The organism is Amycolatopsis sp. CA-211722 (genome assembly GCF_056828465.1).
This window is the reverse complement of the sequence record NZ_CP184752.1, coordinates 3,820,465-3,878,135: the sequence shown is the minus strand read 5'-3', so window position 1 is coordinate 3,878,135 and position 57,671 is coordinate 3,820,465. Positions and strand designations below refer to the sequence as shown.

The window sequence follows — 57,671 nt, the reverse complement described above, 5'->3', positions numbered from 1 at the left end:
CCCGCCTGCGCACTTCGTCCCGCGCGGCTGTCGCGGCAACGACCTTCTTGTGGGCCTCACCCAAGTGGACCACTTTGGGCCGAGCCTCGGCGCAGAAGTCACGTTCGGCCTCGTAGCCGGGACGCTTGGCGATCTCCACGGCCGTTTCCGACAGCAGATCACGCACCGGCGCCGTCCGCTTGCGGTCGCTGACGAACCGGAGCAGGTACCGGACGAACGCTCCAGGTGAATCGATCCCGTCGAACAACGCGTCGATACCGCCTTCGGTCGCGTTGACCTCGGTGAAATACCGGAACAGCTCGGGATCGAAGCGCCGCTCCCGGAGCGCCTGGTGCCACTCGGAAATCGTCGAGCCGGCCACCACGACGTTCACCCCATCGGCGGCTAGTCCGTTGAGATGCTTACGAAACGCCTCGCGGTCGTAGCGTCCACCGGTGCGGAAGGTGAACGGCAGTTCGTCGAGCGACGACCCCTCGATCGCCGGTTCCGGGTTCACGCACCACCACGTACGTTTCAGGCCGTCTTTCCCCGGACCGTTGTAGTCACGTGGCCTCACCCGCCCGTCCCATTCGTAGATCGCCCCGGTCAGCAGAAGCCGCCCCTCGGGATCCGCCCACTCGGCGACGACATGCGCGGTGTCGCGGCTCTGGACCAGGTCCTCCAGAGTGCGTTTCTTCGTCCTGGTGGCGAGGAAGTCACGGCGGTCGGGCAGGATCACCGCCAGCAGCAACGACAGCATGGTGGTTTTCCCCGCACCGTTGCGCAGCCACACAATGGTGTCGGCGGGACCGCCGTCAGCATCGGTCAGATCGACCAGCAGATCCGAGAACCGGTTGTCCGGCACACCGATCGAATCGAGGTAGAACCGGCGAAGTCGGTACACCTAGTCACGCTCCTCTTCCGCTCGGCGTGCGCCGGCGAGCACCGCGAACACGGCGTTTTCGGTCACTTCGGCGAGCCCGATCCGGAAGCGGTCGTTCAGCTGATAGGCCTCGCCCCGTTCATCGTCGAGTGCGGCTTCTCTCCGGGCCCGGCCGTTCGCCACGAGGTGCTGCAGCAATGCGTGGACGTAGTAGCGCCGGTTATCTCGGCTCCGGCCGCTGTCGTTCACCGGGACCTCGGGCAGGTCGCACCACAACTTGGCCGCCTCGCCCAGTTGGCGGCTCTGGACTTGACCGGACTCGTCGACCTCGTCCGCCGCGGCCCTCGCGTGCCGGCTGAGGAATCGCAGCAATTCGGCGGAACGCACGCTCGGGCTCCCCGAGTCGAGCAATGCCTCGCCGTTCGGATAGGCGTAGGCGGCCAACCCGACCAGGACCAGCCCGAAACAATATCTGTCCTGCAGTTGCTTCGGTCCGGTTCGCCGCAGCAATCCGCTGTTGTCCAGAGTCACGGCGAAGGGACCGTCGGAAGCACCGGTGAGCAAAAGGCCGAGCTGCGTCGGCAGATGAACTCGAATCCCCAGTCCACCGGCGATCCGCGTCACGACCTCGGCGAACTCCGCGTCCGTGCGATACCGGTCCAGCAAGGCACGGTACGGACTGTCCGGAGTCGGGCGTTGTTTCGGCACGAGAGCGAACCGCAGCAGCGAAGCGGCCTCGCCGACATCGGTCAGGTTCATTCCGCTCCCATCAAGTCGGCGGTACTCGCGGCATCGATGCGATCGAACGCGAGGGGAGAAGCCAGGAGCAGATCCGGTCCGGAAAATCTCGGATCCTCCAGCGGAGTGCCGTCTTCGACCGCCACCAAGGCCGCGATGGCGGCGGCCAGGTCCGGTCGCGCCGGTTGCTCATCGGAAACGGCTTCCGTGCTGTTCACGAAGACGTACAAGGCCGCTCCCCACAAAATGTCGAGCAGCCGGACCGGTTCTTCGACCCGATCGCCTGCCTCTCGCCCGGCGGCGAGGATTCCGGACAACCGTGCCGGGCTGTGCGCGGCGGCGAGAAGGATCTCGGTGGCGCACACGGCGATGTCGTCCGGAATCGAGTCCTGGGCCGTATCGCGCAGCTCGCCCGGATCGTCGACGTCCGGTGAGCGCATCTCCCGCACGGTCGGCTCCCGGAGCAGCTGGCGAAGCAAATCGTCGAGACCCCACTGCGGCAGCACGCGCGGCGGTGACGTCCCCGCGATCAGCACCTCCACAAGCGCCTCGAACTCGGGATCGTCGGCGAACAAGGCGGGGGTCAGGACCTGCGCGCCGAGATCGATCGCGGCGGCGAGGCCATGCGGCTGGAACCGCTGGACTTCCTGCGCGGCGAGAAAGACCGGGATGGCCTGCTGGAGAAACAACTCCAAGCGGACCCACACGTCCTGTCCCCGCCCCACGGTCTCCTCGATGAGGCGGCAGACCCCGGCCGCGGCCGGATCCTCACCCGCCCGCCGGGCGAGGTCCCGGAGTTGCCGGTCCTTGTCCAGCTGCTGACCGACCTGGCCGAGCACCTCCGCCAACCAGGTGGGCATCGCACCGGCCCAGTCGACACTCCGGATGTCGCGGCGGGTGTCGTCGAGCTTCTCGCGCAGGCTCGCCGACAACGCCTGCGCGGTTCGGGTCGCCTGCCTGGCTGTCGCGAGCGCCTTGTCGAACTCCTTGGCCGACATCTGGATCTCGACCATGATCTTCAGGGCGAGCGCCTGATCGGCCAAATCGGTGTTGAGCGCCTGCAGAAAAATGAGAATGGCTTGGTCGGTCGCCTTGACCGCGATTCCCTCGATCTCCTCGGTAACCGTCAAGAGCTGGAACCGGAAAGGGACGGCCTCACTCCACTCCTCACCGTTGACGACCGGTTCACGCCACAGAACCTCGTGCGGGCGTCCGTCGTTGAGCAGTGTCATCAGCACCAGCTTGGCCACCTTCGTCCACGGCCGTGCCTCGTCGTCCGGGCTCATCCGGCGTGCGGCGAGCGTCACGTGATCGACGATCGCGGCCGGGCTGACCGAGCCCTCCATACTCGCCTGGTTCAGGACGACGAAATCGATCAAGCGGAGTGCGAGCTGCGGCAGGTCGTAGCGACGATGGTCAAATCCCGCGCGAGGGGCACCGCGGTTCACCAGCTCGAAAACCGGTTGAAGCAGCTGCAAGGCCTTCCATCGGCCGTGCAGATCACCCCCGGCCCGATCGCCGGCCGATCCCGTCATCCATTCGCCTCCCGCCACCTCCATCCTGGAGTCGTCCGGCTCGCACCGGGCATTACATCCTGGCCGCCCATCGCGGCTGTTTTCTTCACGGCGAGGTTTCGTTCTTGGCCTGGTCCGGGTTCGAACGTTCGAACAAAGGACCTGCCGCCCGTCCGGTCACGAAGATCGTCACGACGGACACAGCGCCGACACCGAGGCGACACCTGCCTGAATCGGCGAATGCGCCTTGCTGGACTCGGTCGCGACCACCGCGAAGACCACCAGCGAACCGAACCCCAGCAACGCCATGAAAACACGGAAGGTCGAACCACGCCGCCAGCTCGACCTGCGACTCACCCTGGACGCCCGGTGCTGGCTTCGTCTCCCGGTGAGGCAACGCCGTGTCCACTGCTGTCTCACGTTCCTCGGGTTCCAGTCTGAGCGCGAAGAGGACCCGGCGCACCGCAGGCTCGCGCGGTTCCGCGCTCTCGCCGGACTCCAAGTCATGAATGATCTGCACATCGACTACGGCCAGCTCGGCCGGCTTCTCCCGGGTCATCCGCGCGTCTTCTCGCCTGCGCTCCAGCAGCGTGGCCAGCCCGGTGCTCACAAATCGAGGCCTTTCGACGCGGATCACCCTTTCTGAAAACTCTGTCGTCACCACGGTGACCCGCTGGTCGGCTGCTCGCGTTGTGCTCCGTTCGGCCGACCGGATACACCTATCCGGTGATGACCGATCAACAGAAACCGCGTAACAATCTGAAACAGGCTGGCGACTCTCGAATCCATCAGCACGCGATGCCGAACAAGGACGACGAGAGAAGGAACCCCGCATGGCCGCAATCGCAACGAGTACCCGCCCCGAGGAGACGAGGGCCACGCGATCGAGCGCTTCCCAACGGGCAAGTGGGTTCGGTGCCGCGTTACGCGCGCTGCGTGCCGCGCCAGAGTCCGCGAAGGTCAGGCCGGAACAACTCGCGATTCTCGAGACGGAGTACCGATCCGCGTGTTACGAGGCCGATGCGCTGTTCGAACACGCGCCATGGTGCAGCAGCCCCGGGGACAAACCCGCCGCACATAACTGCGTGAGCGGGGATGCCCCGTACATCGACGGCATGCACGGGTTGCTGGCCGGAGACCCGGTACCGACTGTCAGCGCGTGCGCTTGGGCCCGTGAGGAAGACGGACTGCAGTCGGTGTCGATCCACCTGCTGTCCGACGGCGACGCGGACGGAGGCGAGGGCTGGTTCAGCGCGGACGCCGCCAGGGCGCTGGCCGCTCAACTCAACGCGGCCGCTGACCTGATCGACGGAGGTGCCGCATGACCGACACCGACGAGAAGATGGGGTGGATCGGCGCGCCCGAGACAGTACCTTGTCCGCCTTGGTGCGGTGGCAGGCACGACGAAGCCCATCCGGCCGACCGCGTGCACTGGTCGGTCGAGTCTCTGGCGTTCGAACCGGTGCTCGCCGACGCGGAGTTCGAACGCATCGGCGAGGAAACATTCGAGGTTCCGCTCCGGCTCCTGGTGACGATGACCCAGGGCTTCCGTGAACTCGGTCCACGAGTGACGTTGGCTCCGGAGAGCACCGTGCACGGCAAGGGATTCGCCTTCACCTTGACAGCACCCCGGCCCGCAGTCACTGCGGCCAAGGCGAGCGCTAGTTCACGCTTACGGCTTTCAGTGTCGTGGCGCAGTCGCCAGCTTGTATCGGGAGCACAGTGTTGGCTTTGCCTCTCCGCTCCTTAGCTTATGGACATAACCGTAGGCGGCAGTACTCCTTGCATCTGACGAGCAGCAGCACGGCCAACAGTAGAGGTGCTAGGCGCTTCACTGGACCTCCTCATCGAGTGCGGCCCCCGGTTCAACCAACGCCTGCGCGAATTACTCCAGCACTCGCCGGCGAGGACCTCGTCGGCGGCACGGCGCTGCCTCATAACGTCGGTCTCGAGCTCATCGAGAGCGTATGCCGACGATAGTGGATCTCTCGCTCGGTTCGCAGACCCGAACGGGCAGGCAGACCGGTCAGCCCGGCGGCCAGCGCACCCGCGAGATTCGTGTCAATCCTGCTTCCTTGTCCGGTCAGGAATGCCCGATCCTCGGCGAAGAGGAAGAGCCGCCCGCAGGCGCCTCCGAACTCGCGCATTGTGGTGACGGTGGCGTCATCAGCGTCTGCGAGGTGAGCGCCGATCCTCGCTGGAAACTCGAAAAGCCCTCGAACAACGACTCCACATCGCGTTCCGCACGCAGGGCTACCAACGAGGTCAGCCATGCGGCGAACGCCCTGCCACCGGCAAGACGTCAGTAGCGACTGCGAGCAGGTAATCGGCCGCGATCACTGACGAGTGTAAAGCCAACCGGCCCCGCGACCTGGGGAGCCAACGGACAGCACCCTGAGCGGGCTCTTCCTGTAACGGTCCGGACGTCACCGGCGACTGCCTGCTCATGGGAGCGGAATGGATCACTGGGGCGTTCGCACTCGGCGGCACAGTACTTGGCGTTGCCCTGGAACCGGTTAAGAACCGTGTCATGAACTCCCAGAGCAAGAAGCAGGCACGGCGCGAACGCATCGAACGCTTCGTGACCAAGGGGGCCGCTTTGAGCGATGCCATCGCGGAGTACAACCGTGCAGCTGGGCGAGTCGCACGAGGAGAAGACAACGCAAAAGAGGACCGGGCGAGGCAAAGCAAGCGGATTAACGAGGCACGCGCCGAGATGCGCGACGCAACGGAGATGTTCAACCTCTATGGGCCGGACGAGCTTGTCGCCAGCGCCCGGGAGGTCATGGAGGCCACTCGGGACTACATGGCGCACCTCAACGCACCTGCCGACGAGGGCGCAGGAGTACGCGCCCTCCCCGCGGTGCTATCAGAGGCAGGAGGAGTGCTGCGGGAACGGAGAGAGGCCTTTGCCGAAGCCGCCCGCGCGCATCTATGACTCCGAGCAGTAAAGGCAGCGGCGCCAGGGCTGCCCCAAGTCGAGCGGCCGAAGTTCTCCTAGAGGGTGACGACCTCAAGGCGAGCTCAAACGCCGCATATGATGCGCTGATCGAAGGCGAATTCGTCCGTCCACTCAACTGGAGGCCGCAAACTGTGCCGGACCAAGTCGACGCTCTCTACGCCGCGGCTAAACGTGTCCTCGAAGCTGGTCTCGCCAACGATGACTCCGCTTTTACCCCAGGCCGCTCGGTATGGACGGAGACCACGGCGGATGACCTGTATCAGCGGTTCGTTGGGTCCCCGGAGCTCGGCCGGGCTAGTTTCGCCGAGAAACTAGGACGCCAGCTCGCCGACGCTCGACCTGAGACGATCCAGCTGGCTGCAGAGCTGATGTACCTGCATCTGCTGGCACCCAACGACTTCGGTGGCACGGCCAAGCGTGATCTGTTGTCGATGGTTCTGGCGATCGCACCCCGACCGGTCGAGGTGCCGCCGGAATTGGATTCCGCCTTGGACGGCGGGATTGGCCGAGCGGGCACGGCGTACCGCACGTACCGCGACCGACAGCTCGCTTGGCTCATCCGGTTCGTTGTGGCGTGGAAGGCGCTGGCCCTAGATGCGCAGCAGAAGGCATTAACCGATCCCTGGGCGTTTCGAGACGTTGCCGATTCGATCCCGATCAACAGCGCCTACAGCCAACGGAATGTCCTGTTGAATCTGGCTTTTCCCAACACCTTCGAGCGCATCGCGTCGCGCCGTCACAAGCAGCAGATCATCGCAGGGCTTGCGGCGGACCTGCCGAACCCGACTGGCGATGAGGACCGCGACTTGGCCGCCTTGCGGGCCACGTTGGAACAACGACACGGCGGCCCCATTGACTTTTACGGCAGCGAAGTCGAACGTCGGTGGCGCCCCCGCGCGAGCTCCGGTGACGCTGAGCCAGAACTACGCGGTTGGCTCGTACGGGGAGCGAACGTACACGGACGAAACCTGATCCCCGAGTGGCTGGCGGAGGGCTACTGCTCACTGGCCTATCCCGAGCTAGGCGAGTTACCGACCGGCTGCACCCGCTCACAGATCGACACCCAGCTTGCCGAGATGCAGCCGGACCTCACGAGCAAGCAACGCTCCATCCACGTCGGCGTCCTCGATCGATTCCTCAACCAGATGCAGACCGGCGACATCGCCGTTACAGTCGATGGCGCCAAGGTCTACGTCGGCACGGTCACCGGCCCGGCCACGTGGATCGAGACATCTGAGCATCTCGACAGCCGCCGAAGGGCAATCCGGTGGGCCAACACAGGCAACCCGTTCACCCGCGACCAGCTTTCCGATCCGCCCAAGGACCGTCTCTCCGGGCAGATGACCGTCAGCTCACTCGGCGCTGAGGTCGCGGAATTCGCCGCGCTCGCGGGGATCGATCCTGACCTAGATCCCACTGAAGACACCCCGGAACCACCGGCCAGCGAACCCGTCGTACTGCCCGAGCCCACCACCGAACTCGCCGGGGAGCTGTTCGTCGACCTCGAGTGGCTGTCCGAGACCGTTGATCTACTGCGGGAACAGAAACAGATCATCCTGTACGGACCGCCGGGGACCGGCAAGACCTACCTCGCCCAAGAAGTTGCCCAGTTCCTGACCGAGCAGACGGGAGGTGAACATCGCCTCGTACAGTTCCACCCCTCCTACTCTTATGAGGACTTCTTCGAAGGCTTCCGCCCGCAACGCGGCGCCAAACCCGGCACCGTGGCGTTCGAGCTGGACGACGGACCGCTAAAACTGCTCGTCAATGAAGCAAACAAGGATGTCACCCGCGCCTACGTGCTGATCATCGATGAGATCAACCGCGCCAACCTCGCCAAGGTGTTCGGCGAGCTCTACTTCCTCTTGGAGTACCGCAGCCGTTCGGTACAGCTGCAGTACTCGCCAACGGTGGACTTTCGGCTGCCGCCCAACCTCTACCTCATCGGCACCATGAACACCGCGGACCGGTCGATCGCACTCATCGACTCGGCCATGCGTCGACGGTTCGCCTGGCAAGGACTGTTTCCCGGTGAGGCACCGGTCGCCAACATGCTTCGCCGTTGGCTCCACACGCATGGCCTGCCGGCTGATCGCGCCGATCTACTGGATGCCCTCAACGACCGGGTCGCTGACCGTGACGTGGCCATTGGTCCGTCATATCTGATGAACCCGCGTGTGGGCACCGAGGCCGGACTTGCCCGCATTTGGAAACACCACATCATGCCGCTGCTGGAGGAGCGGCACATCGGTGACCACATCGACCTTCAAGCCCTGTACGGCCTGGCTGCCCTCCGCAGCGGGAGCACCCCGCCTGGCCGGACGCTGGATCCTTCCGTACCGGCCGAGGAGACCGGCGAGCCGTCGGCGTGAGACGGCTAACCCTGCCCGAACACAAGGTCCGAGCATTCACGCCGATCGCCCGACCGATTGCCAACGCTCTGGCCACCACGGGCGCCGTCAAAGTCAGCGCGGACCTTGATGGCCGGACCGTACTCACAGCATCCTCGCAGGTGGGGGTGCTCCGATGCGGCGACTTGGAGCTCCGGATCACTCCGAAGATCGGAATCCACCGGCTGTTGTGGCTTCTCGGTCACGCTCGCGACCCCGACGGCTGGCACGACGACGAGATCGTCGACCTCACCACCGCCGCCGACGATCTCGTGACCGCGGTGGCCGTGGCGTTCCATGCCGCGACTCGCAGAGCCCTCGCACACGGCATCCTCCAGGGCTACCGCACAGTCGAAGAAGCGCTTCCGCTGCTGCGTGGCCGCCTGCGCGAGGGAGATCAGCTCCGCCGCCATCTCGGCCTCGCCGTGCCGCTCGAGGTCCGTTACGACGATTACACCGTTGATATCCCTGAGAACCGGATTCTTCTGACAGCGGCCCGTCGGCTGCTTCGTATCCCTGCGCTGCCGTCGGCAACTCATGCCGGCCTGCGGAAAGTGCTGACCACCCTGGCTGATGTCACCCCTCTCGTTGCCGGTGACAAACCACCGGACACCACACAGACCAGGCTGACCCGCCTCTACCAACCCGCGCTTCTCCTGGCTCGGATCGTGCTCGCCGGACGCAGCATCGACCAGGCGCCCGGATCCATATCGGCCAGCGGATTTCTCTTTGACCTCAACAAGGCATTCGAAGACTGGCTCACCGCCACGCTTCGACGCGCCCTCGAACCACATAGAGGCCAGCTCCGCGACCAATACCGCAGTCACCTCGACACGGAGCACCGAATCAGTATCCGCCCCGATCTTGTATGGGAGCGGCAAGCCCGCCCAACGGCTGTCGTCGACGCCAAGTACAAACGAGTACACGACGCCACTCGCCCCCATGCGGACCTCTATCAAATGCTGGCTTACTGCACCGCGCTCGGCCTGCCCGAAGGACACCTGGTGTACGCATCGGGTGACGCATCTGGCATGCACATCGTGCGCGACGTGGGTACTCGAATCCACATATGGGTACTTGATCTATCTCAGCCAACGACAGCGATCCTGGAGCAAGTCGGTGCGATCTCGGACGCTGTTGCAGGTACAAGGGCAGGCCCGTGGTCGTAGCGCAGTCAACTCTGCCGGCTTCCTAGGGTTCGCTTGGCGCATTCGCGAGGGTGATGCAGCCCCGGATACGACCTTTAGTGTGCGCCCGAACGACATGGTCACGAACCCTCAGCAGCAGGAAAGGCCGCCGACAGCGGCACGATGATGGTGTGCTCCTCCAGACTGCGCAGCACGACGTCACCTCGGCGTACCTCGTTGATCAGGAACAGCTCATGTGCCGCGCATTTGGTGCACAGCTCGACTACCGCGAGGGGCCACAGGTCTACCGGCTCCCCCAATGCGGTGGTGCCGGTATAGACCCGGCCAGGGCGCACGGGGTAGGTGCTGGACCTCTCGAACGGCTCCCAGCTTGGATGGCTCCCCCGCAGCCGCTTCCCCGAGAGCCGATAAGAGTTCTGGTCAAGGTACGCGCAGAGGTCGACCGACTCCCACTGCATGCCTGACAGCCAGTTCGCCAGAGTGAGAGCGGTCATCACTCGCGGTTCGAGCCGGTCGACCTCGGCTTCGAGCTCGTGCCCCACCCGCACCCCGTGCGCGTGGTGTGTGGAGTTGCGGAAGACCCTGATCTCATCCAACGCCCTTCGCAACTCCTCGTTGGCCCGGAGCTCAGCCAGCTCCCGCATGCGAGGTGCGTCAACGCCCCCCATGAACTTATCGACAAGATTCAGCCACGTACCGAAGCTGGCGCCGCCATAGAACTCCTGGCGGAGCTTACGCGACATCCGGCCGTCCCGGAGAAGCTCGCTCAAGGCCAGCACACCCACCACCCGGGCGATCCCCTCGCCGAGCTTGAGCAGCGCGTCCCGGCGCTCGGCAGGTTGGGTTGCGATGCGGTACCACCGCGCCAACGCGGCCACGTGGAAGGGATAGGTCCACTCCGCCTGTCCGACCGGGTCCACGAGCGGGCGCACTAGCTCACCGACAAGCCTGGCCTGGGCGGCGGTTGCCCTCATCTCCTCCCGCAGTGCCGCCATATCCCGCTGCCCACCAATGAACACGTTGGGCAGCAGATCCGCGGTGGCCTGCCGCAGCGCCCGCCGGCCGCGTTGCACCTCCTCCAACAGGTTGTCGACCTGGTCGTCGTCGATCAGGTCCGCTGGCACCAGGAGGGCGTCCAGGTCCCGACCGGCGACGTGGATCCGGTTGAGGTCGTTACGCGAGTTCAACCATTCGCCCAGCGCGCGACCGCCGCCCTTCCTGATGCGGAGCACGAACAACGAGGTCACTGCCTCCCCGAAATCGGCAGGTAGGAGTCGCCAGTTCCCGTGGCGGCCCACCAGGTCACCACCACGACACGGCGTCAGCCGCGGGGCGCTGTCTGGCACGTCCGGCAGCTCCACGGCCACCTCCACCACGTGCAGGTCCTCTGCCCGCAAGTACCGGACCTGGTTGTCAACGACGTCGCGCTCCGCCGACGTGGTGACGAGGCTCGCGTACTCACTCAGTGCCACGAACCCCACGTCGAGGGACGGCTGGGAGAACGAGGACGTCGAGATCGCGTATCCCACCCTGGTCCAGCTGTGGTCGAGCCAGGCGTCCGGCGATTCCGGAAGTACCTTGTCCCGAAAGTACCGGTCGGGATCCGCGTTCAGTGGGAACTGCACTGTGCGCCGCAGTTCCGGGTCGGGTTCCGGCTGGCCGTCCTGCCGCACCACTGCGCCGTGCAGATCCCTGACCCACATGTGGTTGCGTAGCACCTTCCGCAGAAACGCGGGGGAAGTCGCGGGAGCGCCGCCTTCCGTCAATGCCCTCCCGATGGAGGTCAGAGCCGCGTCTTCGTCACCCCAGACTGAACCGACGATGGGACGCAATGCGTTGACCACCTTATCGGCGCCGAGTTTCTTGACAATCGTGCGGTTCGCCGCGAGCCGCACCAGCGACGCGTCTGTGAGCTCGAACCTCAAACGCAGTGGTTCCTCCACGAGGATCTCTCGGTAACCGAGCTCCTCGTTACGCAGAACCCGCACTTTCCCGTGCAAGTGATGGTCCGAGGGCAGTGCATCCGACGACGCCTCGCGGTGCGCCAGGACGATGTCCTCGATTTGTTCCACCGAGAGGTAGCGGTTCTTGGAACCAATCGGCCTGCGCACTGGCAAGACGGTGTCGCGTGCGTCCACCAGTACGACCTTGCCCTGACGGTCGGCCGGTTTCCGATTCGTCAGCGTCCAAACATAGGTCTGTATCGACGTGCCGTAGTGCACACCTGTCGGCAGCGCCACGATTGCTTCAAGCCAGTCATTCTCGATGATCCACCGCCGGATTTCGGACTCACCTGACCCGGCGGCCCCCGACCACATCGAGGCCGCGGTGGAGAGAAAGGCGATTCGGCTACCGGTCGGCTTCATCTTCGCCAACGCGTGTTGCAGGTACAGCAATGAGCTGTCGGAGGTGCGAGGCAGACCGGCGCCGAATCGCCCGCTGGGACCCGAGTGCTGGTGCTCAGCTCGGACCGCGTCGGCCCAGTTCCGCCAACCGACCCCGAACGGCGGGCTGGCGATGATGCAGTCGAACCGGGCATCGGCATAGCGGTCTTCGGTGAAAATATTTCCCAATTGGACATCGTCAAGGTCCCGTCCGCTCAGGATCGTCCACATCCGGCAGAGGGCCCAGTCCGCAGGGCTCCTCTCCTGCCCCTTGATGGAAAGGTCGACCTCCGGGTTCAGCCGTGTGGCTTCTTCCTCGACCGCTTTCAACAGTCCGCCAGTGCCACACGCGGGATCCAGCACGTCAAGCGGGCGGCCAGGCGCCTGCACCGCTGCCGTGTCAGCGGCCAGGAGCAGCCTGGCCATGAGCCGGGCAACGTCGGGTGAGGTGAGGTGTTCTCCAGAAGCGGACGGGGAGAGCTCCACTACACGTCGAAGCAAGTCGTTGAACAGCTCTCCCATATCGCGATCGGAAACGACCTCGCGCCCGAGGTCGAGTCCAGCGAAGACGTGGACAAGACGTCCCAGCAGGCCGTCATTCTGAAGCCGGTCCAAGTACGTCGGGAACCCATATCGCAGGAACGCTTCGTCGACCTCCGGCGGGAATGCCATGAGATAGTGGCGCACAGCGTCAGCGGTGATCTCCCCCGCTGGCGCGTGCGGCTTGAAGGGGGAACCGTCATCCCCGAGAAGGCAGTCCAGCCTGCGAAGTACGGTGAACGAGATGAGGATACGGCCGCTGTCCGAGGGGCGGTAAGCACCCCGAAGCAGGTTCGCGACGGACCAAATCAAGCCGGCGAGCTGCGGTTCTTCCTTCGTCAAGACTCCCCCAGTCGGTCACCCGCGCCTGCGCGGCAGCAACTCGCGGGATCGACTCGCTGCGCGCGGCAATTTGCTTCGACAGGACACCTTATCCCCGGGAACCACCTCGGCACATGATCTGCCCCTTCCTGGGCGCCGTCAGCGACCCGTTCTTGGGTCCGACCGCGGCTTACGCGGTCGTCATGACACGGCCAACAGGCCTGGATCATAGATCGCGCCAATTGACAACAAAACGGGTTAACATAACGTAAAATACCACCATTTATAGCGGCGTCAGGCAAGCACACATTTGTCAACAAGCCCCATCCCCAACCGTAAAATTCGACCCATCAACCATTACACCTCGAAGCGGAAGGAGGCGATACTCCTCAACCCATCCTCCCGCGATTTGAACCCCGTCCACGACACTGCCCGAAATCGAGATTGAGATTGGGTTTTGACGATTTTCACCTTGGGAATGCTCGCTGAATATTTGATCTACCAACTCTCGACTCGCACCCAATTCAACATTGTCTGGAATGTGAACTTTGACTGCCTGCCCCGTTGAAGTGTCACATGCTACATAAGTTGGCCACTCCCCCGGCATATATACCGCCAGCAAGTCGGAACCTTCCAAGCTAGACACGCGCGGAGCCAGCAGATCAGAACGGAGGCGGCTAAAGGTCTTGAACCACAAGCCGAATGTTTTCGTCCACGGCGGCTCGTTCGGGTCGCCCTGCAGTCGCTTAACAGCATTAGTGTGACGCCCACGCTTCTCGAGACCGTCGTTGCCCATGAGGAGCATCGCTGACCTCGTGTACTTATTGAGATTGCCTTCACTGGCGAGGCGATCGCAGATAAATGTGACGAGCTCGCGCGTCACAGCGATAGCGTCGTCCGCTTCGTCGCGCGATGGCAAATACCCGCCATGCACTACACGATTTCGAACATTGGATACCTTTCTTGCCCACCGCCCAACTGGCCCCATCCCGCTATGATCCCAGGAACCACCTATACGTTCAGAAAAATCTTTCTCCACTCGACGCTTCAATGAGTCCCGCCAATTTGCCGCAACATCCTCAGGAGTTTTACGCTCTTCCCACAAGAGCATAAGCAACGTGCGATCGAGAACGACCTCCGCCGAGGCCGCGGCCATCGTTACAGAAACGCGCGTATTTCCGTAACGACGTAGCGCAACGAGCGCTTCCCGATCAAGGTCAAGATACGCGGCCAATGGGTTATCGTCGATCTGCCGACTAGCACTAGCTATAGCCTCTACCCGACCGCCAGGAAGGTCTCGCTGGCGCGTTATCGCATTGAAGGATCGGCGCGCCTCGTAAAGACGGAGTTCGACCGCTTCTTTTTCCTCAATCTGGGCAGAATTGCGAACAACATATGGAATAAGTGGCGGCAACACTTCCTCGGCAAGTAGCGTAACCGGCCCATTTTCAATGACGTGATACGCCATCTGCAAAGATCGAACCTTGCCAATCGCCACGTTGAATAGCGTACCTATCTGCTCGCCAGACAACCCGTTGCCATCGCGCACATCAGTTGACGGAACATCATTTCTCGACCACCGAGCCTGCTCTAGCGTCAGATTGACCCATGCCGGCAACGCGACCTCAACCACGGTGCAATCTGCATCGAGGTCATCGGGCATACTCGCTGAATCACGATAGTCAGGTCCATTGATGCCAACCAGGGCTGCCTTGAAGACAGCGTCCAAGCCGAGAGATGCAGCAAGGCCCACCTTAACGTGGTGAACGATTAACGAACTACCTGTAACCCAGATCTTTGTCATGTCCCGTCGACCAGGAACCCCCTCCATCTCCGTCCCTTTTTCGAGCCAGCCAATGGGCAGGATGCTTGCATGTAGTTGCTCCGGAAATACCGTGTACTCGGGAATCGATATCGGCTCCGGAAGTTTGAAGAAGAATGTAACGATCGGTTCATCCGGGTCAGCCAGCAACACTCGATCGCCTTCGCTGCCTTCAGGTTCACTCACCATGGCATCTATAATGCCTCGATAACGCAGCAGCGGTCGCGGGGTCAGGAGGGACGTCGCTTCAGGGCGAGATCGCGCACAGTTGGATCTCCGCTCGCTTGCACGGCGGTAACAAGTCGCCCCTACTCGGTAACACGTACTGTGTAGTGGCCGACTTGCCGACCATGAGTCGTCGGTGGGTCGTAGTCACGCTGGCAGGATTGGTCCTCGTAGCAGTTGCTGGGGTGATTTTTCACCTGACCAGAAGCAGCGCGGATTCGGGACAGGTACCGCCATCGGGGACTGCCACAGCATCGCTGACCGCGCAGGAGGCGGAGTCACTCGCCATACGGTTGACCAGCGGGGATGTCAGTGAGGTGCGGTCGGTTATCACGGTCTCGGCAGGCCAGGATCTGGATGCGGCGGCGATCGCCGGCCTCGCGTCGCTGAAGCCACTCACATTCGACCTGGCATCGTTTCAGGACACAGGCGAGAGCACCTCGACGGTCGTCGCGCGCAGCAGCGACGGAGCGCGGTGGACTGTACAGCTCGTACTGGTTGACGATGCCTGGAAGGTCAGCACGACGGAGCCGGTCCGATGATCGCCCGGGTTCTCGCGGTCCTGCTGGTCTTCGCTGCGCTATTCGTCGGCCCCATGCCCGGGCTGGCGGTCGCCGCGAAGTCCTGTGCGGGATCCGACCGCACGCATTCGACACCCGTCACGCAGAGCCAGTCCGCGGCACGGCGGCCGGTGGTGCTGGTGCACGGGTGGACCGGTACACCGATGATCGAGACCGCGAGCAAGCTCGGCAGCCAGCTCGGTGAACAGGTCAGCCTTTTCACCTTCGACTACGGCCACTGGGCTCTGAGCTGGGCGGCCGATGAGCACATCGCCCCCTGCCTGGCCACGTACCTCAACCAGGTCTCCGGCGCCCACCGGAAGGCAGGTGGCGACGGCAGGATCATCGTGGTGACGCATTCAATGGGCGGCCTGGCCCTTCGCTACGCCATGGACGCAGGACACGTCAAAGACGCGGTACCCGCCGCGGCGGTACCCTATGTCGTCACACTCGGCACCCCGCACCTCGGCTCGCCGTGGGGCGGCTCCGGCTTCGCCAAGCTCAAGACCGTGCTGGATCACATTCTCGGCCGCGCGCAACCGACGACCGGCCAAGCAGGAGGGGACTGCCTTGTCCTGCGTGACCGCGGTGATCGCCTGCCAGATCACTGCGGCGAACTGCCTCCCTGGCTTCCCGCGGGGATCCAGCTGACCCAGATCGCCGGTGACGCCACAGTCGATCGTTCGTTGTTCGGGTTCAAGCTGTATTCGATCCCCCTGTTCAGTGATGGAATCGTGCCCGTGCCCTCGGCACACGGCTACCCGACGTCCGGACCCACCGGAGCGCCGCCTGTCAATGGAGCCAAAACCGCGTCTCGCACGGATCGCTGCACCATCGACTTCGGGTTGGTCAACGCGGCCGCTCGAGACCTGCGGCTCGTCCCCGCGGGGATGGCGATCGACTACCTGACGCTCCAAGACCTGCAGAACGATAAGTTCAGTCCGCCGGTCCAGGCGTACCTCGGCGGAGTGGCGGTAGCCGCACCATGCGCACACACCCGCCTGGCCACCGATCAGAACGCGATCAACCAGACCACCGAGGTGATCAAGGAAGCACTGGCCGCCCTGAAAAAGTCGGTGCCTCAAACGAAGCTGGTCAAGATGGCGGGAATCGACAAAAGCGGCAAGCCAGCGGCTGGCTTTGCCATCGAGGACAGCGGGACCAACCTCGACGGATGCGACGCATCGAAAGCCAGCGAGAGCCCGGACATCGTTCGCTGCGGACCGACAGCGGCAGGCGCCGACATCTGCTGGATCGGCAGCGGCAGGGAAACCCTCTACTGCGGCACCTTTCCCTGGGAGAAGAAACTGCTGCGGTACACATTGCCGGCCCCCTCAGGACCCGTGGCAGCCACCACAACACCCGACCCGTGGGGCCTCGTCCTGTCCGACGGCCTCCGATGCCGCATCCGCAACGGCGGTGCCTGGCCAGGACGTGCTGACGAATGGGTAGGCGCATACAGCTGCGAAGGAGAACAACGCTGGATCCTGGTTCGAGCGGGAATGACAACCGCGGTGGACCGCTCGAAACCAATCTGGATAGTCCGAGTCGGCCAACTCGACGCCGAGAATTCTGCCTTCCCACCGCCCGAAACTGTCTCGGTGGCTACGGCCTACCTCGCCGTCGGGCCATGACCTCTGGCAGCGGTCGCGCACGTGCAACCGCACTCACGGTTGCGAGAAATCACCCCGGCGTGGCAGACCTCGGCAGCTTACGGCTAGCAAGAGTCGACGACAGGCGACGTTCACGGTCTACTTTGACACCGACTATGCGCCAGCACCCCGCCGGATAAATCGAGGTAATCGAAGCCGCAAGTCGCGAAATCATGACAACATTCCAGGAATCCGGTAACAGAGATAAGGCGCCCTGCGACTTCGTAGCATAGTTCAGCGAATCGCGGCTATCGGAGGCTCCATTGAACGAGAAGCGAGCACACCGCTCCATCGTGTCGAGATTACTGAGACATCCATGGTGGCTGGGCCTTACAGGGATAATCACCATCGCCGCCCTGATTGTAGCCATGCTACAACTGGCGAAGCCAGACCCAAAACCCGCACCAGCACCAGCACCAGCACCAGCACCCCTAAATGAAATCACCGGGGACTGCAATGCCGCAGGTAACAACAACGAAATATCATGCAGCTACAAGGTATTCCCGCCCGCGCCAATGTCAATCGGGGATGTCGACATCGGATGGGCCGGCCACGCCACCTTCTTTTTCGACGGCACCCCAAATGAACTACCGAAACCGCCAGAGTATCCCACGCACGAGGTGCGCAACCACTGCGACGAATGGGAGAACTGGCTCGCAGGCGAACAGCGGATCTACACCATGCAGCCACAGGTCTGGATGACCATACTGTCCGGCAAGAACGATCAAGTCGTTGTCACTCGCGTAGAGCCAACCGTGTTCACAAAGCGGCCAATCGGTAGTTTATTCACCGTTCTTCAGTGCCAATACGGAGCCGACGGGATACCTGGGTCAATCCTGACGGTCGACGTGGGAACCGGCAAGACGACCTTGCTTGACCAAACCGATAAGGATCCGGTGCCGCAGCCCATGCCGCCCGCCGCCATGGTACTGAACGGATCAGGCTACGACGGCGCGATCGTGCGGGTAGAATCCACTACTGGCTTTCTTTACTCTGGCCGCATCAGGGTAACAGCAAAGATCAACGGAAAAGAACAGAAAATCGATTTCGGAACTCCCGATAAGCCCTTTCGATGGATTGGCGGCCAACCAGAACAGTACCCAAAGATGCCGAACGACGCGAGGTACGACTGGAACCCGAGGACTCTACAGTGGATTCAGAACCTCAATCCAGAAGATGTACATCCGTCTTAGAGTTTCACGCCGACAGCCAAGTCGAGCCAAACTTGACAACTGAATATGCGCTGCTATTCGCGATGCCGATGAGGCAACCGCTGGAAATGTGGCGCAAGTGACCCATGCCTCCAGCAGGGATGGGCACGACGCAGCTCGCACACCAGCGCCTCCACGTTGGCAGCGAGCCGGGTCGGAGCGGTCTCCGGCGGCCGCAACCGGTCCACCAGGCCATGCCCGCCATTACCCTCGAATCGCTTCAGCCAAGAGTACAGCGACTGCGCCGAGGTTTCGATCATGCCGGGCAGCTACTGACGCTGGTGGAGGGCCCCGGCGGTGGGAGCTGGAGGAGGCGGTCCAGGGCCCAGGGCACCGGCAGGGGGCGACGCCGCGAACATCCGCTCATCGGCGTGAGCGGACGCGATCGACAACGGCCTGCACAGGCAGACTGAACGTTGCAGGCAGTGGTCCGCCAACTCCGCAAGCGACGCCCACAAGAGGCCAGGTATCGAATCCACGACGAAGGCAATCACCCACGGCTGCCACTGACAGCCGAATCTCACACCAATTTTTCTGGAGCAGTCCTGGAGCACACCGTCGGCTACAACATCGCCCAACGACACCGGACCGCATGGAACAGAGCACAACTGCGTCAGCCGACCAGCGGTTTCTCTATAACCGCAGGTCAGCGCCTTGATCGAACTGGCAGTGAGGGGGTCAGGGGTTCGAGTCCCCTTAGCTCCACAGTACGAAAACCCTCCCGAATCAGCGGAACTTCCGCAGGTCAGGGAGGGTTTTCTCGTTTAACGGCGGCTCTTCGGTGATCACCTGAAGATCCGAGGCGGATCGCTTCAGGAGCCTCTGCTGGAGGATTTCTGGAGGATCGATCTTGCCGCTCTGCCTGCTCGATGATCAGCAACAGGCGCCAGGCCGAGGACACGTGGGGCTCGCGGTGAAGCGAGGCAGGGAAACGTCTCAGCTACTCCGATTTTCACCGCTGCTTTCCCACCACCGCGGCGCGGTGGGGGTCAGCCAGCGGTCCCATAGATCCGGCCGGCCGTGGCGCGTTCGGTCGGCCCACAGCTGCGCGTGCTTTGCGCCAGCGTCTCTCAAGGCAGCGGAGCAAGCGTCGCTCGACCTCGGGGGCGACGTGGCTATAGGTCTCCACGATGCGGTTGTCGAGCCGATGCCCGAGCCGCCGGGCTTGGGCGATCTCGGGGATACCGTCAGCGATCATCCACGTCTTGTGACTGTGCCGTAGTCCGTGGAACGTCAGCCCCGGCCGGACCGGTTCGATCGACACAGCAGCGTCGAGACGTTGCAGGTTTCCGTCAACCGCGGGGCGAAAGACCCGCCGATCGAAGTCACTGCGGCGCAACCAGCAACGACGCGGACTCGCGAACACGAACTCGCCATCATGACCGTCCAGATGATCCCGCAACAGATCGATCAGGAACGGTGGGAGCGTGATGGTGCGCGCCGACGCGGGCGTCTTCGGCGCCCGAGCCATAGCCGATGGTTGCCTTCATGCAAGCAGCCGGTGTCCGGATCAATGACGATACAGCCGTCGTCGAGGTGCGTGTTGACGCGGCGCAGCCCGGTCAGTTCGCCCCAACGTGCCCCGGTCCAACCCGCGGTCACCACCAACAGCCCATAACAGCGGCAACCCAGTAACTCCACATTGTCCGAGATCCGGACAACCTGCTCGGGCGTGGCCCAGATCCGTTCGGCGGGAACGGGCGACCGCTCGCGGCGCCGACCACGCCGCGCCCTCCTGCGCACCGGATTGACGGCGATGAGCCGCTCGTCGACAGCGTCGTCAAGCATCATCGAGAACACCGTGACAATGCCGGCCACCGTCGACCGAGCGTAACGGCGCCGCAACTCCTTCACCCACAACGTCACCGCCAAGGCGGTGATATCACCGACCGCGGTACTCCCCCACCGCGGCTCGATCTGGTTACGGATCCGGCTGCGATAGTTCTCCTCGGTGCGGACCTCAACGTCGAGAGTTTCGGTCCACAAGGCCACCCAGGCGGACACGCTGGTCTTCGCCGCCTGCGGGTCCAACCAGATACCACGCCGTTGATCGGCCTCAATCTGATTGGCATAGTCATCGGCCAACTTCTTGGTGCCGAAACCAGAACGCGACCCGATCCTGCCGTCAGCCGTGGGATACCGGACACGCCACGAGCGCGGGCCTATCTTCTCTGTCCAAGCCATACTGACCTCCCGGGCGCCAGCGTCGAAAGTGGACAGACCCGGTATGCGCCACCGTTTGACAGTCCGCAACTCGGAAACTTCCAGTGCAAACGCGACGAAGGCAAGCAACGCAACACCGCTCTTATCTGCTTCGTTCGACGCTGAGACGTCCGCTAGAGCAGGTTCAGGGGTTCGAGCCCCTGATGGCGTGCGGCAGGCCGGTACTCTATTCACCCGGCCGGATAGTTCCGCTCGGGACCACACAGCGCTCCCCGTCCACGTCGACAAGCTGCAGATTCCCTCGGATTACAAGTCCCCTCCGCCGCAAGGTCAACCAGTGCCGCAAGGTGTCGAATTTCGACCATCCATGCAGGTCAACGTGAACCTCTGACTGCGGCGGGTGTCGCGCCGTGCCATGCCGTGCCGGGCTCTACTTCGGCAACGGAGCCCAATCGGAGACGTCGTGGCATCCCGGGTCCTGTCGAACTGGCTGAACAAGGCGAGCCACATGTCCTGCATGAAGTCCCCGGCCTCGTACGGGGCGTAGCCGCACTACTGACGACATGCCACACCAGTGGCGCCAAGTCCTAAACTAGCCGGCCCAATGCTTGGCCTCGTGACTACAGTGAACTCCGATGGCAATCGGCGCCCTGCTTCCAGGACAGCGATTCGAAAGCCGCCCGAGGCGGAACTGAATGCAAAACAGCGTTACCGTCCGAGAAACCGCAGGTCGCCAAGTGTTCTCCCCACGCACGTGGGGGTGTCCCCCTGTCGGTGTCCTACGGCGGCGGCGCCGGGGCGTTCTCCCCACGCACGTGGGGGTGCCCCCGCGGACTTCCCGACACCGGGTTGCGCCTGTACGTTCTCCCCACGCACGTGGGGGTGTCCCGTGGACCATCGAGGTCAACACCGGCATCACCGAGTCCTCCCTACACGCGTGGGGGTGTCCCCGCCTTGTGGCACTCGTCGATCACCACCATGATGTGCTCCCCACGCGGGTGGGGGTGGCCCGCGGCTCATGTAGCGCTGCGGTCCGACGATCGCCGTCCTCCCCACGCGTGTGGGGGTGCCCCCACCGGCGTGCCGCAGAAGTACAGCGACCAGTCGTTCTCCCCACGCGCGTGGGGGTGTCCCGCACTCAGCGAAGACGTCCAGGCCGTCGCAGGGGTCCTCCCCACGCGCATGGGGGTGTCCCCTGGCCGAGTTGACGATGGAAGCTGCTGCAAGCCCCCCCAGCGCTTGGGGGTGTTCCCCGGTATCCGCCACGAGTTCGCTTCCACAGACCGTTCTCCCTACGCGCGTGGGGGTGCCATCATCGAGTTCGGTCTCGACGTCGGAACCGGCCGAGTCTCCCCACACGTAGGCCCTGGCGTTCACAGGAAGTCGAACGGCAACCCGAAGGGAATCTTCCCTGGCGGATGGGTCTGTCCCGACAGAGATACAGCCGGGCGAGCCACTGCGGCGCGTTCTCCTCTACGTAGGTGAGACTTCCCGAACTACCGCCCCGATCATCGGGGGGACCGAGTTTCTCGTCATATGAGTGTCGGCTGAGTCTGACCGACAGCGCCCATCTACCGAGGCGTTCTCTTCGCCTTGCGGGGTCTCACGCAGCTCTACAACGACGTGATCCCGGATGTGGTCTCCCCGCGTATGTTGGCTGGCGGCCGGGGAGAATCGCCAGCCGGTTCTCCTCTTGCGCGTGGGGTTGGCCTCTTCGTGACCGTCCCTGGCGGGTCTAGCGGTTGTCCTTACTGAGGGCCGTCGGTGGGTGTCGTGTATTGGGCCGGTGACCCTGCCCCGCGCAGCTCACGAAGTCCTCGCTGGCGTGGCTGGTGGTCAAAGCCTGCTTGATCTGCGCATTCGCCGTTTTGTCGGAGGGTGTTGATACGACTACGGCATGCATGGGAGGTGCGGAAGTCAGCAGGTGTCTCTGCGGGCGATCCTGCCGGGACACAGACTGCGGGTGCGGCTTGGTCACTGGCGGTGTGTCGTCTGATGGCGATGTTGCGGGTCTGGGGCAAGTGGGAGACGGGCGTTGGCCCGTTTCCGTTGGTTGGTCATCTGCTGGATACGGCTGCGGTGGCGTGGGTGGCGTGGGAGGGTTTCGCGCCGGGGCTGCGGTCGAGGCTGGTGCAGGTGCTGGCCCCGGGGGATGGGGGGCTGGCGCGGGCGCGGTTCGCGGTGCTGGCGGCGTCTCACGATCTGGGGAAGTGCTCCAGGGAGTTCACTGGTCAGCTGTGGTCGCGACATTCAGGTTCTTTTTCGGAGTATGTGCGGGAGTTGGGGGCGCTGGGGTTGCCGATGGCAGCGCCGCGGCAGCGGCCGGAGGTGGCCGGGCGTGGTGGCTGGTGGTTGCGGCACGAGGCGGTGACCGGGTGGGTGCTGCACGAGCTGACGGGGTTGCCGGGGTGGGCTCGGCGGGTGGTGATGGGGCATCACGGCCGGTATCAGCCGTCGGGCCCGGATTTCCTACCGACCAGGCCGCTGGTGGAGATGCGGGAGCGGGCGGTGGATCCGGCGTGGTTGCGGCTGCAGCAAGAGCTGTTGTCCGACGTGGTCGCGGCGGTATCGACACTGGCGGGGGCGGACGTCTCGCTGGAGGGGTGGCCGGACGGGCTCGAGAAATCCCTGGTGCCGTTCGTGGTGGCGATGACCGGGTTGGTGTGTCTGTGTGACTGGGTGGCGTCCGATGAGAAGTTCGTCGCCGCGTCGCCCAGGGTGTTGCTGGAAACCGGGGATATGGCGGGCTATCTGCGTCACCGGGTGACCGAGGCAGCGCCTGCCTTGCGGGGGGTGCTGTTCGGCAGCGATACCCCCACGGGTGGCTTTCCGGATCTGTTCGAGGGGCATGCGCCGCGGGGTGCGGCGCAGGAGTGGGTGGCCGAGCGGAGGCACGGTCCGGGGCTGGTGATCGTGATGGCGCCGATGGGTGAGGGCAAGACGGAGTTCGCGTTGTACCGCCACACCGCGGACGCGTCGGTCGCGGCCGGCACTCCTGCGGGTGACGGGTTGTTCTTCGGGTTGCCGACGATGGCGACCGCGGACGCGTTGTTCTCGCGGGTGCAAGCGTTGTGGAAGGGCACTGCGGGGTTCGGGCGGCTGTCGCATGGGCAGGCCGTGCTGCACGACTTCTACGCGGCCAGTGCGCTGCGTCCGCTGGGGAACGACGAGGGTTCGGGGGATGGGCTGCGGCCGTCGGATTGGTGTGAGGGCCGGCATCGCGGGCTGTGGGCTCCGGTCACGGTCGGCACGTGTGATCAGGTGCTCGCCGCGGCGTTGGATCACCGGTTCCTGCCGGTGCGGTTGGCCGCGCTGGCAGGGAAGCACGTGGTGCTGGACGAGGTCCACACCTATGACCCGTTCCAGCACGCGTTGCTGTGCCGGTTGCTGGGCTGGCTGGGGGCGTTCGGGTGCCGGGTGACGCTGCTGTCGGCGACGTTGCCGCGGGCGCGGGTGCGGGAGCTTGCGGCGGCGTGGTCGCGGGGCTGGTTGCGGCGCCCGAGCAGCGACGCGGTCGAGCAGGTGCTCGAGAGACTGCCGGCGGAGTTGCCGTATCCGGCGGTGGTGACGGTGGACGACACGCTGGAGTGCGAGCCGTTGACGGCGTGGCGGTCCTTCACGTTGCGCTTGGCCTACCACCGGGTGCCGCCATCGGGCGCGGAACGCACGGCGGCGACGGTGCGGGTGCTGCGGCAGCTGCGGGCCGAGCAGCCACGCGCGCGGATCGGGCTGATCGTCAACACCGTCGATCGCGCGATCGAGGTGTTCGAGCAGTACGCGGCCACGGAACCGGCCTGCCTCGTGCACGCGCGAATGCCGGGCGGTCAGCGCGCCGCGGCGACCACCGAGGTCGAGGCACTGGTCGGCAAGAAGGCACCGGCGGGGGCAGTGTTCATCGCGGCGACCCAGGTGGCCGAAGCGGCACTGGATCTGGATCTTGATGTGCTGGTGACCGACCTGGCGCCGATGGCGGCACTGCTGCAAAGGTCGGGTCGGCAGTGGCGGCACTCGGTGAACACCGGCACCGGATGGTCACACCCCGGCAAGCTCGCCTATCGCGAGGGAGACCCCGTGCTGCACCTCCTCGTCCCGTCCAGACCCGATGGTGCGCTGGCCGCGTCGAACACCCCCTTGCCCTACACCGCCGCCGAGCTGCACCGGACGTGGAGCCACCCGGCATGCCTGGCCGGTGGCCTGCGCGAGTCTTTCCTGCTGCCGCAGGACATCCAACCCGCGATCGACGCCGCTCACGTGTCGCTGGAGGACCTCGCCGCCGACACGGCCGGTGAGCCGGCCGAGACCGCCGACATTCTGCGGCACCTGACCGCGCAGCTGACGCAGGCCGGTGCCGCCGTGCCCGTGGGGCACGAGATCGGGCGGATCGCCCGGCGCTGGCGCCCGGGTCCCGGACGCGGCCAGGACCCGTTCGGACGTTACGAGCCCGACTGGTCGCAGCTGACCGCGCCCCGGCTGTGGGACGAGGACGCCGGCGCGGTGACGCGGCTGCAGGAACGCGACCAGGTCCAGCTGCTGCTCTACGACACCACCGGCGCCACCCCGTGGGCGTTCGACGGCGACCCCGCCGCCCTGACCCGCGACACCGATCGGCTCACCCTGCTCGCCGCGCTGTCGGCGACCGTGCCCGTCAGCGGCTGGTTCGCGACCCAGCTGCGTCGTGCCGCCGCCCCGCACCAGCCTCCCGGCTGGCCTGCCAGCGCACCGCCGCTGTTGCGGGGCTCGACCCTCATGCCCGTGACCGCTCTCGCGCCGCTCGCGGCACTCGATCCCGTGCGCGGCCTGATCCGGAGGACACCCCGATGACCAACGCCACCACAACACGGAAACCCGTAGTAACACCAGCGAAACGCCCAGCCAAGCCAACGAAACCGGACCCGGCGGTCGCCGCCCGCGCCGCGATCACCTCCGCGCACGCCCAGCCCCGGTTCGACCTGGCCACCGAGGCGTGGATCCCGGTGGTGCAGGCCGGGTCGGCAGTCCTGGTGTCGCTGCGGGACCTGTTCACCAGGGCACACCTGATCACCGACCTGGCCGTGCGAGACCCGTTGCGGCGCGCGGCGATGCGCCGGTTTCTCGAAGCCCTGACCATCGACCTCGTCCGCCGCGAGACCTCCTGGACCGTCGAAGACTGGGAAGAACAGCACGGGAAGAACCAGGGCTTCACCGCCGGGCAGGTCGAGCGGCTCCTGGACGTGCACGGCGAGCACCTGTGGCTGTGGCACCCCACCACGCCGTTCCTACAGGATCCCCGCCTGATCACCGCGCTGGACAAGCCCCACGAGGACATCACCGTGCGCGAGCTTCTCCCGCATCTGCCGTCCAAGGACGGCGCTGCCTGGTCGGTCAAGCCCGGCGATCCGATGGCCACTGGCGCGCTCAGCCCAGCCGAGACCGCGCTCGGCCTGGTCGCGCGATGGTTCTACACCCTCAACTGCATCTGCGCTCGCCTGAACGTCCCTGGAGTCCCCACCCTGGTGAAAAGCCACGTGGGCAGTAGCTTCGCCGACTCCGTCGCCGGCCTGACTCACGTGTTCCGCGTGGACAACACCAGTCTCTACCGCAGCCTGCTACGCGGCATCCCCGCCGAGGCAGGCGACGCGCGCCCGGCGGGAAGCGGGGTCGAGGGCTGTGCGTGGCTGGACCCACAGCAGCCGCAGCCGAGCAGCGACCCTCTGTATCTGGCCACGCTCAACCCGGCAGCGGTCCTGCTGACCGCACGCGACGAGCGCGGCGAGACCACCCGGCTGGTCCGCGCGGCGGCGGTCGTGGCACCAGAGGTCGCCAAGGGACTGCGCACAGCCGCACGCGACGCCGATCAGCACCGGGCTACCTACGTCGACGGCAAGAAAGCCACGCGGGTACTGCGGATCACCTCGTCCACCTGGCGCGGTGAGCTGATGGCCATCTGCCACCGCGACGGCACCGACGGCCAGCCTCTGCGGGGGGTGATCTCGAGCGACGGGTGCTGGCTCGCCGCGAGCCCGGACACCGCCGACGGGGAACGGCTCGACCTGCTGTTCGCTTCCAAGGTCGGCGCCGCCATGGCACCGCGCTGGCAGGACGTGCTCACCGTGACGCTGCCGGCCCGCCACGGTGACCCGGCGTTTCCCGACCCGCGGGTGCGCGAGCACGTCCGCGCTGTATCGCAGATCGCGTTCGCTCCGCACCGCGGTGTACCCGACCAGCTGCGCGAAGCGTTCCGCGATCTGCTGGCACGGCCGAAGGACTCCGGCTGGGATCGGCCCACGACGACGGCGCCGGCGGTCGTGAGCCTGACCCGCCCCACGCGCCAGGCATGGATGGCACGCATCGACCACTCCCTCGACGACATCGTCTCCACACCCGACCCAGCCGCGCTGGCGGCATGGGAGCAGCTGGTGTGGCGGACCGCGCGCGATGCGTTCGACCGCGTCGCGGCCCGCTACTCATGCTCGCCCCGCTACGCCGCCCGCTACGCACTGGCCATGCGCCGCCTCACACTCAGGAGCACGCGATGACACCAGCTACCGGACCCGACCCCGCCGATCCGCATGAGGCACGCCTGCGGCGCGACGCCGACTTCGTCGAGCGGCTGCTGGGTTTGCGCGGCGATGTCCAGGCCCGGGCGGCGCTCGTCCGCGGCGCGACACCCGCACTGGCACACCGAGCGATCCCCCACCTCGGTAACCACCGCGTCCCCGAGGTTCCCGTCGAGACCTCGCTGATGTTCGCCTCACTCCTCATGTCTTCCCACACCGTCCCTCACGCACCACGCCAGCGCCTGGGCAGCGCGGCCTGGCACAGCTTGACCTCGCGCGACAGGCGTAACCCGGGCGCCTCCCGTCAGGGGCGCGATCTTGTCGCCGTGCAGCGGCAGCAGCTCACCTCCGCACACCGTGTCATCGCCAGTCTCTGCCGCCGTGTCAGCGAACGCCCGGGGCTCGGACTGGACTGGATCGACATGTGGAGCACCTACCGGATGTGGGACCACCCCGACCCGTTCCTCCGCGCACGCGTCCACCGCCGTCTCCTGCTCGACTTCCACACCACGACCAGCGACGACACCACCGCTCAACCGTCCACATCGGATTCAGATCAGGACGACGCCAGCGATCCGCGCTGAATCACACCGAACACCCGAACACGCCACACCGATTCCTCAGGAGAACCCATGCACGACAGTCGTTTCTTGAACCTGCACCTGCTCTACACCGCCAGTTACGCCAACCAGAACCGCGACGAGTCGGGAATGCCCAAGAGCCTCACCTACGGTGGCACCAACCGGAACCGGTGGTCGAGCCAGGCCATGACCCGGCCCAAGCGCCTCGGTTACGAGAACGAAGCCGGCGGCGACCAGATCAGCTACCGCGCGAAAGGCGGCATGATCACCCAAACCCTCACCTACGCCCACGAACACGCCGAGCACACCGGTGCTCCGCTCACCGAGGACGAAACCACCCAGGTGCGGACCCAGGTGGACCTGGCCGTCAGCAGCCTCGTCATCAACCGCGAGAAAGCTGTAGCGGACAAGAAAAAACGTGCCAGCAGGACCAAGAAAACAGCAGCTGAGACCGAGCCGATCGACCTAGACGAGGAAAGCGAGGAATCCGAGCACGACAAGAAAGCCACGCTCGTGTGGCTGGCCGAGCCCGAACTCCAGAACCTCGCGAGCAGGGCCGTCGCCGCAGTACGTCAGGACGCAGGCACCACGGACCCGAGCATCGATTTCCTCGTCCCCCAACGCACCGCCGCACTGGCCATCGCCGCCTACGGCCGCATGTTCGCCGCCCGCCCGGACCTGCAGAACGAAGCCGCGGTCCAGCGCGGCCACGCCTTCACCACCCACACCGCCGGCGACGAGATCGACTACTTCACCGCCGTCGACGACCTCCCCGCCGCCGCCAGCGGCAAAGGCGCGGGCCACCTCGATTTCGCCCAGTACGCCAGCGGCGTCTACTACTGGCACGCCAACCTCGACCGCGACCAGCTCTGGCGCACCTGGATCGCGCCCGACAACGAGACCGCGCGCACGCGACTCGAACTGTTCTTCTGGCACCTGCTCACCGCCCTGCCCACCGGCAAGCAGAACACCACCGCCCCGCACACGATGCCCGACGCCGCCCTGGCGGTGCCCGCGACCAGCCCGATCTCCCTGCACCAAGCCTTCGAGAAACCCGTCGCCGCGGGCCGCGAGGGCTACCGCAAACCCAGCCTCGACGCCCTGCTCGACACCCACGACCGCGTTCGCCGCTTCACCCCACGCCAGTTCCCCGGCCCCGCGCACCTGGCCACCATCCTCGACCACACCCCGGACGAGAAGATCACCACCGACACCAGTCTCGACGACCTCATCAGCGCCTGCGTCGACTGGACCCTCGCCGGCCGCCCGAACCCCGCCGAGGCACGATGACCACCCTCGTCGCCCGCCTCGCCGGGCCCCTGCAAGCCTGGGGCGCCGACGCGACCCACCGGATCCACCGAACCCACGCCACCCCCACCTGGTCCGGGCTCCTCGGCCTCACCCGCGCCGCCCTCGGCCACGGCCGCGACCACGACCTCGCCGAGATCGACTGGCTCCGCGCCCTCGACATGGCCATCCGCGTAGACCAGCCCGGCATCATCGCATCCGACTTCCACACCATCAGCCAGCTCCCCGCCGGCTACACCCGCTTCGACGGCATCGGCGCCGGACAGCTCGGTCTCATCCCCAGGGGCAACGCCCCCATCACCCGCGGCAACCAGGCGAACCGCTGGATGGGCGGCACCACCTATCTCACGGAACGGCACTACCTCCACGACGCCACCTTCCTCTGGCTCACCCAAGGCCCCGAGGAACATCTCCACCGGCTCGCCACCGCCCTCACCGAACCCCGTTGGGCCTTAAGCCTCGGCCGTAAAGCCTGCCCGCCCACCCAGCCCTTCGTCCTCGGCCTCCACGCTGGAGACATCACCCAGACCGCCGCCATCGTCCCCGACTTCAGCCACGCCACCCCAGCACCACACCGCCCCGTCCACCCCCGGACCGTCGAACTCATCTGGATTCACGGCACCCCACCCCAACCTGCCGCCAGCCGCACCACGGTCGCCGACATCCCCCTCGGCCCGAACACCCAGCACGGCCATGGAACCAGCGTCCACCACCACACCCGCACCACCGCACCCCACCACGAAGACCCACTCGACTGGGCCGCAACCCACCTCACCCGCCTCGACCCGGAGCCCGCCCGATGACCACCACCCTCGAACCCACCCCCACGACCCTCACCGCCGTACCGCTGAACCACCCCCAACTACGCAACATCAGGAACTGGAACGACCGGAACCGCGTCCACGGCGCCGTCATGGCCTTCTTCCCCGACCTAGGCCCCGACCACACCAGCAACCCACGCGCCGCGGGCAGCATCCTCTACCGAATCGAACACTCCACCCAGAACGCCACCCGCCTACTCCTGCAGCACACCATCCCCATCAACGACAGCCACCGCATCGACGGCGTCCAGCAACGCGACCTCACCGCCGCTCTCTCCACCCTCCACCCAGGGCAGCCGCTCCGCTTCCGCACCGTCCTCAACGCCGTCACCCAAGCCGGACGCCATCACAGCAAACGCACCCCCATCACCGACCTCGATCAACTCCGCCACTGGGCGCAGCGAAAACTCACCGAAGCCGGCCTCATCGACATCCATCTCACCACCCCACCCACACCACGCAAGGTCACCGCCAAAGCACCACTCTGGACAGTCCAATTCGACGGCTACGCCACCATCGCCAACCCAGACACCACACGCACCGCCATCACCACCGGCATCGGACGCGCCAAGCCCTACGGCTGCGGACTCCTCACCATCGCCCCAGCACAGCCCTGAACCACCCACACAAACCAAAGCAAAAACACTGTTTCAGCACAAAAAACACCAGCTCAACAAGTGTGCTCCCCCACGCGCGTGGGGGTGTCCCCGCGATGGGTGAGCACGTCGCGGAGTGCCTGACGTACTCCCCACGCGCGTGGGGGTCTCCCCGCCTTGTGGCACTCGTCGATCATCACCATGATGTGCTCCCTACGCGCGTGGGGGTGCCCCCATGGACGGCCTCACCTCCGCCGTCATGTCCCGGTTCTCCCCACGCGCGTGGGGGTGCCCCCGTCTCGATGCGGTGGGACTGGCAGCCGGGTCGGTTCTCCCCACGCGCGTGGGGGTGTCCCCGGCCGGTGGGACGTCGGTCCGGGCGGCACGCAGTCCTCCCCACGCGCGTGGGGGTGTCCCCGGCTTGATCACGTCTTTCGACGTGGGCGGGCCGTGCTCCCCACGCGCGTGGGGTGTCCCGGTAACTCCGTGCTGGTGCGGGCCGCACTCCTGCGTTTTCCCACGTGTGTGGGGGTACCCCAGGGGCTCCCTCCTGACCCCTTCCCGTCACCTGGTTCTCCCTACGCGCGTGGGGGCGTCCTGCGGTGCTGGGGATCGACCGCCAGGCGGCCCCATGCTCCACGTGTGCAAGGGTGATACCGTCTCGCGGTCACCGGGGACGTCGAAGGTCTCATGCTCCCCATGCCCGGGCTTACGTTGCCTGGAAATCCCATCCCGGCGGGGGGATCTCTTCCGAGTGATGGACTCGGTCACCAGCAAAGAACACTCTCCGCCGAGATCGGGTCATAGCTGAAGCGTCGTGTCGGGTCTCGGAGGTCCCGCAGGATGCACGGATTTCTGAGGCTTTCCAGCTGAACCGGACGCCCCTGCGGACAGCACACCCGCAGCGGACTTGCCGCAGGTGAACCGCAGGCGCCGACTTATGCCACGACGTGATAGACCCCCGGAATAATCGAAGGCTCGCCATCTGAGCGAACGCCATCCCGGCAAGTACCACCGGTCATCGCGACAGTTATACTGCTAGCAGAGGACTTTGTCGATTCCTCGGCCGCCCAGCAATTCTCGCTTGGGCAGGCTTATTAATTCAGCTCAAATGTAAGATATCCGGAGAGATAACTGCAAGTTTCGTGAAACCGTGCCTTACGTCAGGCGGCGGGCGGGAGTTTCCGGTTCTGCCGGCGCGGAATGATCGAGACAGCTGCTTCGGCGGTTTCGCGGGCGAGTTCCGGCAGCACGTGGGTATAGGTGTCGGCGGTGATGGCAATGCTGGAGTGGCCGAGGAGTTCCTGAACCTGTTTGAGGTCGGCTCCGGCGGCGATCATGAGGGTAGCGGCGCCGTGGCGGATGTCATGCAGGCGTACGGGCGGGAGGCCTGCGGCGTCGGCGATGGCATGGAGGGCGTCGCTGAGGTGTGAGGGTTGCAAGGGTTTGCCGTCGGGTTCGGTACAGACTAGGCCGTTCTCGATCCACGCGTCGCCCGCTGCTTCCTGCAGGTTTGCCTGGCGTTGCTTGTGTGTGGCGAGGACGTCGGTGGTGGCGGTGTCGATGGCGACGACCCGGCCGCTGGCTTCGCTCTTGGGTTCGCCGAATTCGGCCCGCCACCCGATTTGGACAAGCGCCGCAGTGATGGTGATGCTCTGACGGGTGAAGTCGACGTCCCACCAGGGCAGGCCGCAGGCCTCACCGCGTCGCAGTCCTCGGTAGGCGATGAGGTGTAGCAGCACGTAGTAGGGGTGGTCAACAGCGTGGTCAAGGAACCGTCCGGTCTGCTCGGGTGTCCACACCATGACTCGGGAGGGCTTCTGTCCGGTGCGCTGCCACCGTTCGACGCGCTCAGGGGTCCAGAGCAACGCTTTCGGCCACCGCCTGGACGACAGGTGCTACCGACGCTGCTGGCGCGGATCAACGCCACCAGCGCGAACCTGGCGGAATGCCTGGAACGCTTCGAGGAAATGCACATCTTGATGTTCTCCTCGTCCGACATCGGCGCCACGGCCGCACGGTTGACAGCCGCCGGGGTGAACACGATGCGGCGCCCGGCCAGCGCTCACGTCGAGACCATCCGCTACCCGGAGATCGATGAGGTGCGCCCAGACGCGGAGGCGGAAGGCAGGGTCGGTGTCGTCGCGGACTTGGACCCGCGGATCCAAGCGACCCGGCTGGCCGGCCACCCGAACAGCGCCGTCGGTATCGCCGACGTCACGCTCTGCGCAGCCGACGGCGAACTGGACGCCGTCCAGGCACGATATGAGCGTTACATCGGTCGGACACCCGAGCAAAAGGACCTACCCGGGTTTTCGACCTCGGCGGCCCAACGCTCACCCTCGTGCCCGACTCCAGTCTCACCACACTGTTCCCCGGTGAGCGAGCGCCCGCGCTGCCCGCACTTGTCGCGTGCACGGTTGGCGTCCAAGACCTGGACACTATGAAGAACTTGTTGCGGAACAAGGAGATTCCGTGGCTACAGGCACCGGCGGGAGATGCCTTCGTGCCAGTAGCAGCCGTCCTCGGTATCTGTATCGTCTTCCGTCAGGTGAACCAACCCGCCACGACGAACTGAACCGGCCGGACAAGCAGGCCAACACGGACGCCTCGAACCCACAACCTTGCGCCCTCCCCCGAATGGAGGGGAAACGCTCATCGACACGAGCGACCGTTGTCGACAACGGGCCTGCACAGGCAGACTGAACGGTGTGAGCAGTAGCCCGCCGACTCCGCAAGCAGCGCCCACCAGCGACCAGGTAACGCGTCCACGACGAAGGCGATCACCCACGGCTCCCATTGGCAGTCCGACTCTCACACCAATTTTTCTGGAGCAGATCTGGAGCACGACGTCAGTTACAACAGCGCCCAACGGCGTTGAACCGAATCGAACAGAGCGCAACTGCGCCAGCCGACCTGCGGGTTCTCGATAACCGCAGGTCAGCGCCTTGATCGAACCTGACTGGCAGTGAGGGGGTCAGGGGTTCGAGTCCCCTTAGCTCCACCTTAGAGGTCTTACTAGAACAAGTGCCTGAATGAAGGCCACGAAGTAGGACCGCGACGCCTGAAGGCGTGCAAGGACCACCCGCATCGCGGGTGGTCCTTTTGCTTGCACCCTCCGCGCCGGTTGCTCCGGCCCGCTGATCTTGGATGGCGTGGAGCTCGCCGAAGGGCTCACGAAGCTCACCGTCTGTGATCTTGTCGTCCTCAATGTAGAGGGCGTGGAAGATCGCCTGGTTGAGGAGGCGTCGCTGTTGGTCGTTGCAGCGTCGGTACAGCTGGTCGGGCTGTTCAAGGAGGGCAAGGCCGGCGTTGACGAGTTGGGCGCTGTCGGCGAGGTCGGCGTTGGCTGTGTCGAGGCGCTCCTCCAGCCGGCGGCGTTCGCGGGCGATGTCGCGTAGCTTCTCCTTGACCTTGGTCCGAGGCAGTGTGCTGTCGGCAGCGAGGTCGATCAAGTTCTCCTCCTTCGTGTCGAGTTCCCTGAGCTATGCGGTGATCTGCTTGCGCAGCAGGCGTGCGGACTTTCCTGCTCGCCGAGCACGGCATCGATCTGGGCGCGCATGTCAGCGATGAACGGCTGGCTGAAGCGAATCGCGGAGTAGTGGCGCTCAACCGCATCCTCAACGAGCGTGACGTTGACGTGGGGTGCTTGGCACAGCCCCTTCTGCCGGCCGCGGCAGAAGAAGTACAGATACTCGGCGCCCTTCGAGTTGATGGTGCGTTGGATGATCATCCGCCGCTTGATGCCGTCGCGTTGGCAGCGTCCACAGAAGAGCGGGCCCTTGAGGTAGTGGTGGTGGACGCGACGGCGTTCTTGTGCCGTCATGCGAGATTCGAGGATCTCCTGGACGGTGTCGAAGAGGTCCTCGTCGATGAGGGGCTCGTGCCGCCCCTGGATTTCTTCGCCGTCGTACTAGACGTATCCGAGGTAGTAGCGATCGCGCAGCATTTGCGAGATCTTGTTCTCGGAGATCTTCTTGGCGGGGTGTCGCCGGGTGGCCCTGGTGCGTAGGCCGCGGTCGTAGAGCTCGTCAGCCAGTTCTTCTTGCGTGTAGTCGCCGGTGGCGAAGAGCTCGAAACCCAGCTGTACAAAGGGCGCCCGTTCAGGGTCGACGATGATCGTGCGGATCACGCGGCCGTCGGAGTGGTCGATGTGGTTGAGGTAGCCGATCTTCGCGCGGCCGAGTGTGCCGCCGTTGCGGGCCTTCTGGCCCATCTTGTAGGCGATGTCGGCACCGGACTGGCGGGATTGGTACTCGTTGAACGTGGCCAGGATGCCGTGCATCAGCTGGCCGACCGGGGTGTCGTCGATGGCCTCGGTGGCCGAGACCAGCGTGACGCCGCGCTTGCGCAGGTCCGCCATGACGATCGCGTCGTCGTAGCGGTTCCGCGCCATGCGCGAGAGCTGGTAGATGATGATGACGTCGACGTCGCCCTGGCTGCGGACCCGCGCGAGCATCTGTTGGAATGCTTCGCGTTTGGTCATCTCCGTTCCCGAGCGTCCGGGTTCGACGTACCCGTCGATGACCGTGACGCCCAGTTCGCGGGCCTTGCGAAGGCACGCTTCCCGTTGGGCCGGGATGGAGATGCCTTCCGGGTTGTAGTCGGTTCGGACCTGCCCGGTCGAGGACACGCGCAGGTAGATCACTGCGCGGGTGCCGGGGGCAAGGTCGTCCATCGGTGGCTGGATGGGGATGGTGACGTCCTGCTGCAGTTCATCGATGAAGTCGGCATAAGCGCTGGTCATGACACCTCCTGGAGCGGCTACTGGAAGTCGTTCGGGCTCATGAACGTCGAGATGTCCGAGCTCGGTGTGCATGGTTCCGCCAGCCGTCGGGCGCGTTCCTCCTCCGACCACTCGGGAAGTTCGGGCGGTACGTACGACAGATCAGCCCACTCGCAGCGTCGGCAGACACCGGTGACGACCTCGTACGAACCGCATGCCTCGCACCGCGTCGGTATCCGGGCGAGCCGCAGCCTGGCTGCGGTAAACGTGCCGAGCAAGTGCTCGACTGCCTTGAGCCCGATCTCGGCGTCCATGCGGATCGCATTCTTTGCGTGGGTGAGCCAGTTGACATACTCCCACGTCTCGACGGCCAGCTTCTTCAAGTACGAGCGAAGCCGTGCCGCGGACTCGCCGGCCGCCACTCTGTTGGCCAGGAGGTCTGTCCAGCCCTTGAAGTCGGACCCTTTCGGTGGGGCCTGCCCCTCCGGCACTAGGTTGTCGTTCCGCGTCTCGCCAACAAACGAAACCAGGCACTCACGCAGTCGTACACCGACCGATTGAAACGCCTCGGCCTCGTCGCTGGTGTCGTATGCCTCGAACGCCTGCTGCCAGCGTCGCCACGAACCTGGCAGCAGGTCGGCCACCTCTGGGGAGACCGGTACGTCGCGCTCCTGGGCGTGTTGCACGCGCAACATCAGGCCGATGTGGAAGGTCAGCACCACGTCGCGGCTCTTGAAGTCGGCCTGGTCGTAGAGGTTGGTGGGGTTGGTGACGACCCACCAGCGGCTCGCCGCGCCGTGCACGTCCCAGATGTCGTGGCGGATCGGCCCGACCAGTTCGGACGCGACCTTCTCCAGGTGGACGACCTCCTCATGCGCCTGGTCTTCCACGTAGGCGCGGATCTCGTCCGTCTCCAGTTCGGTCGCGCGCACCTCAGCAGCGTCCCTTCGTCGGGCGCAGTGGTGTGGTTCGCCGCTCCGACACGCCGATGAGGTTGATTCTCGTACGTAAATTACTGGTCATGGTGTACCTTCAGCGCCGTGAGCGAACAGCAGGATGTTATCGCGGAGCTCCGCGAAGCCGGGGTCCTGGCCGGGGTGCGCTGGGCGTGCTTGTCGGCCACCACCCGGTCGTTGGAAACCTACTCTGAGGCCGACGGCCACGACGCCGCATGGCTCGGCAACACCCGGTACACCCTGTTCCGCGACCGTCTGGACCGCGTGTTCGCCTGCGAGCGCTATGCAGTGCGCTCCGGCAACGACGACGCCGACCTCGACCTGCTGTACGACCAGCTCTCCGAGCGGGACATCGACACCATTCCACGGTTGGACGCTGGCCTGGTGCGCCGCGCGAACCTGAACGGCAGCCCCGGTTGGGCGTGTGGCGAGCGTCGGTTCCTGCTGGCCTCGTGCGTCTTCGGCAAGCTCGACCGGCTGCCCTGGCCACAGAAGAGCCCTACCAAGCAACGGGTCGCCGGTCAACGCAACCCCGAGCCGCCGCAGCCCTCGCTGTTCGAGGGACTAGACCCAGAAGAGATTGGCGGCCTGGAGGCCCTGCTGACCGCCGGGCAGGACCTCGACCTCACGACCTACGTCGTCGCGCACAGCCTTGACGCGCTCAGCCAGCAAGTCGAGCTGGTCTTCGGCCGCGCCCGCCTGAACGCTGGAGGCGGTCAGGCATGGTACTGGCGCCACGACCTCTTGGGCGCCCCGCCGGCTGGCGGTGGACGCCGAACCGACGACGCGCCGCTCCCGACTGGACCGAACACAGTGCCAGATGCGCCGGTCCGTCTACGTCGCCCCGCAGAAGAACGTCGCGACAACCGCAGCAGTGGTGAAGGGTGAGCCCTCGTACGTCATCGCTCGATCGGGCGGCTGAGGTCGCCGCCTTCTTCGACGGAGCTCGCCTGACGCTTGCCAGGCATTTGGCGGGTCTCCGCAAGAGTGACCTTGCTGCCTTGGTCGACAAAAGCCCGACCGCTGTGGCGGCGTGGGAGTCCGGTGCCAAGCGACCCGCGGCCGCGACGGTCGCGCAGTTGGCGCTGAGCTTGTCGGTTGATCCAGGATTTTTCGCGATCCGCCCTGAGGACGTCGCCGCGCTGAGCACGACGCCGCACTTCCGTTCGTTGCGCTCGACCAGCCAACTCGCCCGCGACCAGGCATACGCTTACGGGCAGTTGGCCGTCGACATCGCGACGAGCCTGGAGCGCCACGTCGAGTTCCCCGACCCAGATGTGCCAAGGTTCCCGGTATCAGCCGATGACCGGGACGGTGATGGCCCGGAACGTGCGGCGCAGCTAGTCCGCAAGGAGTGGGGAATCGAATTCGGGCCTGCCGGGCACCTGGTGCGCTTGCTTGAAAACCATGGCGTGCTGGTGGTGTTCAGTCCATCCCAGGCTGCCTCTGTCGATGCGTATTCATTCGACAGCCGTTTGCGGCCGGTGGTGATATTGAACCCGATTAAGCGGGACTACTACCGCCAACGATTCGATGTCGCTCACGAATTGGGACACCTCGTCATGCACGGCGACGCGGAGCCTGGTGGGCGCATCGTCGAAGATCAGGCGCACCGGTTTGCTGCTGAGTTGCTGATGCCTGCCGACCAGGTTCGTGACTTGCTTCCGGCCACCATGGGAGGCAATGTCTGGCGGACGCTGGCTCGGCTCAAGGAACAGTGGGGCGTCAGTATTCAGGCTCTGCTCTACCGTGCCCGCTGGCTCGGCCGACTCAGCGACGTGTCGTATCGCAACGCGATGACGACTATCTCTACCCGCGGATGGCGCCGGAACGAACCAGGCTTGGTCAGCGCCATCGAGCAACCGTCACTCCTGCCTAGAGCCTTGGAACTCCTTGTGCAGGAGGGCATCGACGACACAGTCCTCATCGAGCAGTGTCGCGTGCCGCCGGAGCTCTTTCACATCGTCACCTCCCGAATCCCGAAGGATGATCCTGCACAGCCGTCTGACACATCGGCTGAGCAACGAACGGGAGGGCGGGTGATCTCTTTGTTGGAGCGCCGAGCGCGTGGCGACGGAGGCCAATCCGGCTAACACTTCATACACGATCAACCGGTGGTGGTCCGCGTCGCACGATTGGGCAGTTATGTGAGTAGCGCACGAGTTTCGGGAGAACAGCCGACAGTCCGGAGAGGCAACGTCCAACGTCCTGCGTTGGCGTTCAACTTCCTGCCAGTCAAGTTCACCGACGCGTCCTTCGAGGCGGGTACGCAGCCGTACGAGTCGCCCGAGCAATTGGACGCACTGCGAGCCCGGCTGGCCAAGACACACAGCGTGATTCGGCTCCGCAACCAAATCGTGTGCGTACCGGCAATGCAGGACGCAGAGATCGTCGGCGAGTCGGCGACCTTCGACACAGGCGGGCCAAATCTCGCCTTAACCGCGTATCTGCTCCAAGCAGCGCTGACGAGAGTCCTGACAGAAGGGTGGCACTTTTCGCTCCGCAAGTTCGACCCTCTCACCTTCGTGTCGCGGCTCCCCAACCGCGACCTGATGCAAAAGGCGCTGAAGGGCCGCCCCGCCATCGATGGCTTGCACGTATACCCGGAGTACGAGCTCGACGTGCGTCGCTCCGGCCCGATGGGCTACCCCGGGATCGTCGTTGGCCTCAAAACACGATACGAGATCTCGATGCCTGTCAGTGAGCTTATCGAGCTCGGTGTGCATGTCGTGGGCCAGTATGTGCTGACAGAATCGGATTCCGTTCTCGAACGGCCGTTCCAAGACCCGATCGCCCGCCGCAGGCTGGCCGGGGTTGTTGAATCCGTGGGCAAGGACCGCGTTGTGCTTGGCACCGCGGACGGGCGTGTCGAGGTACCTGCGTCGCTGGCATGGCTAGAGTCGCGCCGCGACAACTTCCTCGCTGTGGTCGAAGCGGTCACGGGGACATCTGCTACAAGCATCACCGATGCGCTGGAGTACCAGGTGTTCACGGTGACCGGAGCTGAGGGCCGGCTGGCGCGCACTCAGGAGATCGCTGATGGCCTGATCAAACTCGGTCCACTCACTATCGCCAACGGTGTTGAAGCCACGATCGGAAATCCGGTGAAGATCACCGGAGCCCTGAATCGCAAGACACACTGGCGGCTGCCTGAGCCGACCTACGTGTTCGATGTCGGCGGCGACAAGACCCACAAGTTCCCCGATCCAGGGTTAAACCAGTTTGGGCCGTTCGACTCTGAAGGGTTCACACCGAAAACCCCGCGCATCGCCGTGGTCACACCGAAGCAACACCAAGGCGTCGTTGAGGGTTTCATGAGCACCTTCCGCAACGGTGTCCGTGGCGCGGCGGCATTTTCTCAAGGATTCGTCCGCAAGTACCAACTTACCGACTGCACGCTCGTCTTCACCCCCTTCGACGGCGATGTATGCGACGCTGCCGCGTACCGGCAGGCGTGTCGGGACGCCTTGGCGGGCGACGAACCCCTCGATCTGGCGATCGTGATCACGAGCGCAGACCAGGAGCGCTTGACCGGCAACGCCAGCCCCTACCTGGTGGCTAAGTCGACCTTCATGAGCCAAGGCGTTCCCGTACAGGAATTCCAGGTCGAAAACATCAACCGGCAGGACATCGCTCACCCGCTCAACACCATGGCCCTGGCCTGCTACGCCAAACTCGGCGGCACCCCCTACGTAGTCAGCGTCGCCCGCCGTCCAATGGCTCAGGAGTTGGTGTTCGGCATCGGCAGCGCGCACGTCAGCCCCAGTCGCCTGACACCACGTGAGCGGTTCGTCGGCATTACCACGGTGTTCAAATCTGACGGCAATTACCTGGTATCCAACCTGTCCAGAGAAGCGCCCTATGAGCAGTATCCACAGGAACTGTTCCAGGCACTCCAGACGTGCATCGAGGAGATCAAGGAACGCAACGGATGGCAGCCGAAAGACGTGATCAGGCTGATCTTCCATGTTTTCAAGCCGCTAAAGGATCGCGAGACACGAGCAGTCAAAGAACTCGTGGCAGGGCTCACGAAAGAGTACGCCGGAGTCGAGTTCGCGTTCCTTCACGTCAGCGAACAACATCCGTGGATGGCGTTCGACTGTTCCAGCGAAGGAATCAAGCAGGGTCGCCACACGAAAGGAAAATTCGTCCCCCAACGGGGCTACGCGGTTCGGATCGGTCGCAGTGAAGTGCTCGTATCGGTCAGCGGGCCGCGGGACCTCAAACTCCCGCTGCAGGGAGCACCGCGACCGCTACTGCTCAAGCTGCACGACGAGTCCACCTTCACCGACCTGGACTATCTCGCCGGACAGGCGTACCGATTCACTGCGATGTCCTGGCGCCGCCCATACCCGTCCAGCAAACCAGTGACTATCCTGTATTCCGACCTGATCGCCAACCTGCTCGGCCAACTCCGCCAGGTCACCAACTGGAACTCCGACCTGATCTCCACCAAACTCCGCTGGAGCAGGTGGTTCCTATGACACCGCCCCAAAGCGACCTCACCAGTGAGCCCCCGACCTACCTTGGCGGCCAACTCAGCGCACTACGCCAACGCATCGAAACCAGCAACACACCAGGAAACCGCGACGGCCTGCTCGCCCGGCACATCCTCCACGACGTCTCTGATATCACCTGGCATGTCGACCCATTCAGCGGCACATGGCTGAAGGACAACACCTACCGCCTGGAAGACCCGGGACCTCTCGCGGTCCTCGGGTACGGACTGTCCACCAACGCTGCTAAGCGAGGGGAAGTCACCGCGGTCGTGTGCTCCGGATTACGTCGCCTCATGCGCCGCAACCTGCTCCCTGGTGACCGAGCGAATGTCCTCCACGACATGACCATCCTGCTCGGGGTGTGCCTTGCGGCAGAGGCAGTCCAAGCCGACGTACCTGAGTTCCGACCATGGCTCCAAGAGACCCTCGACGGCCAACGCTTGCGGCCGGCCGACAGACTCCACGAACTAATCCAGCACCACGTCCACGCCAAACTGTCCGGCGAACCCATTACGCTGACGACACCGGGCATCCTCGCTCGCAACGACGCACTGGCCATGGTCTGCTGGATGCTCAACCAGGGTACTGCGACCCTGAGTAATCCGCTCGACGGCGCACGCGAACTGCGGAAACGAACGATGCAGGCCGCCTTCCGGGCTGATCCGGCTAACGTCCCGGTTCCGCAGGTCGCTCTACTGCTCCATGCAGCCGACAACATCCTCAGCACGAGCATCGATCAGATGGTGCTCAGCCGTTCTCATGTGAGCACCGTCCTGCGCCGATTCGAGGCAGCGATGCGCCGATGGCGCTGGGACAGCGACGACCTACAGCACCCCATCCGGTGGGAGGTCAGATCGGAACGCGAAGTCCAAGACATCCTCTGGATCATGCTCCGTTCGGTCTTCGACGATGTCGTCGACGAAGATCCGCTGCCGAAGATCGGCCATAGCAGTTACCGAGCCGACTTCGGCGTTCCCAGCCTTGGGGTGCTCGTCGAGGCCAAATACGCGTACAAGGCCGCCGACTTCAAGAAGATCGAACACGAGGTGATGGTCGACGCGGTCACCTACCTCAAGGACAACGAACGCTACAGGGAGATCATCGTCTTCATCTACGACGAATCACGCTCAGTAGAGCACCACGACGTCACTGAGCGAGCGCTACTGGACCTGGATGGCGTCAGTGACGTGATCATCGTCTCCAGGCCCGGCGTCCTACCTGCCCCGAAACGAGCACCTGCCATGTCGAAGGGCAAGCGCACGCCCAAATGATGGCCTTCTCGTGGTATTTCAACAGTAAGGAAACTGGTGAACCGTTCAAATCAACTAGCGTCGCGGCTCGCTCCTCAGTGGCTGGACCAGCGTGTCCAGTAGAGCGCTGGATGCACTGCGCACGGAGACAGGCGTAGACGCCGGGCCCGATCTTGCAGTTGCTGTTGGCAAGATGCCGTTTGAGCAGCTGGGCGAGTTGGCGGAGATCATCGTCGGCGAGTCCGCGAGTCCGGCCCTGTCCGCACCGTCTCAGACCCAGGTGTGGCTGGTGGTCACCATCCGGGCCAGCACCTTCGCCTCTGGCGGGGTGTATCGCGACTCAGCTGGACCGGCTGGGCTGAACTTGAACGCTGCGCTCAACCCGAGGTTGGCTGGCACCGGTCACTTCTCCAATGGTGTCCTGCGGGCATTGCTGTATTGCCACGGCTTGGTCGTCGAGGATCCGATCGCTGCAGCTGCAGAGATGTATCTAGATACGCGCGGCGAGCTGCGTGCCGTTGCACGGTTGGCTGTCGTCGCTGCGACGACTTCGGTCATTGAGATCGCTCCCTTGGTTGACGCCGACGTCATATCGACCTACTTCGCTACCTCCGAAACCCAGAGACCGGTACGGGAGCGGGGGGCCGCGATCGCCAAACGCCTCGCCGAACCAGACGCCGGCTATACAACAGCTGATGCCTGGACAGCGTTCGAAGCCGGCTACATCGACGGCCTTACACCGCCGTTACAAGAACTGTGGCGCCGGGTGCGCTCGGGAGACCGCTCGCCGCCTCTGGAGCTGATAGAGCAAGGCGATGCGGAGGTTATCGCGACTTTCGTCGACGTGCTGAAAACCCTGCGCCCGCAAGCAGTTATCGAGAACGCAGCCGACATGGTCGCTTCGGCCGTGCTGGCCATTGAGGGCCTCGGTGGCTTCTACGACCTACTGTGCCCGTCTCCGCTTTTCGCGAAGATGCTGTTCCTAGGCACACCCGACCCAACCCATGAGCTGCGACTCCACGAGTTGGGCAGGGTCGCGGTACCCGGCATTGGGGAACTCAGTGTGACCGACGCGGTGTGCACCAGACAGGGCAGTGACGCCTTCGCCCTGTGGCGTGACCAGTTGAGCAACGCCCTCGCCCAGGCACACCACATTCGACAGGTGCACGGCGCGGACGCTGATACCAACACCGTGGTCCGAGAGATGATCGCCGAGGCTCGCACGTCGCTGCGTCGAGAAGCCCGCCGAAGCCGCTTGCTCAACCTGGCGAACCCGGTTGCGTTTGTCGCAGGCGCGATGGGTGGAGCCATAGCCGGAGCTCCAGGGGGCACCGTCGGCACAGCATTCGACGCCACAGGCGGCGCTAGGACCTCTGGTGCAGGCCGTGCTCAATACTCGGCGAGTGCCGGGGTACGTCGATCGACACTACCTGGTGTTTGAGCCCAACAGGGGATCGAGCGCTAGCCGTGACCAACCTTAACGGCGTCAGCAGGCCGTAGGATCGGCGAACCGCATCAACGTAATTCTCGGTACCGGCGACCCTGGCCGCTTGGTGACGCAAGCATCCGCCGTAGCTGCTCCTTTGGTCGGCTACCCACCTGCAGCTGGGCCGTGATCTCCCGGATCGTGCTTTGTGGGTTTGTCCTGTTCCAGAGGGCCTGCATCCAACGGAGCCGGGTCGACGGTGACTTCAACGCGAACGTTCAGTGTTGCTTGACTCACGTCGATGGTCCCCATCTCCTTGACAATTCTGTTCACCTCACTTTCTACTTGCTCAACCAAGCCGCTCCACTCGGCTCTGGGGCGTGATGTATCGATCTGAGATCGCCGTATGGTTGGAAGACTTGACAACTGCGAAGCTGTCTTCTTTGTGAGGCACGTGTCAATGTGCTGCACGAACCATGGGTAGCATCCCTCGGCCCGTGTTGCGATCTTCACGAGCGAGGTGTGCGTGCCCCGTACATACAGGGTGTGATCCCGTGGAAGGCCCAGGCTGGCGCTTAGCCTGTCGACCCACCTATCGCCCGTGGCCATTGCCGCATAAGTTGGTATGTACACCCGACCTTTTTCCACTCCGAGAGAGCTATCCCTTGTCTGTACGCGGTCTTTGAACCGCTCGTCGATCTCAGCGGTAAATGTTGAGTGGACTCGGAGGACTCGGCCATCTTTTGTTAGAGGAGCAAGCGCTCGAGGGACGCGCAGTGATCCAGCCTGCGGTGTCGCGAACATTACGAGACCGGCAATCTTGTCTACCGCCAACTCGCCGCTGTAGGTGCGAGATTGCGCGTCAATGAGGTCCTTGATCACTGCCTTGCATAGGATTCCGCCCATGCTATGACCAACGAGTATCACGGGATCGTAGCTGCTGTAGCGTATCGTGTCCGCAAGTTCCCTCGCATGATTGGGTAGCGAAATCGATTTGCTACGCTGAATTCGTCGGATTCCGCTTGCGTACTCGTAAAGTCCAACGTCCAGATTGGGAAAGTCTTCAAAGATAAATTCTGGAAGCGAGCCCCATGTTCGATACCGTCGACCGCCGAGGCCATGGACAAAGATGATCAGCCCTTTGTTGAGTGACCTCGTCTTCGAGTGAACGATCAGAGATTCATTGCGGGCAGGATGATCTCGGCCGATGGGTATCAGCGAATCGCCTGCAATCACCTGCATTGTCAGTCTCGATCCCCAGAGAAAGGTGATTCTCCGCTTTGACTGACCAACTCGTCTAAGGTAGCAACGAGGTTCTTGCTGCTGAGCAGAGTGCTGGGGTGATTCGGACCTAGGACGTGCCTGCGGGCGCCGAGTACCGAGCGGTACTCGGCTGCTGCCTCGTCAAGCCTGCCGAGACGGGACAGGACCGTGGCGAGGTTGTTGCGGCTGGTCAACGTGTCCGGGTGCTCCTGGCCTAACACGCGGATCGAGGCGTCGAGTACCGAGCGGTACTCGGCTGCTGCCTCGTCAAGCCTGCCGAGACGGGACAGGACCGTGGCGAGGTTGTTGCGGCTGGTCAACGTGTCCGGGTGTTCTGGGCCTAGCACGCGGGTGCGGATCTCTAGAACCGCGCGGTGTTCTTGCTCAGCCTCATCCAACCGCCCCAAATCCTGCAACACGAGCGCGAGGTTGCCGCGGCTGGCCAGGATGTCTGGGTGTTCTGGGCCTAGCACGCGGGTGCGGATCTCTAGAACCGCGCGGTGTTCTTGCTCAGCCTCATCCAACCGCCCCAAGTCGCGCAGAGCACTGGCGAGGTTGTTGCGGCTGGCCAGCGTGTCCGGGTGTTCTGGGCCTAGCACGCGGGTGCGGATCTCTAGAACCGCGCGGTGTTCTTGCTCAGCCTCATCCAACCGCCCTAAATCCTGCAACACGAGCGCGAGGTTGCCGCGGCTGGCCAGGATGTCTGGGTGTTCTGGGCCTAGCACGCGGGTGCGGATCTCTAGAACCGCGCGGTGTTCTTGCTCAGCCTCATCCAACCGCCCCAAGTCGCGCAGAGCACTGGCGAGGTTGTTGCGGCTGGCCAGCGTGTCCGGGTGTTCTGGGCCTAGCACGCGGGTGCGGATCTCTAGAACCGCGCGGTGTTCTTGCTCAGCCTCATCCAACCGCCCCAAATCCTGCAACACGAGCGCGAGGTTGCCGCGGCTGGCCAGGATGTCTGGGTGTTCTGGGCCTAGCACGCGGGTGCGGATCTCTAGAACCGCGCGGTGTTCTTGCTCAGCTTCATCCAACCGCCCTAAATCCTGCAACACGAGCGCGAGGTTGTTGCGGCTAGTTAGCGTGTCCGGGTGTTCTGGGCCAAGCATGCGCGTGCAGGTGTCGAAGGTCGCGCGAAACTCGCGTTCGGCTTCTTCGAGGCGTCCCATGTCATGTAGCACGAGAGCCAGGTTGTTGCGGCTTGTCAGCGTATCGAGGTGGTCTGTGCCATGGTAGTCGGTATTCCACCGCACGGCGGCGGTTAGCGCGTCGGAGGCGACTCCATAATCGCCCTGCTCGTAGGCGGTGGCTCCGATAACCAGGGCCGCCGCTCCGTTCGCATAGCTCAACAGGGTGCGCAACGTTGATTCCGGTAGAGTTGTCTCCGCCGTGATGTCGCGTTTGGTGCCGTCAACGAGGTAATCGGAGACGTTGTAGCCAGAACTAGCTGAGCCGGTAAGCAGAGATGTGTTCGTTCGCTGTGGCCGGAGCACCCACTCCCAGGCCGCTTGTAATGGCTCGGGCCGCAGTCGGTCACCGCCACGTTGCTGCAGATAGATCTCGGCTAGTTCCTCTATCAGTTGCGCCGGCAGGGGCGCCTGGAGTCCCGCGCGGCGAGCGTCCACCGCTGCAGTCACCAAGGCCGCGCCACGGGGATGGGCACCTATATTCCAGCCGTTGCGCCATTCGCGCAGCAGTTCTGGGCCGGCCACCAGATACTCGGACAGTCCGTACTCGCCGCTCTGGGCCAGCGCATCCTGGATGCGCGGGTCCCAGATACGGTCACGGGCACGGTCCTGCTCACCTTTCGTAAGCAGCCGCTCTAGCCGGATCTCCTCATCGACTAGTTCCAGCACCTGACGTGCCCTCCGAAACGCCGCATCCGCCGACTCATCAGAGGTTGAGCGGTGACTGAGACGGTCCAGTTCCACTGTGCGGATGGTGGCAAGCACTACTCGGTGTCCGGCACCAGACAAGAATGCTGCCACCATTTCTTTGGTCAGCCCGTCAATGCCGAGGTATCGCTCCAGGTCGTCGAGCCACATCACGCAGTTGCGCACCTGCGCCGCCCACTCCATCGCTGCCGGTCCTGCCTCAGAATTCTTCGGCGCGATCAGCAGGTCGTCGGCCACCGCCGATAGGGCCGCTTCGTACGCGGTGCGGGACTTGCCCGCGCTGGCGTCACCAACCAGCAGCACGAAGCCACCAAGCACGATCCGCGCCCGCAGCCGGTCATCGACGTCCCGTGGCACGTACACCGGCATCGTGTCGGCAGCACCTTCCTCGGCAGTGCCGGCCAGGCTTGCAGCCGGGTGCACACCCAGCCAACGCGGATCCACCACCTGGCGCACCGTTGGCAGTCGACCTCCTGTCGTCACCAGGCAGCCGTTGAGTACGGCCATGTCACAGGTCGAGCGCCTCGCTGCCTGCAGGACCCGCTCGTGGTACAGCTCGGTCACGGCCTTGACGCAAGCCGCCACTGCCCCTGCCACGACTACGCCGATACCTGCCCACCACGAGTTCTTGATCCCCGCAACCGCCAACACCCCAGGTGCGACGACTGCGATGGCCACGACGATGGCGGTGTAGACAGTCCAGCGTTTGCGCCCCCAACGCTGCACCAGCACTTACGGTCCTCGCATTCGACGGCAGCTTGCTGTGCCGCTACCTAGTGTCCCAGCCGCCGGGTCCCTCCTTCGCCTACGACCCGCACTCGTCACCCAAATGCAGTCTCGCGCCGTCGGCCAGCCCTCCACGTCAGCCAGCATCAGCCTGGTCGGAGCGGGATGAACAGCAACCTCGTTCACATTAGGACGGCCATGAGGCTCACGTCCCAACGTTGGCCGTCAGCCGAGCACCAGCCATCCGTCCTGGCGAGTCGTCCCTGATCATCGCCACGAGCAGCCGGGAACGCGCGGCGCCGATGCGCAGCTTCCTCCGCAGCGTGTCCGCAGAGATCGGCCTACGATGCGCTTCCCAATGGAGAGCATCCTCCTCCATCGCCCGCTGAAGAAGATCGTCGCATCGATCGTTGACGTCGCAAGCTCGCTCTGCTTGTCCGCCAAGGCGGCGCTGGACTCCGAGTTGGTCGCGGACGATGCCGAAACCTCATCGTCGATTTGTGCCGAGTAAACGGTAGAGACCGTCTCGTCGAGCCCGACCTCGTCGGGTGTCACTGGGTTCGCTTGGCAGACAGAAGACAAGGCCCTTAGCAGGTCTGGGCCAACCTCGGACCAGCCGATAAGCAGCAACGGGCCCACTGCGTCGAACGCCGCCTTGCCGTACTCACCTGCGACGATCGGGTCGGCCACGTTCAAGGCCAACGTGACCACACTGGCGAAAAGCAGGAGGCGGCACGCTGGCTGCAACTGAACTGACGAGGCACCAGCGAGCGCCAGGTGCCGACTGCCCAGGAGGAGCCCGAGAATGGAGAGATCAACCGCGGGCACGACGAGTGGAGCAACCCAGACGGGCACGCCGAGCCGGCGCGCGAGGTTGAGGACGTTGCCGAAGCCGAAGAGGAATGTGAGGCCGACGACCACGCCCATGATCACGGTGACGGCCTGCACGACAGCTGACCCGTCCGAAGCTGATCGAATCGACATAGCTGCACGCCGTGTCATCAGGCCCCACCTGCTTCGACGCGCGGACGCCCGTGGGTGTCTCGGGTGGGGATGCCGCGTTCACGCAGTGTGTTCAGCACGGTGGTGTGGTTGACGCCGAGGTGGTCGCCGACGCGGGCCAGGGACCAGCCGAGGTTGTAGAGGTGGATGGCGTCGTCGACCTGGTCGGGCGAGAGGCCGCGGCGGCGCATCGGCACGCCGTGCTGGTGGAGGATGTTGCTGACCGTTCGCCGTTCGATGCCGAACCGGTCACCGAGCTCGTACACCGTCGCGCCAGACTGGTAGTCGGCGATCAGCTGCTCGACCTGATCGGAGCCGAGTTGCCGGGCGCGGCCGGGGCGTTCCCGCTTGGCCGGTGGCGGCTCGGGTGTATCGAGGCTGGGAAGCTTCTCGCGGAGCTCTTCCAGGGCTCTGAACTGGTCTTTTATGTTCGAGTAAGGTTACCTAACCTCCACAACACGAAACACCGCCCACTTGGCAGACTTGCCGAGGTAGGGCGGTTTTTTTCGGTTTGCTTACGAATCGGCGTACCCCTAGCACGTGGCTGGAGCCTGCCGCGCGAACCTGGACCTGCTACGTGTTCTACGACGGCGATATCCGGCAAGAAGCGGTCGATCGGCTACTCGGCCAGCTCGGACAACGACCTCGTCCGAGGCCTGTTCCTCGCCAGCCACGAGAACGACGGCATGAGCGAGTGGCAGATCAAGGCCAGGTGCTCATCTCGCCAAGCGACAAGCGATACCGCTGCCTCGATGATTGGCAGACAAAGCCCCGGCTCGATCGACGAGGGAGCGGACGATGAGCACGAGCAGAGCGGTGGCCTGGGAGGGCTTCTTCAACACCAGGGACCTCGGCGGATTACCCACCAAATCCGGTGATACGACGAGCCATGGCGCGTTCTTCAGGGCGGCGGACCTTCGTTTCGTCACGGAGACGGGTTGGGCCCAAGCGCGCGAGTGCGGTGTCCGTACGGTGATCGACCTCCGCAACGCGGACGAGATCCGGCCTGCGGAAACGCCGCTCACGGCCGAGGCGGGCTCGGCACAATTCGCCGCCACCTCGGAAGGTCCCGCTACCCCGGCCGGCGTCGACCGGATCGAAGTCCCGCTCGACGACATCGACGACATCGGGTTCTGGCAGCACGTCAACCGTGAGCGGCTCAACGGCTCCCCGCTCTATTATCCCGTCTTTCTCCAGCACAAAGCCGAGCGTTGCGCAGCCGTCATCAAGGCGATCGCCCGCACACATCCCGGTGGTGTCCTGTTCCACTGCGGCGCCGGCCGAGACCGGACCGGGCTCGTCGCTCTTCTGTTGCTCGCGCTGGCCGATGTCGAACCCCGGGCGATCGCCGCGGACTACGTCATGTCCGCCGAAGCCCTCAAAGCCTTGTTCGCAGCCATGGGAACCGCCGACCAAGGACCGTTCATCCAGGCCGCTCTCGAGGATCGGGGCACCACGGCCGAAGAGGCCGTCATCGCGACCCTCGACGGATTCGACGCCGAGCGGTACCTGCTCGGCGCCGGCGTCACCAGCGACGAACTCGGCAGTGTTCGCGACCGGATGATCGAACGAGCCTGACTCAGCCGTCGTCGTCGGGGAGCCGGTCGAGGACTCGTTCGAGCGCGGGTCCGATGACGTCGAGCTCCGCGTCGGTGAGCGCGCCGATGAAGTATCGCCGGACAGCGGCGACGTGCGCGGGGGCGGCGGCGACGATGGCCGTCCGGCCCGCGTCGGTGAGCCGCACCATCGACCCGCGCGCGTCCTCGTCGCACTCCTCGCGGACGACGAGGCCGCGCTTCTCCATCCGGATGACCTGGTGGGAGATCCGGCTGCGTGCCCAGCCGACCATCCGGCCGAGGTCACGCGCCCGCAGCACCTCGTCCGGAGCCTCCGACAGGGGCACCAACAGCGTGTAGTCCGCGGCGGACAGTCCCGCGTCCTGGACCAGCTGACGCTCCAGCACCGCGGTCAGCCGAGGCAGCACGCCGATCATCCCGCGCCACGCGCGCGCCTCCCGCTCGTCGAGCCAGCGCGCCTCATCCATGGGCGGTCAAGGGCGCCGGCCGCCCTTTCTCGATCCCTGCGTGCACCATCCGCGGAGCCTACCAACAATGTTGACGCGTCTACAAAAGTCGCGTAGTTGTAGACGCGTCAACAAAAAAGGTGAACGTCGCTCCGGCCCGCCGCTCCACGAAAGAAGGAGATCCGCCATGAGCGCCAAGAAAACCGGGCTCGATGCCTTGCTGACCCCGGAGGAAAGCGTCCTCCTGCTGATCGACCACCAGCCGTTCCAGTTCGCCGGTCTCAACAGTCACGAGCCGACGATGGTCGTCAACAACGTCGTCGGGCTCGCGAAAACCGTGAAGGCGTTCGGCATCCCCACGATCCTGACCACGGTCATGGAAGAGCGCGGCGGCAACCTGATCCAGGGACGTCGTGACCGATGCCTCCGGCGGGGTCTCGGCCGAAGCACACGACATGGCCGTCCGGCGCATGGTCCAGGCGGGCGTGGTGCCGATGACCTGGGTCGCCGTGCAGGCCGAGCTGCAGCGTGACTGGGCTCGCGAAGCGACGATCCCGGCGCTCGCGGAGGTCGCCGCACAAGACCAAGGCGGTACCGGGGTCGCCTTCGCCTGGGAGACGCAGCTGCTCAACACACCCGCACCCACCGCTTAGCCAGGCCGGACCGCGAGAGACAAGGAAGTGACACCGATGACCACCCCCGCGACGAAGAACTGGCCGAGCCTCCGGGTAGCGGACTGGACCCCCACCCGCGAGACACTGCACATGTGGACCCAGATCGTGGGCAAGCTCCGCATGGCCCACGCTCCCCTGCTCAACCATTGGTGGCAGGTGACGCTGTACGTCAGCCCGCGCGGCTTGACGACATCGGCCATCCCCTATCGCACCGGCGCTTTCGAGATCGAGTTCGATTTCGTCGGCCACCGGCTCGAAGTCCGCAGCAGCGACGGCGGCACGCGGGGCTTCCCGCTCCGGCCGATGCCGGTCGCCGAGTTCTACACCCGGATCATGGACCTGCTCGACCACCTCGGGATCGAGGCGACGATCCGGCCGCACCCCAACGAGGTCGAGCCGGCGATCCCCTTCGCCGAGGACCACACCCACGCCTCCTACGACGGCGAGGCGGCCACTCTGTTCTGGCGACAGCTGCTGCAGGCGAACCGGGTGATCGGCGAGTTCCGGTCGCATTTCGTCGGCAAGGTCAGTCCCGTGCACTTCTTCTGGGGAGCCATGGATCTCGCCTGCACCCGCTTCTCCGGGCGGACGGCGCCGCCACACCCCGGAGGAGCGCCCAACTGTGGCGACTGGGTCATGGTCGAGGGCTACTCCCGCGAACTCTCCAGCTGCGGGTTCTGGCCCGGCGGCGGCGAGGAAGGCGCCTTCTACTCCTACGCCTACCCCGAGCCCGAGGGTTTCGCCGATCAGCCGGTCGGCCCCGAAGGCGCGTACTTCAGCACCGAGTTCAAGCAGTTCCTGCTGCCCTACGAGGCCGCCCGGTCCGCACCCGACCCCGACCGTGCCGTCGCCGAATTCCTCCACAGCACCTACCAGGCCGCTGCGAACCGCGGGAACTGGGATCGCTCCGCCTTGGAGGACGACCCCTTCCGCTGGCACGGAAACCTCGCGCCACAAGGAAACGGCGCCGGCTGAACCACGCGACGGTCGGCGCGCGACCGTGCTTCGAGTTGCCGGACGGCCGCCGCACAGGGATTCTCGAACCATGACTGCCGTGACGATCCCCCGTCCTGTCGCCGGTGACGTCGTCGATCTCATCCTGGACGATCACCGCCTGTTCGAACAGCTTCTCCGTGATCTGCGGGACGCGACCGCGGACCGCGAAGGTGCCCGGGCCGCCTTGTCGGCGGCGCTGATCGCGCACGGCGAGGCCGAAGAACAGGATGTCTATCCCGCCCTGCGGCGCAAGGACGCCATCGACGAGCACGAGAAGGAACACGGCGAGGAAGAGCACGCCGAAGGCAACCAGGCGCTGTTGGACCTGCTGGAGTGCAAAGGGACCGACACCCAGAAGTTCGATGACGCGGTCGAGAAGCTGTCCGAGGCGCTGATGCATCACATCGGCGAAGAAGAGCAGACGATTCTCAACCCGGCGCGCACCGAAGTGAGCGAGAAGGTCCGCCAGGATTTGGGCACGGCGTGGGCATCGCGCCGCAACGCGCTGCTCGACCAGGACTGCGGTTCGATCGAGTTCGTCAAGAAGGTGGTGGCCCGAGCCGAAAAGGCCGGCTTGCTGTCCTCTGAGGACGATGAGTCCTGAGGCCGCTATCGCTCAGCGGTGAGCAGGGCTTCGAGGATTCCGGTCGCTGTCGCGCGCAGCCAGCGGTGGGCCGGATCGCTGTGATGCCGTTGGTGCCACAGCAGATGCAGCGGTACGTCGGGCACCTTGAGCGGTAGCGGCAGCGTGGTCAGGCCGAGTTGATGCCGGGTGGCGCGGGTGACCGCGTCGGGCAGGGTGACCACGAGGTCGGTGTCGCGGGCGAGGTGCAGCGCGGTGGCCGTGGTGGGGGCGGAGGCGATCACGCGGCGCTCGTGGCCGAGATCGGCGAGGGCGTCGTCGATCCGGTCGCGCAGGCGGCCGCGCCGCGAAACGGTGAGATGGTCGGCCGCCGCGTACCTCTCGACGGTCACGGGTCGTTCCGTGAGCGGGTGCCCCGGGCGGACGGCGAAGGCGAGCCGATCGTGCCCGACGAGATGGTGGCGGATGTCGGGCAGTGACGGCGGGCCGCTCCCGGAGGCGAGATCGACCTCGCCACGGCGCAGCTCGGGGGTGTCGTCGCCGGGTTCGGCGGTGAGCCGTAAGCGCACGCCGGGTGCCTGGCGGTGCACGGCGGCGATCAGGTCGGTTCCGCAGGCGGTGGTGAGGGCGTCGTGCCAGCGGACGGTGAACACCCGCTCCAGGGTCGTCAGGTCGAGGTCCGGCTGAGCGGACAGCAGCTTGTGCGCCTGCTGCACCAGTGCGTGGACCTCGGTGCGCATCGCGACCGCGCGGGTGGTCGGAGTCATGTGACGCCCGGTGCGGACCAGGATCTCGTCGCCGGTGACCTTGCGGATACGCCCCAGCGAGCGGCTCATCGCCGGTGCGGTCACGTGCAGGCGGGCCGCGGCTCCGGCCACGCTGCCCTCTTCCAGCAGCGCGTCCAGCGCGGTGAGCAGATTCAAATCCAGTTGCATGGCGGTAACTGTACAAGTGCGGAACATGCACTTGTCGTTAATGGTCGGTGGCTCTAATTTTGGGTTCACGGGGCCGAGAAAGGCCCGAATCCCAAGGAGTACGCCATGAGTACAGCCATGCCTTCCGACCTCGAGACGACCTTGCTGCCCGCGGTGACCGCCATCGTGAAGGACGCGGGAAATACCTTGCGGGACCGCTACACGACCCATGCCCGTGGCGTGACCCTGGCCGAGGTGGTCGGCGAGATCCACTCGAACGACGAGGCGATCCTCGCCGTCCTGCGTGAGCCGCTGCTCGCGGCGAGGCCGGGGTCGCACTGGGCGGAGGACGAGCTGGCGGGCGGGGCGCTCCCGCCGGGCGAGTGGTGGGTCGTCGATCCGGCCGAGGGCAACATCAACCACGTTCACGGCATGCCGGATTGGGCCGTCACCGCCACCTTGGTGCGCGACAACCAGCCCATCCTCACCGTCGTGCACCTCCCGCTGACCGGGGACACGTACACCGCCACCGCCGGCGGCGGAGCGCACCTCGACGGCCGCCCCTTGACCGTGTCGGCCAAGAGCGACCTGGGCGCCGCGCTGATCGGCACCGGGCAGGCCCGGCCCGGCGAAACCACCGACACCTTCCGCCGGATCGGCGAATCGGTCACCGCCATGCTCACCGCCGGCCTCGTCGTGCGCGTGTCCGTTCCGGCCACGCTGCAGCTCATCCACGTGGCCGCCGGGCGGATGGACGCCTTCTGGCAGTTCTCCGACGTCCGTTCCGGCCTGGTCGCCGGCGCGCTGCTGGTCGCCGAGGCCGGCGGCACCGTCACCGACCTGGACGGCGAACCCTGGAACGCGGCCAGCCCGGACTTCCTCGCCGCCGCGCCCGGTGTGCACGCCACCGCGCTCGACGTCCTTTCCCCGCTCTGACCGATCCCGCAAGGAGGACCACCAGATGACCACCATCGGCATCCTGGGCGCCGGGCGCGTCGGCACCAATCTCGCCCGCGCGCTGGCCGCGGCGGGCCACCACGTCACCCTCGGCCGTCGCGGGAACCACGCGACCGTCGCCCGCGACGCGGACATCGTCGTCAACGCGACCCCCGGCGACACCACACTGGAGCGGCTCGGCACCCTTCGAGCCGAACTCGCGGGCAAGATCCTCGTCGACGTCTCCAACGCCACCCACGACGCGGCCGACGGCTTGCCCGGCGATCTGTGCTATCCCGGCGGCAGCCTGGCCGAACAGCTCCAGGCCGCGCTGCCCGGCACCCACGTCGTCAAAACCCTCAACACCATGCTGTTCATGGTCATGACCGACCCCGGCGCGCTGAGCACCCCGCCGACGGCCTACCTCTCCGGGAACGACGAGCAGGCCAAGAAAACCGTCACGGGACTGCTCGGCGACCTCGGCTGGCAACCCGCCTGGATCGAAGACCTCGGTGACGTCACCACCGCCCGGGCGACCGAAGCCATGCTCCTCGTCGTTCCGCATGTCCTGCGCCGCAAGGGTTTCACCCCCTTCGCCGTCTCCATCGCCCGCTGACCGAGAGCACGGCCTGTTCGCGGGCGGTCTTCAAGCCATGAGGCCGGATCCGGCGGCTAGGGTGACCGCATGTCGCTGGTGGGAAGGGACGTCGAGCTGACGCGGATCCGACGTCTGCTGACGAACGCGCGTGACGCGCGGAGCGGGGTGCTGTCGCTGCGGGGCGCGGCGGGCATCGGGAAATCGGTCCTGCTCGACCACGCCGTGTCGATCGCCGAAGCCGAGGGGATGCGCGTGGTCCGCGGGGCGGGCGTCGAGTCCGACTCCGAGCTGGCGTACGGCGGTCTGCACCAGCTCTTGTTCCCCTATCTGGATCGGCTGGACGCCCTGCCCGCTCCCCAGGCCACGGCACTGCGGTGCGCTTTCGGCCTGGTCGAGGGAGACGACGCCAACCGGTTCCTCATCTCCGCCGGCACCCTGTCGCTGCTCGCCGATCTGGCCGAGAACGTCCCTTTGCTGTGCGTGGTCGATGACCTGCAATGGCTCGACCAGGGTTCCGTGGAGGCGCTGCTGTTCGCGGCCCGGCGCTTCGTGGCCGACCCGATCGCCATCCTGTTCGCGGTGCGCGACACGTCGGCGCCGTTCGAAATCGCCGGGATCGAGGTCGTGGATCTTCCCGGTCTCGCCGCGCCCGACGCCGCCCGGCTGCTGGACGACCACGCGCCGGAACTGGGCGGACCGGTGCGGGCCCGGGTCCTCGCGGAGTCCGTCGGCAATCCCCTGGCGATCATCGAACTCGGGTCGTCGCGGCTCGCGGCACACGACGCCGACGAGCCCGACCCGGCCGAGCAGGTCCGCCCGCTGCCGGTGACCCGCCGCGTGCAGGAGACGTTCCGCCGCCAGATCGTCGAGCTCCCCGAACCCACCCAACGCGCGCTGCTGGCCGCGGCGGCGGACACGGCGGCGCCGCTCGCGACGATCATGCACGTCATCGAGGCCCTCGGGGGCGCCGCCGACGATCTGGCGCCCGCCGAACACGACCGGCTGCTCCGGATCGACAGCCGGATCACGTTCCGGCACCCGCTGGTCCGGGCGGCCGCCTACCAGGACGCGCCGCTGCACCGGCGGATCGAGGTCCATCGCGCGTACGCCGACGCGCTGGAGGCCGACGCCGATCGCCGGGCGTGGCACCTCGCCGCGGCCACCACCACGCCCGACGAGGCCGTGGCCGCCGAGCTCGAAGCCGCGGCGGAGCGGGCCTGGCACCGAGGCGGCGCGATGGCGGTGTCCGCCGCCTACGACCGCGCCGGCCGGCTCAGTGCCGACCGCGAGCTGAAGGCCCGGCGTATCGCCCTGGCCAGCCAGGCCGCGTTCGACGCCGGCAAGGCCGACCGCGCCGCCCGGCTGGCGGCCGAAGCGCTCTCGCTCACCACCGACACCGGCGTCCGGGCCGACGCCATCTACACGCGTGGCGCCGTGGAGTACGAACGCACGTCCCCGCGGGCCGACGCGGAGCTGGCGATCGGGGCCGCGGAGCTGGTGCGCGACACCGATCCGGAGCGCGCCGCGCTCAACTTCTTCGAGGCTGTGCACGCCGCCCGGCACGGAGCGGCGCACGACCTGCTGCGGCGAGTGGTCGACCTGATGCGCGGGTTCACCCCGCCGGAGCACTGGGCACCGGTCGTCGCGGCGCTTTTCGGGTGGGCGGAGCTCTTCGCCGGGCGCCCGGAGGCGGCCGTCGGCCCGATGCGCGAGCTCTACACCACCACGGGCGGCGGCGGGAACGACCTGATGCATCGCGTCACGGCCGGGTTCGGCGGGCTCATGATCGCGGACGACGACGGTGTCGCCGCCGGTACCGAGGACATGCTGGCCCAGGTGCGGGCCACCGGGGCGCTGGGCTGGGTCCCCTACACCCTGAACGTGCTCGCGGTGGCGCGGTTGTTCCGCGGTGAGTTCGCGGACGCCCGCGCCTGTGTGGCGGAAGGCGCGTCCGTGGCGGCCGAGCTCGGCAACACGACCGAACGCCTGGCCCACCGGTCGGTGGAGGTGTGGCTCCACGCCGTCTCAGGTGACGAGCCACGCTGCCGGGCTCTCGCCGAGGAAGTGCTCCCGCGAGCCCGTGCCCGGCACCGGGTCAACGCCGAGATCGCGGACTGGGGTCTCGGCATGCTCGAACTCTCCGCCAGGCGGTTCAAGGAAGCGGTCGACCGGCTCGAGAAGGTGCACCAGGGGCCCGCGAGCCGTGACCTGCTGATGCGGGCGGTGCCGGATCTGGTCGAGGCCGCGGTGCGCTGCGGCGAGCCGGAGCGCGCCCGCGAACCGCTGGCCACGCTCCGGCACTGGGCCGAGCACGTCGACCGCCCGGTCGCCACCGCGCTCACCCTGCGGTGCCGGGCCCTGCTGGCCGACGACGGCGACGCCGACGCGCTGTACACCGGGGCGCTACGGCTTCAGGAGCGGCACGGCGGCCCCTACGAGCGTGCCCGGACCCAGCTGGTCTACGGCGAATGGCTGCGCCGCCAGCGCCGCCGCACCGAGGCCCGCGCCCATCTCGCGGCGGCGGTGTCCGCGTTCGAGGACCTCGGCGCGGAGCTCTGGGCCGAGCGTGCGCGCGGCGAGCTGGCCGCCTTCGGCGAGCGGGGCGACGAACCTCGGCGCAGCGGTCCGCTGACCTTGTTGACGCCGCAGGAACTGCAGGTCGTCCGGCTGGCCGCCACCGGTCACACGAACAAGGAGATCGCCGCACAGCTCTTCCTGAGCCCGCGGACCGTCGGCCACCACCTCTACAAGGCGTATCCGAAACTCGGCGTCACCGGTCGCGCGGCGCTGGCCGGCCTCGTCTGAGTGGCCGCCGCCGGTCATCGGCCGCCGGATATCGGTCACGATGACCGATGCGGGGGCGGGGTGGCGCCGCA

General features: G+C 65.5%; 49 protein-coding genes (1 of these 49 running past the window's edge). 29 read left to right on the top strand and 20 right to left on the bottom strand.

What is annotated here, in order from left to right:
- The 4 genes from ACOCEP_RS18965 to ACOCEP_RS18950 all read right to left on the bottom strand — a co-directional run.
- Nucleotides 1–883: the 5' portion of a coiled-coil domain-containing protein gene (locus tag ACOCEP_RS18965; protein WP_482338887.1), read on the bottom strand. The gene continues 3,473 nt to the left of window position 1, outside the view; the window shows 883 of its 4,356 coding nt (coding positions 1–883); its start codon is at nt 881–883; its stop codon lies off the left edge, out of view.
- Nucleotides 884–1,621, bottom strand: a complete 738-nt coding sequence (locus ACOCEP_RS18960) for a hypothetical protein (protein WP_436459081.1) — start codon at nt 1,619–1,621, stop codon at nt 884–886. It lies immediately after the preceding gene.
- Nucleotides 1,618–3,135, bottom strand: a complete 1,518-nt coding sequence (locus tag ACOCEP_RS18955; RefSeq protein WP_482338885.1) for a hypothetical protein — start codon at nt 3,133–3,135, stop codon at nt 1,618–1,620. The genes ACOCEP_RS18960 and ACOCEP_RS18955 overlap by 4 nt, the downstream gene beginning before the upstream one ends.
- 85 nt (nt 3,136–3,220) lie before the next feature.
- Entirely contained in the window at nt 3,221–3,724 is a 504-nt protein-coding gene (locus ACOCEP_RS18950) for a helix-turn-helix domain-containing protein (RefSeq protein ID WP_482338884.1), read from the bottom strand.
- Between the two features lie 475 nt (nt 3,725–4,199).
- Between ACOCEP_RS18950 and ACOCEP_RS18945 the strand changes: the two genes are divergently transcribed.
- From ACOCEP_RS18945 to ACOCEP_RS18920, 6 genes are all read left to right on the top strand, one after another.
- A complete protein-coding gene (locus ACOCEP_RS18945; protein ID WP_482338882.1) occupies nt 4,200–4,439 on the top strand; it encodes a hypothetical protein in 240 nt (79 codons plus the stop codon).
- Entirely contained in the window at nt 4,436–4,864 is a 429-nt protein-coding gene (locus tag ACOCEP_RS18940) for a DUF6907 domain-containing protein (RefSeq protein WP_482338880.1), read from the top strand. Before ACOCEP_RS18945 ends, ACOCEP_RS18940 begins: the two co-directional genes overlap by 4 nt.
- A 229-nt stretch (nt 4,865–5,093) precedes the next feature.
- A complete protein-coding gene (locus ACOCEP_RS18935; protein ID WP_482338878.1) occupies nt 5,094–5,423 on the top strand; it encodes a hypothetical protein in 330 nt (109 codons plus the stop codon).
- A 221-nt stretch (nt 5,424–5,644) separates the two neighbouring features.
- Entirely contained in the window at nt 5,645–6,052 is a 408-nt protein-coding gene (locus ACOCEP_RS18930) for a hypothetical protein (protein WP_482338877.1), read from the top strand.
- 155 nt (nt 6,053–6,207) lie between these two features.
- Nucleotides 6,208–8,448 carry an McrB family protein gene (locus tag ACOCEP_RS18925; protein ID WP_482338876.1) on the top strand — a complete coding sequence of 747 codons (2,241 nt, stop codon included), beginning with the start codon at nt 6,208–6,210 and terminating at the stop codon, nt 8,446–8,448.
- A complete protein-coding gene (locus ACOCEP_RS18920) occupies nt 8,445–9,635 on the top strand; it encodes an McrC family protein (protein WP_482338874.1) in 1,191 nt (396 codons plus the stop codon). The genes ACOCEP_RS18925 and ACOCEP_RS18920 overlap by 4 nt, the downstream gene beginning before the upstream one ends.
- Before the next feature lie 98 nt (nt 9,636–9,733).
- On the opposite strand, the gene ACOCEP_RS18915 is transcribed toward ACOCEP_RS18920, so the two are convergent.
- Both ACOCEP_RS18915 and ACOCEP_RS18910 read right to left on the bottom strand, forming a co-directional pair.
- A complete protein-coding gene (locus ACOCEP_RS18915) occupies nt 9,734–12,880 on the bottom strand; it encodes a class I SAM-dependent DNA methyltransferase (RefSeq protein WP_482338872.1) in 3,147 nt (1,048 codons plus the stop codon).
- Nucleotides 12,881–13,172: 292 nt separating this feature from the next.
- On the bottom strand, nt 13,173–14,870 hold the full coding sequence (locus ACOCEP_RS18910; RefSeq protein ID WP_482338871.1) for a hypothetical protein: 1,698 nt from the start codon (nt 14,868–14,870) through the stop codon (nt 13,173–13,175).
- A 221-nt stretch (nt 14,871–15,091) separates the two neighbouring features.
- Here ACOCEP_RS18910 and ACOCEP_RS18905 point away from each other — a divergent pair, with 221 nt between their 5' ends.
- From ACOCEP_RS18905 to ACOCEP_RS18895, 3 genes are all read left to right on the top strand, one after another.
- Nucleotides 15,092–15,448, top strand: coding sequence for a hypothetical protein (locus ACOCEP_RS18905; protein ID WP_482338869.1), 357 nt, complete (start codon nt 15,092–15,094; stop codon nt 15,446–15,448).
- Entirely contained in the window at nt 15,445–17,100 is a 1,656-nt protein-coding gene (locus ACOCEP_RS18900; protein ID WP_482338867.1) for an esterase/lipase family protein, read from the top strand. Before ACOCEP_RS18905 ends, ACOCEP_RS18900 begins: the two co-directional genes overlap by 4 nt.
- A gap of 281 nt (nt 17,101–17,381) precedes the next feature.
- Entirely contained in the window at nt 17,382–18,311 is a 930-nt protein-coding gene (locus ACOCEP_RS18895) for a hypothetical protein (RefSeq protein WP_482338865.1), read from the top strand.
- A gap of 53 nt (nt 18,312–18,364) precedes the next feature.
- On the opposite strand, the gene ACOCEP_RS18890 is transcribed toward ACOCEP_RS18895, so the two are convergent.
- The 3 genes from ACOCEP_RS18890 to ACOCEP_RS18880 form a co-directional block, all read right to left on the bottom strand.
- A complete protein-coding gene (locus ACOCEP_RS18890) occupies nt 18,365–18,589 on the bottom strand; it encodes a helix-turn-helix domain-containing protein (RefSeq protein ID WP_482338863.1) in 225 nt (74 codons plus the stop codon).
- A 692-nt stretch (nt 18,590–19,281) separates the two neighbouring features.
- Nucleotides 19,282–19,800: a tyrosine-type recombinase/integrase gene (locus tag ACOCEP_RS18885; protein ID WP_482338861.1), complete on the bottom strand. Its 519-nt coding sequence runs from the start codon at nt 19,798–19,800 to the stop codon at nt 19,282–19,284.
- Complete coding sequence (locus tag ACOCEP_RS18880; protein ID WP_482338860.1) at nt 19,740–20,621, bottom strand: hypothetical protein; 882 nt, start codon at nt 20,619–20,621, stop codon at nt 19,740–19,742. The genes ACOCEP_RS18885 and ACOCEP_RS18880 overlap by 61 nt, the downstream gene beginning before the upstream one ends.
- Nucleotides 20,622–22,487: 1,866 nt before the next feature.
- Between ACOCEP_RS18880 and cas3 the strand changes: the two genes are divergently transcribed.
- Genes cas3 through ACOCEP_RS18850 form a run of 6 tightly spaced genes read left to right on the top strand, consistent with a single transcriptional unit; the run spans nt 22,488 to nt 30,355 of the window.
- On the top strand, nt 22,488–25,313 hold the full coding sequence (gene cas3 / locus ACOCEP_RS18875; protein ID WP_482338858.1) for a CRISPR-associated helicase Cas3': 2,826 nt from the start codon (nt 22,488–22,490) through the stop codon (nt 25,311–25,313).
- Nucleotides 25,310–27,007: a type I-E CRISPR-associated protein Cse1/CasA gene (locus ACOCEP_RS18870; protein ID WP_482338856.1), complete on the top strand. Its 1,698-nt coding sequence runs from the start codon at nt 25,310–25,312 to the stop codon at nt 27,005–27,007. The genes cas3 and ACOCEP_RS18870 overlap by 4 nt, the downstream gene beginning before the upstream one ends.
- The gene (locus tag ACOCEP_RS18865) at nt 27,004–27,612 is read left to right on the top strand and encodes a hypothetical protein (RefSeq protein ID WP_482338855.1); all 609 of its coding nucleotides are present in this window, start codon (nt 27,004–27,006) and stop codon (nt 27,610–27,612) included. Before ACOCEP_RS18870 ends, ACOCEP_RS18865 begins: the two co-directional genes overlap by 4 nt.
- A gap of 48 nt (nt 27,613–27,660) precedes the next feature.
- Nucleotides 27,661–28,899, top strand: a complete 1,239-nt coding sequence (cas7e, locus tag ACOCEP_RS18860; protein WP_482338854.1) for a type I-E CRISPR-associated protein Cas7/Cse4/CasC — start codon at nt 27,661–27,663, stop codon at nt 28,897–28,899.
- On the top strand, nt 28,896–29,720 hold the full coding sequence (cas5e, locus tag ACOCEP_RS18855; RefSeq protein ID WP_482338853.1) for a type I-E CRISPR-associated protein Cas5/CasD: 825 nt from the start codon (nt 28,896–28,898) through the stop codon (nt 29,718–29,720). The genes cas7e and cas5e overlap by 4 nt, the downstream gene beginning before the upstream one ends.
- Complete coding sequence (locus tag ACOCEP_RS18850; protein ID WP_482338851.1) at nt 29,717–30,355, top strand: type I-E CRISPR-associated protein Cas6/Cse3/CasE; 639 nt, start codon at nt 29,717–29,719, stop codon at nt 30,353–30,355. Before cas5e ends, ACOCEP_RS18850 begins: the two co-directional genes overlap by 4 nt.
- 1,142 nt (nt 30,356–31,497) lie before the next feature.
- Here ACOCEP_RS18850 and ACOCEP_RS18845 read toward each other — a convergent pair.
- On the bottom strand, nt 31,498–32,139 hold the full coding sequence (locus ACOCEP_RS18845; RefSeq protein ID WP_482338850.1) for a site-specific integrase: 642 nt from the start codon (nt 32,137–32,139) through the stop codon (nt 31,498–31,500).
- A gap of 90 nt (nt 32,140–32,229) precedes the next feature.
- Here ACOCEP_RS18845 and ACOCEP_RS18840 point away from each other — a divergent pair, with 90 nt between their 5' ends.
- Complete coding sequence (locus ACOCEP_RS18840; protein WP_482338848.1) at nt 32,230–32,781, top strand: VOC family protein; 552 nt, start codon at nt 32,230–32,232, stop codon at nt 32,779–32,781.
- 708 nt (nt 32,782–33,489) lie between these two features.
- Nucleotides 33,490–33,735, top strand: a complete 246-nt coding sequence (locus ACOCEP_RS18835; RefSeq protein ID WP_482338846.1) for a hypothetical protein — start codon at nt 33,490–33,492, stop codon at nt 33,733–33,735.
- Nucleotides 33,736–33,785: 50 nt separating this feature from the next.
- On the opposite strand, the gene ACOCEP_RS18830 is transcribed toward ACOCEP_RS18835, so the two are convergent.
- The 3 genes from ACOCEP_RS18830 to ACOCEP_RS18820 form a co-directional block, all read right to left on the bottom strand.
- A complete protein-coding gene (locus tag ACOCEP_RS18830) occupies nt 33,786–34,160 on the bottom strand; it encodes a recombinase zinc beta ribbon domain-containing protein (RefSeq protein WP_482338844.1) in 375 nt (124 codons plus the stop codon).
- A gap of 87 nt (nt 34,161–34,247) precedes the next feature.
- Nucleotides 34,248–35,081, bottom strand: a complete 834-nt coding sequence (locus tag ACOCEP_RS18825) for a recombinase family protein (protein ID WP_482338843.1) — start codon at nt 35,079–35,081, stop codon at nt 34,248–34,250.
- 17 nt (nt 35,082–35,098) lie between these two features.
- Complete coding sequence (locus ACOCEP_RS18820; protein WP_482338842.1) at nt 35,099–35,992, bottom strand: hypothetical protein; 894 nt, start codon at nt 35,990–35,992, stop codon at nt 35,099–35,101.
- 108 nt (nt 35,993–36,100) lie between these two features.
- On the opposite strand from ACOCEP_RS18820, the gene ACOCEP_RS18815 reads away from it, so the two are divergent.
- The 5 genes from ACOCEP_RS18815 to ACOCEP_RS18795 all read left to right on the top strand — a co-directional run bounded on the left by ACOCEP_RS18815 (nt 36,101) and on the right by ACOCEP_RS18795 (nt 43,206).
- On the top strand, nt 36,101–36,904 hold the full coding sequence (locus ACOCEP_RS18815; RefSeq protein ID WP_482338840.1) for a hypothetical protein: 804 nt from the start codon (nt 36,101–36,103) through the stop codon (nt 36,902–36,904).
- Entirely contained in the window at nt 36,901–38,109 is a 1,209-nt protein-coding gene (locus ACOCEP_RS18810; RefSeq protein ID WP_482338839.1) for a helix-turn-helix domain-containing protein, read from the top strand. Before ACOCEP_RS18815 ends, ACOCEP_RS18810 begins: the two co-directional genes overlap by 4 nt.
- 120 nt (nt 38,110–38,229) lie before the next feature.
- The gene (locus tag ACOCEP_RS18805; protein WP_482338837.1) at nt 38,230–40,500 is read left to right on the top strand and encodes an argonaute/piwi family protein; all 2,271 of its coding nucleotides are present in this window, start codon (nt 38,230–38,232) and stop codon (nt 40,498–40,500) included.
- The gene (locus ACOCEP_RS18800; protein ID WP_482338835.1) at nt 40,497–41,786 is read left to right on the top strand and encodes a PD-(D/E)XK nuclease domain-containing protein; all 1,290 of its coding nucleotides are present in this window, start codon (nt 40,497–40,499) and stop codon (nt 41,784–41,786) included. Before ACOCEP_RS18805 ends, ACOCEP_RS18800 begins: the two co-directional genes overlap by 4 nt.
- 172 nt (nt 41,787–41,958) lie before the next feature.
- Nucleotides 41,959–43,206 carry a hypothetical protein gene (locus tag ACOCEP_RS18795; RefSeq protein ID WP_482338834.1) on the top strand — a complete coding sequence of 416 codons (1,248 nt, stop codon included), beginning with the start codon at nt 41,959–41,961 and terminating at the stop codon, nt 43,204–43,206.
- A gap of 150 nt (nt 43,207–43,356) precedes the next feature.
- Here ACOCEP_RS18795 and ACOCEP_RS18790 read toward each other — a convergent pair whose 3' ends face one another.
- From ACOCEP_RS18790 to ACOCEP_RS18775, 4 genes are all read right to left on the bottom strand, one after another.
- A complete protein-coding gene (locus ACOCEP_RS18790; protein WP_482338832.1) occupies nt 43,357–44,433 on the bottom strand; it encodes an esterase/lipase family protein in 1,077 nt (358 codons plus the stop codon).
- 2 nt (nt 44,434–44,435) lie between these two features.
- Nucleotides 44,436–47,075 carry a tetratricopeptide repeat protein gene (locus tag ACOCEP_RS18785; RefSeq protein ID WP_482338831.1) on the bottom strand — a complete coding sequence of 880 codons (2,640 nt, stop codon included), beginning with the start codon at nt 47,073–47,075 and terminating at the stop codon, nt 44,436–44,438.
- A gap of 261 nt (nt 47,076–47,336) precedes the next feature.
- Nucleotides 47,337–48,017, bottom strand: coding sequence for a hypothetical protein (locus ACOCEP_RS18780; protein ID WP_482338829.1), 681 nt, complete (start codon nt 48,015–48,017; stop codon nt 47,337–47,339).
- A gap of 53 nt (nt 48,018–48,070) precedes the next feature.
- A complete protein-coding gene (locus ACOCEP_RS18775; RefSeq protein WP_482338827.1) occupies nt 48,071–48,337 on the bottom strand; it encodes a helix-turn-helix domain containing protein in 267 nt (88 codons plus the stop codon).
- A gap of 532 nt (nt 48,338–48,869) precedes the next feature.
- Here ACOCEP_RS18775 and ACOCEP_RS18770 point away from each other — a divergent pair.
- Entirely contained in the window at nt 48,870–49,649 is a 780-nt protein-coding gene (locus ACOCEP_RS18770) for a tyrosine-protein phosphatase (RefSeq protein ID WP_482338825.1), read from the top strand.
- Between the two features lies 1 nt (nt 49,650).
- Here the strand turns inward: ACOCEP_RS18770 and ACOCEP_RS18765 are convergent, their stop codons facing one another.
- Together ACOCEP_RS18765 and ACOCEP_RS18760 are read right to left on the bottom strand one after the other, a co-directional pair.
- On the bottom strand, nt 49,651–50,115 hold the full coding sequence (locus ACOCEP_RS18765; RefSeq protein WP_482338824.1) for a MarR family winged helix-turn-helix transcriptional regulator: 465 nt from the start codon (nt 50,113–50,115) through the stop codon (nt 49,651–49,653).
- 79 nt (nt 50,116–50,194) lie between these two features.
- Nucleotides 50,195–50,386, bottom strand: coding sequence for a hypothetical protein (locus ACOCEP_RS18760; RefSeq protein WP_482338822.1), 192 nt, complete (start codon nt 50,384–50,386; stop codon nt 50,195–50,197).
- A gap of 121 nt (nt 50,387–50,507) precedes the next feature.
- Between ACOCEP_RS18760 and ACOCEP_RS18755 the strand changes: the two genes are divergently transcribed.
- From ACOCEP_RS18755 to ACOCEP_RS18745, 3 genes are read left to right on the top strand one after another with little or no spacing between them, the layout of a single operon-like run.
- A complete protein-coding gene (locus tag ACOCEP_RS18755) occupies nt 50,508–50,747 on the top strand; it encodes a hypothetical protein (protein WP_482338820.1) in 240 nt (79 codons plus the stop codon).
- Between the two features lie 36 nt (nt 50,748–50,783).
- Nucleotides 50,784–51,743, top strand: a complete 960-nt coding sequence (locus ACOCEP_RS18750) for a DUF5996 family protein (RefSeq protein WP_482338818.1) — start codon at nt 50,784–50,786, stop codon at nt 51,741–51,743.
- 25 nt (nt 51,744–51,768) lie between these two features.
- Nucleotides 51,769–52,368 carry a hemerythrin domain-containing protein gene (locus ACOCEP_RS18745; RefSeq protein WP_482338816.1) on the top strand — a complete coding sequence of 200 codons (600 nt, stop codon included), beginning with the start codon at nt 51,769–51,771 and terminating at the stop codon, nt 52,366–52,368.
- A 5-nt stretch (nt 52,369–52,373) separates the two neighbouring features.
- On the opposite strand, the gene ACOCEP_RS18740 is transcribed toward ACOCEP_RS18745, so the two are convergent.
- Nucleotides 52,374–53,282 (bottom strand): LysR family transcriptional regulator, encoded by a 909-nt coding sequence (locus ACOCEP_RS18740; protein WP_482338814.1) that lies wholly within the window; start codon nt 53,280–53,282, stop codon nt 52,374–52,376.
- 105 nt (nt 53,283–53,387) lie between these two features.
- Between ACOCEP_RS18740 and ACOCEP_RS18735 the strand changes: the two genes are divergently transcribed.
- From ACOCEP_RS18735 to ACOCEP_RS18725, 3 genes are all read left to right on the top strand, one after another.
- The gene (locus tag ACOCEP_RS18735; RefSeq protein WP_482338813.1) at nt 53,388–54,197 is read left to right on the top strand and encodes an inositol monophosphatase family protein; all 810 of its coding nucleotides are present in this window, start codon (nt 53,388–53,390) and stop codon (nt 54,195–54,197) included.
- Nucleotides 54,198–54,222: 25 nt separating this feature from the next.
- On the top strand, nt 54,223–54,813 hold the full coding sequence (locus ACOCEP_RS18730; RefSeq protein WP_482338811.1) for an NADPH-dependent F420 reductase: 591 nt from the start codon (nt 54,223–54,225) through the stop codon (nt 54,811–54,813).
- A gap of 69 nt (nt 54,814–54,882) precedes the next feature.
- Nucleotides 54,883–57,600, top strand: a complete 2,718-nt coding sequence (locus ACOCEP_RS18725; protein ID WP_482338810.1) for an ATP-binding protein — start codon at nt 54,883–54,885, stop codon at nt 57,598–57,600.
- Nucleotides 57,601–57,671 lie beyond the last annotated feature (71 nt).

Excerpts from the sequence above, each read along its gene's own strand:
- ACOCEP_RS18890 (WP_482338863.1), bottom strand. The coding sequence starts at position 18,589 with ATGATCGAAACCTCGGCGCAGTCGCTGTACTCTTGGCTGAAGCGATTC.
- ACOCEP_RS18850 (WP_482338851.1), top strand. The coding sequence starts at position 29,717 with ATGACCACCACCCTCGAACCCACCCCCACGACCCTCACCGCCGTACCG.
- ACOCEP_RS18900 (WP_482338867.1), top strand. The coding sequence starts at position 15,445 with ATGATCGCCCGGGTTCTCGCGGTCCTGCTGGTCTTCGCTGCGCTATTC.
- ACOCEP_RS18960 (WP_436459081.1), bottom strand. The coding sequence starts at position 1,621 with ATGAACCTGACCGATGTCGGCGAGGCCGCTTCGCTGCTGCGGTTCGCT.
- ACOCEP_RS18955 (WP_482338885.1), bottom strand. The coding sequence starts at position 3,135 with ATGACGGGATCGGCCGGCGATCGGGCCGGGGGTGATCTGCACGGCCGA.
- ACOCEP_RS18740 (WP_482338814.1), bottom strand. The coding sequence starts at position 53,282 with ATGCAACTGGATTTGAATCTGCTCACCGCGCTGGACGCGCTGCTGGAA.
- ACOCEP_RS18885 (WP_482338861.1), bottom strand. The coding sequence starts at position 19,800 with ATGGCTCGGGCGCCGAAGACGCCCGCGTCGGCGCGCACCATCACGCTC.
- ACOCEP_RS18845 (WP_482338850.1), bottom strand. The coding sequence starts at position 32,139 with ATGGTGTGGACACCCGAGCAGACCGGACGGTTCCTTGACCACGCTGTT.
- cas7e (WP_482338854.1), top strand. The coding sequence starts at position 27,661 with ATGCACGACAGTCGTTTCTTGAACCTGCACCTGCTCTACACCGCCAGT.
- ACOCEP_RS18830 (WP_482338844.1), bottom strand. The coding sequence starts at position 34,160 with ATGACGGCACAAGAACGCCGTCGCGTCCACCACCACTACCTCAAGGGC.
- ACOCEP_RS18865 (WP_482338855.1), top strand. The coding sequence starts at position 27,004 with ATGACACCAGCTACCGGACCCGACCCCGCCGATCCGCATGAGGCACGC.
- ACOCEP_RS18940 (WP_482338880.1), top strand. The coding sequence starts at position 4,436 with ATGACCGACACCGACGAGAAGATGGGGTGGATCGGCGCGCCCGAGACA.
- ACOCEP_RS18770 (WP_482338825.1), top strand. The coding sequence starts at position 48,870 with ATGAGCACGAGCAGAGCGGTGGCCTGGGAGGGCTTCTTCAACACCAGG.
- ACOCEP_RS18735 (WP_482338813.1), top strand. The coding sequence starts at position 53,388 with ATGAGTACAGCCATGCCTTCCGACCTCGAGACGACCTTGCTGCCCGCG.
- cas5e (WP_482338853.1), top strand. The coding sequence starts at position 28,896 with ATGACCACCCTCGTCGCCCGCCTCGCCGGGCCCCTGCAAGCCTGGGGC.
- ACOCEP_RS18795 (WP_482338834.1), top strand. The coding sequence starts at position 41,959 with ATGCCGTTTGAGCAGCTGGGCGAGTTGGCGGAGATCATCGTCGGCGAG.
- ACOCEP_RS18825 (WP_482338843.1), bottom strand. The coding sequence starts at position 35,081 with ATGACCAGCGCTTATGCCGACTTCATCGATGAACTGCAGCAGGACGTC.
- ACOCEP_RS18910 (WP_482338871.1), bottom strand. The coding sequence starts at position 14,870 with ATGGTGAGTGAACCTGAAGGCAGCGAAGGCGATCGAGTGTTGCTGGCT.
- ACOCEP_RS18750 (WP_482338818.1), top strand. The coding sequence starts at position 50,784 with ATGACCACCCCCGCGACGAAGAACTGGCCGAGCCTCCGGGTAGCGGAC.
- ACOCEP_RS18800 (WP_482338835.1), top strand. The coding sequence starts at position 40,497 with ATGACACCGCCCCAAAGCGACCTCACCAGTGAGCCCCCGACCTACCTT.
- ACOCEP_RS18725 (WP_482338810.1), top strand. The coding sequence starts at position 54,883 with ATGTCGCTGGTGGGAAGGGACGTCGAGCTGACGCGGATCCGACGTCTG.
- ACOCEP_RS18730 (WP_482338811.1), top strand. The coding sequence starts at position 54,223 with ATGACCACCATCGGCATCCTGGGCGCCGGGCGCGTCGGCACCAATCTC.
- ACOCEP_RS18930 (WP_482338877.1), top strand. The coding sequence starts at position 5,645 with ATGAACTCCCAGAGCAAGAAGCAGGCACGGCGCGAACGCATCGAACGC.
- ACOCEP_RS18870 (WP_482338856.1), top strand. The coding sequence starts at position 25,310 with ATGACCAACGCCACCACAACACGGAAACCCGTAGTAACACCAGCGAAA.
- cas3 (WP_482338858.1), top strand. The coding sequence starts at position 22,488 with ATGGCGATGTTGCGGGTCTGGGGCAAGTGGGAGACGGGCGTTGGCCCG.
- ACOCEP_RS18790 (WP_482338832.1), bottom strand. The coding sequence starts at position 44,433 with ATGCAGGTGATTGCAGGCGATTCGCTGATACCCATCGGCCGAGATCAT.
- ACOCEP_RS18765 (WP_482338824.1), bottom strand. The coding sequence starts at position 50,115 with ATGGATGAGGCGCGCTGGCTCGACGAGCGGGAGGCGCGCGCGTGGCGC.